The following is a 56,784-nucleotide window of genomic DNA, read 5'->3' as shown; positions in this document are numbered from 1 at the left end:
ACCCGGCGCCGAGCGAAGCGCAGATCCGCGAGGCGCTGGCCCATAATCTCTGCCGCTGCGGCACCCATATGGAAATCCTGGCGGCGGTGCGGCGCGCGGCCGCGGAACGGGCGGCGTGACGATGCGGGCGCGGCGGGAAACTGACCGGCAGGGCCTGCTGCGGCAGGACGGCGTGCTCGCCATCACCCGCAGGCGCGCGCCGGTCCCGGGAACCGAGCCGGGAGCGAATGAGCGGGACGAGGAGGATGTCTTCGTCGCCGTCTTCGACGATGGCAGCGTGGCCGCCTTCAACGGCCATGTGGACCTGGGCACCGGCATCCGCACGGCGCTGGCGCAGATCGTCGCGGAGGAACTGGATGTCCGCCTGGATCAGGTGAACATGGTGCTGGGCCATACCGGGCGCACGCCGGACCAGGGCCCCACCATCGCCAGCGAGACGATCCAGATCTCCGCCGTGCCGCTCCGGCAGGCGGCGGCGGAGGCGCGGCGGACCTTGCTGGCCCTTGCCGCGGCGCGGCTGGGGACGGAGGCGCTTCAGGTTTCGGAGGGCGTGGTCTCGGCCGGCGACGGGCGCAGCGTCTCCTATGCCGAGCTGCTGCATGGGGCGCGGGAGGTGGTGCCGCTGAGCGGGGCGGCGCCGCTGAAGCGGGTGGAGGAGTACCGGATCGTCGGCCAGCCCGTGCCGCGCCTGGACATTCCCGCCAAGGCCACAGGCGGGCTGGTTTTCGTGCATGACATGCGCGTGCCGGGCATGCTGCATGGGCGCGTCGTGCGGCCGCCCTATGCCGGGCTGGATGCCGGCGCCTTCATCGGCAACAGCCTGCTTTCGGTCGAGCGGGATTCCGTCGCGCACATCCCCGGCCTCGTGGATGTGGTGGTGATCGGCGACTTCGTCGGCGTGGTGGCGGAGCGCGAGGAGGAGGCGGCGCGCGCGGCGCGGGAGTTGCGCGTGGCCTGGAAGGCTTTCACCGCCCCGGCCAGCCTGGACGATGTGGAGCGGGCGCTGCGGGAGAACCCTTCCACCCGCCGGATACTCAGGGACACGGGGGATGTGGATGCGGCGCTGGCCGGCGCCGCCAGGCGCCTGCCGCGCAGCTATTCCTGGCCCTACCAGATGCACGGCTCCATCGGCCCGTCCTGTGCCGTGGCGGAATGGGCCGAGGGGCGGCTGCAGCTTTGGTCGGGCACGCAGAACCCGCACATGCTCCGCGCGGCGCTGGCGCAGCTCATGGCCATGCCGGAGGCGCGGATCGAGGTCACGCGGATGGAGGCGGCCGGCTGCTACGGCCGCAACTGCGCGGATGACGTATGCGGCGATGCCGCGCTGCTTTCCCGCGCCGTGGGGCGGCCGGTGCGCGTGCAGCTCACGCGGGAGCAGGAGCATCTGTGGGAGCCCAAGGGCTCCGCGCAGCTCATCGACGTGGATGGCGGGCTGGATGCGGCGGGCGGGGTCGCGGCCTATGACTTCGTCTCGCGCTATCCCTCGAACGATGCGCCGCTGCTAGGGCTGCTGCTGACCGGGCAGGTGAAGGCCGAGCCGGCGGTTCTGCAGATGGGCGACCGCACCGCCATTCCCCCCTATGACTACCCGGCGATGCGGATCGCGGTGGAGGACATGCCGCCGATCGTGCGCGCTTCCTGGATGCGGGGGGTCTCCTCCCTGCCCAGCACCTTCGCGCATGAATCCTGGATCGACGAATGCGCGGCCGAGGCGGGGGTGGACCCGGTGGAGTACCGGCTGCGCTACCTGAAGGACGCACGCGCCATCGACCTGGTGAAGGCGGTGGCCGAGCGTGCCGGCTGGGAGAAGCGCACCGGCCCGCGCATGAAGGCCGAGGGCGACATCCTGCGCGGGCAGGGCTTCGCCTATGCGCTCTACGTGCACAGCAAGTTCCCGGGCTATGGCGCGGCCTGGGCGGCCTGGGTGGCCGAGGTGGAGGTGAACCGCCGCACGGGCGAGGTGACGGCGACACGCATCGTCACCGGCCACGATGCGGGGTTGATGATCAATCCGGATGGCGTCCGCCACCAGGTGCATGGCAACGTCATCCAGGCCACCAGCCGCGTGCTGAAGGAGCGCGTCTCCTTCGAGAACGGGTTGGTGGCGAGCCAGGAATGGGGCGGCTACCCCATCCTCGACTTCTGCGAGGTGCCGGAGATCGAGGTGCTGATGATGCCGCGGCCGGAGGAGCCGCCGCTCGGGGCCGGGGAATCCGCCTCGGTGCCCAGCGCGGCCGCCATCGCCAATGCCATCTTCGATGCCACGGGCGTGCGCTTCCGCCGCGTGCCCTTCACGCCGGAGGTGATCCGCGAGGGGCTGCGGCCCGTGATGCAGGCGGAGGCGAAGCGGATGCGGCGGCGCTGGTTCGCGGGCTTCGGCGGGCTCGCGGGCGGGCTGGTCGTCGCGGCGGGGGCGGCGATCGGCTGGGCTTCGGCCATGGCCCCGGCGAAGCCGCCGGGGGCCGACGTGTTCTCCGCCGCGCAGATCGAGCGCGGACGGCTGCTGGCGGCGGCCGGCGATTGCGCCGTGTGCCACACCACCCCCGGCGGCGTGGCGAATGCGGGCGGGCTGGCGCTGGACACGGGCTTCGGCCGGATCTGGTCCACCAACATCACGCCGGATGTGGAGACGGGGATCGGCGCCTATTCCTTCGCGGCCTTCCAGCGCGCCATGCGCCAGGGCATCGCGCGGGACGGGCGGCATCTCTATCCCGCCTTTCCCTACACCGCCTATTCGAAGATGACGGATGAAGACCTGCTGGCCCTATACGCCTATCTCATGGCGCAGGCTCCCGTGCGCTCCGTGGTGCCCGATACGAAGCTCGCCTTTCCCTACAACATCCGGCCGCTGATGGCTGGCTGGAACCTACTCTTCCACCGCCCGGGCGCGATGGAGCCGGACCCCGCGATGCCGGCGGAATGGAACCGCGGCAACTACCTCGTGAATGCGCTGGGCCATTGCGGCGCCTGCCACACGCCGCGCAACGCGCTGGGCGCGGAACGGGGCGGGGCCGCGCGTTTCGCGGGCGCCGTGGTGGAGGGGTGGGAAGCGCCGGCGCTCAGCAGCCTCTCCCGCGCGCCGGTCCCTTGGACAGAGGCGGATTTCTACAGCTATCTCCGCACCGGCCATTCGCCCCGCCACGGCGTGGCGGCCGGTTCCATGGCGCCGGTCGTCGCGGACCTCCAGGCCCTACCGGATGCCGATATCCGGGCCATGGCGCATTACCTCGCCTCCCTGAATCCCGTGCCGGCCGAGGTTGATCCGGCGCCGCTGGTGGCGGCCGCGGCGATGGGCCCGCGGCAGGGCGGCAGCGAGGGGGCGCGGCTGTTCCAGGGCGCCTGCGCGGCCTGCCATGGCGGCGACGCGCAGGAGGGGCCCGAGGTGGCGCTGGCCTTGAACAGCAATGTGCACAGCGACCGGCCCGACAACCTGCTGCGGGTGATCCTGGACGGCATCCGCCCGCCCATTCCGGGGCATGGCGAAATGCCGGCTTTCCGCGACAGCCTAAGCGACCGTCAGGTGGAAACCCTCGCCCGCTTCATCCGCGCGAATTTCGCACCGGGGCGTGCGCCCTGGGGGAATCTGCCCCAGGCCGTCGCCCGGCTGCGGGCGACGCCGGCCCATTGACAGATTGCGCTTTCATCTAACTGAACGTGTAGTTAAATAATGCCAGCCGTGCAGGAGACGGGATCATGAGCAAGCCTCGCATCGCCATCGTCGGAGCCGGGCTCGGCGGGATCTCCGCCGCCCTGCTGCTGCGCGCGGAGGGCTTCGACGCCACGCTTTACGAGCAGGCGCCGGCCTTCTCGCGCCTGGGCGCCGGCATCCATGTCGGGCCGAATGTGATGAAGATCATGCGCCGCATCGGCCTCGAGGCGCCGATGCAGGCGATGGGCTCGCATCCGGACTACTGGTACAGCCGGAACTGGAACGACGGCGCGATCCTCTCCCAGATCCCGCTGGGCGACTACGCCCGCAAGACCTATGGCGCCTCCTACCTCACGGTGCATCGCGGCGATTTCCACCAGCTGATGGTTGATGCGGTGCCCTCCGCCTCCCTGCTTTACGACAAGCGCCTGACGGCGATCGCCGACCGCGGCAAGGACGTGCTGCTGACCTTCGCCGATGGCACGACGGCCGAGGCCGATATCGTGATCGGCGCCGATGGCGTGAACTCCGTCATCCGCGAGCACATGCTGGGCACAGAGCTGCCGCGCTACACCGGCTGGGTGGCCCATCGCGCCGTCTTCCCGGCCTCGGCCCTGGCGAAATACGGCTACAAGTTCGACCAGTGCGTGAAGTGGTGGTCCGAGGACCGCCACATGATGGTCTATTACGTCACCGAGCAGCAGGACGAGTACTACTACGTCACCGGCGTGCCCCAGGCCGAATGGGACATGAGCAAGGCCTGGGTGGAGAGCAGCCAGGAGGAGATGCGCGAAGCTTTCGCCGGCTACCACCCCATGGTGCAATCGCTCATCGACGCCTGCTCCGAGATCACGAAATGGCCGCTGCTGGAGCGCGACCCGCTGCCGCTCTGGAGCCGTGGGCGGATGGTGATGCTGGGCGATGCCTGCCACCCGATGAAACCCCACATGGCCCAGGGCGCCGCCATGGCGATCGAGGATGCCGCCATGCTCGCACGCTGCTTCAAGGCGGTGGGCACGGAGGATTACGAGGCCGCCTTCGCCCTCTACCGCGCGAACCGGATCGAGCGGGCGTCGCGCGTCCAGAAGGTGTCGCATGACAACACCTGGCTGCGCACGAACGAGGATCCGGCCTGGGTCTTCGGATACGACGTGTTCAACGTGCCGCTGGTCGAGCCGACCCGCGCGGCGGCCTGATGGCCCCTGAAGCATGACGAGCGCCGCGGCGCCCCGCCGGCGGATCGGCCGCCGCCCGGCCGATCCGGACGGGGTCTCGACGCAGGACAACATCCTGGCCGTGGCCGAGCAGGTCTTCGCCGATCACGGCTATGTCGCCGCCTCGCTGCGCGAGATCGCCCAGCGGGCGGATGTGACGCAGGCGCTGATCATCTATTATTTTGGCAGCAAGCAGGGGCTGTTCGAGACCTTGTTCAAGCGCCGGGGCCTGGAGGTCTCGCGCGAGCGGCAGGCGCTGCTCGACGCGCTGCTGGCACGGCCGGAGCCGCCGACGGCGCGGGCGCTGGTGACGGCCTATCTCACGCCGCAGTTCAAGCTGCGGCACGAGGGGCCGCAGGCCATGGCCTTCGTGCGCATGCAGGCCCGGCTGCACCATGAGCCGGATGAGCTGGCACTCCGCCTGCGGCGCGAGGTGTATGACAGCTCCACCCGCAACTACATCGCGGCCCTTCAGCGTGCCGTGCCCGGGCTGGATGCGGCGGACGCCCATTGGCGCATGATGTTCGCGGTAGGCACCTATCTCTACATGCTCTCGGGCTTCGACCGGCTGGCGGAGGTTTCCGAGGGACGCTTCACCACGGACGACACGGAAGAGGTGGTGCGGCGGCTGACGGATTTCCTCGTGGCCGGCTTCACCGCCCCATCCAGCCAGGCCTCAGCCTAGGCCGAGCACCTGCTCATCGGCATGCAGTGTGGCGGCTCCGACGGTTTTTCGGGTCTCTCTGCCAATCCGGCGCTCGGGGTGGCCATGGACATTCTGATCCGCCACGGCGGCACCGCGATCCTGTCTGAGACATGCGAGATCTTCGGGGTGGAGCACACGCTGACCGCCCGCGCCGCCTCGCCCGCGGTAGGCCAGAAGCTCGTCGATCGCATGAACTGGTGGCTGACCTACAACGAGGGACGCAATACGCAGATCAACGGCCGTGTCAGTCCCGGCAACAATGCCGGCGGCCTGACAACGTGCTGGAGAAGTCGCTGGGCGGGGCGAAGAAGGGCGGCTCATCGCCGCTGATGGAGGTGTACCAGTATGCCGAGCCGGTGACGCAGCACGGCCTGGTCTTCATGGACACCCCGGGCTACGACCCGGTTTCCGCCACGGGACAGATCGCGGGTGGCGCGAACATGGTTATGTTCACCACCGGCCGCGACTCCTGCTTCGGCTCGCTTCCCGCACCCACCATCAAGCTTTCCTCCAACACGCCGATGTACGAGCGCATGCGGGACGACATGGACATCAACTGCGGCGTGATCATCGACGGTGAGGCGACGCTGCCCGAAATGGGCGAGCGCATCTTCCGGCAGCTTCTCCGCCACGCATCCGGCGAGCGCACGAAGAGCAAGGTTTCAGGCATGGGCACCAACGAATTCGTCCCGTGGCATATTGGCGTGATGGCATGAGGGCTGAGGAATTGCGCGACTTGGCCGCCGCGCTGCTGTGCGCGGCCGGAATGGGAACGGAGAAGGCCGCGGCGGTCGCCGAGGTGCTGATCGAGGCCGACCGGATGGGCCATGACACCCACGGTGTCGCCCTGCTGCCGCGCCACCTCGACGAGATCGCCTCCGGCAGCATGACCCTGGAGGGGGAGCCGGAGGTCATCGCGGATCGCGGCGCCACCGTCGCCTGGGGCGGGAGGCGCCTGCCCGGGCCGTGGCCGGTGCCCAGGGCGCTCGACCTGGCCATGGAGCGTGCGCCGCGGTTCGGCATGGTGGGCACCGCGATCGGCAACGGGCATCACATGGGCGGCCTCGCGGCCTATCTCGAGCGCGTCACCGCCCGCGGCCTCGTCGTCACCATGGCGTCCTCGGCGCCCGGCGTCGCCTCGGTGGCGCCCTTTGGCGGCACGCGCGGTGCGCTCTCGCCCGCGCCCTTCGCGGCAGGATTCCCGACCGGCGGCGACCCGGTGCTGATCGACATCAGCGCCTCAGTCACCACCAACAACATGGCAATGCGCCTCGCGCGGGAGGGGCGGCGCTACGAGCGGCCCTGGCTGATGGAGGCTTCGGGCGAGGCCACGGATGACCCCACGGTTCTCCAACGCGGGCGGCACGGTGCTGCCGGCAGGCGGTCTCGACCATGGCCAGAAGGGCTATGGCTGGGCCCTTTACGCCGAGGCGATGAGCCAGGGCCTGTGGGGCCGTGGGCGGGCGACGGGGTGAAGGGCATGGTCAACGCCATCTTCATCCAGGTGACCGATCCCGGCGCCTTCGCTGGGCTCGCGGCTTTCACCCTGCAGACCGGCTCCATCGCGAAAAACTGTCGGGCGAGCACGCCCCGCCCGGGCGGCGGCGCCATGCGCCTGCCAGGCGAGGCCGGCCTGCGCCGGCGCGAGACGGCCATGGCGGAGGGCGTCTCGCTACGGCCCGAGACCGTCGAGGCGCTGCGGCCCTGGGCGGAGCGCCTCGGCATTCCTCTGCCCTCCCATATGGTGGGAAAGGTCTGAATCAGGCGTGTTCAAGCCGCCGCTGCGCGCGTGTAAGGCTCTGACGTCGAGTTCAGGGCCGTGAAGCCCAGCGGAGGAAACATCGTGACCAAGAGCACCATCTCGCGCCGCGGCGCGCTCGCGGCGGGGCTCGCCGCGCTCGCCGCTCCGGCCCTCGCGCAGGGCGCCTGGCCCGGCCGGTTCATCACCTTCGTGGTGCCTTTCCCGCCGGGCGGCACGAGCGACCTGATGGGACGCTTCGTGGCGCAGGAACTCTCCAAGGCACTGGGGACTACCGTGGTGGTGGAGAACCGGGCGGGCGCAAACGGCAATGTCGGCTCCGCCTCCGTGCTGCGCGCGCCGGCTGACGGCAACACGCTGCTGCTGTCCGGCGTCGGCTCGCACGGGATCAACGCCGCCCTCTACCGCGCCATGCCCTACGACCCCGTGCGCGACTTCACCCATGTCACCATGATCGCTTCCGGGCCGAATGCCATCGCGGTCCATCCGTCCTTCGCCGCTCGCACACTGGGCGATCTCGTCGCGATGGTGCGGCGCGAACCGGGCAAGCACAACTACGCCAGCTCGGGTATCGGCTCTTCGAGCCACATGGCCATGGAGCTGTTCAAGCAGAAGGCGGGTCTCGAGATCGAGCACGTTCCCTATCGTGGCGGTGCGGCGGCATTGACGGACGTCATGGCGGGCCAGGTTCCGGTGCTGATCACGAATGCCGATGCTGTGCTGCCGCATTCGCAGGAGGGGCGCTTGCGCGTGCTCGCCGTCACGAGCGCGGAGCGCAGCGCCATGTTCCCGCAGGTCGCGACTATCAGCGAGGCTGGCTTTGCTGAGGTGGTCGCGGTGTCCTGGACCGGCGTCTCGGCCCCTGCCGGCACATCCGGGTCCGTGCTGCAGCGGCTGCAGCAGGAGGTCTCGAAGGCGGTGAACGGACCGCTGAAGGAACGCCTTGCCACACTCGGCCTCGTGCCCGGAGGCAACTCCTCGGAAGACTACACCGCCTTTGTCGCCTCCGAGGTCTCCAAGTGGCGCCAAGTAGCACAGGTCTCCAAGATCACCGCCGAGTAGAGGCCGGCTGGATCACAGAAGCCGCGCCTCGGATTCCGCCACGCCGGTGACCCCTGGCGAGGCGGCGAGGAGGCGCCCGGACAGTGGTGCTGAGGCGAGCGTCTCCAGTGCCACCCCGTCCCGTGCGGTGGCGATGTAGAGCGTCGTGAGCCCTTGCCCACCGAAGGCCAGATCGGTCGGACGCGGGACCGGCAGGGGCAGCACGCGCTCCACCTCTCCCTCCGGCGAGAGGCGCGCAACGCTCCATCCGTCCTGCAGCGCCACCCACACGCCGCCCTCCACGTCCGTGGCCAGCCCTGCCGGGCGGCCGCCGCCGGCAGGGAGGCGGGCCAGCGTCAAGGGCACGGGGCGACCCAGCTCCAGCTTGTAGACGGTGCCGGAGCTTGGTACCGCTGCGAAGAGCGCGCCGCCATCCACCGCCCAGGCTAGGGCCACGGCCTGGCCCGGAAGGCGCCAGCTGCGGCCGAGCATTCCGTCGAGCTGCATGGGCCCGATCAGGCTTGCTCCTTCCTCGGCCAACCACTGGATTCCCCAAACGGTCCCTTCCGGGTGCACGCGGAAGCCGCGGATCTCCGCAAGTGTCGGGGAGGAGAACTCGCGGCGCACCTTTCCCCCGGGCGCGATACGGGCCAGGTGGCCGGTCGCATCCAGCACCAGGGCGTCGCCCTCCGGGGCGGCTGCCAGGCCGCGTATAGGCGCCTCCCAGCGTGTAACGCGCCGGTCCTCCGCGCCTGAAAGGAGCCGCAGCTCCGGCGCCAGCGCATCCGCCCACCAGAGCGCCGGGCCCGAGCTCCGCGGGCCGAGGCCAAAGAATGCCGCGGGCCCTGGCAGGACCGTTATGGAGGAGACGTGCGGCGTGGGGGAGGGCGAGCGCACCCCGGCGCCGATGCGGCGGCCGGCGGCGGCGAGCTCCGGCCCCAGCAGATCCACCCGCTCGCGCGTCATGCGGAAAGAGGGGCCCGCGACGCTTACCGCCCCCAGCACCTTTCCCTCCGCATTCAGGATCGGCGCGCCCACGCAGCGGATGCCAAGCGCGATCTCCTCATCGTCGATGGAGAAGCCCCGCGAGCGAATGATGCGGAGTGATGTGGCGAAGCGCCGCCGATCGGTGATGGTGTGCGGCGTCAGTGCTGGCAGAGGCAGACGCTTCAGGACACCCTCCCGCTCCTCCTCCGGCAGGAAGGCGAGAATGGCCTTGCCCTGGCTGGTGCAGTGCAATGGCTTGCGCTGACCCAGCCGGGTCGCGGAGCGGACTTCGTGTGCCCCTTCGAACTTGCCGAGCGAGAGCACCTCGCGTCCCTCCATCACCGCGACATAGGCCGTCTCTCCAGTGGCATCGCGCAATGCGCGCAGCTCCGGCGCCGCGATGGCCGCGAGATCCGGGCCTACCGGTCCACTCGCCAGCCCCGGGCTCTGCGCCATCTCCAGCAAGCGAAAGCCGAGAGCATAGACGCGGCGCGCAGGGTCTTGCCGCACCAGGCCACGGGCGACCAAGGCGCCGAGGATGCGGTACAGCGTTGTGCGGGACATGCCGAGTTGAAGAGCGAGCTCCGCCTGCCCGATGCCGCCCCGGCTGGCGGCGATTGCCTCAAGCACGTCACAGGCCTTGTCGAGCAGGGCCGCGCCCTCGGTCCGGGCGTCGGGCTTCTCCCCCGCTTGATCCACAATGTGGGACATGGCGGGAGATTTTCCCCCTCCGGCCCGGAACGCAAGCCCCTTCCGCGTTGACCGGCACGCGGACGCTTGCCCATGGTCCGCCGAAGAGGAACAGGATCAACGCCATGCCGCCCAAACCCGAGACCATAACGATCACGCCCGACCATCTGGCTCGGCTTGCACGATGCTCCTCCGGCTCCATCACGACGGAGCTCTTCCGGCTCGGTTACAAGCAGTGCTTCCTTGTCGGGCTGAAGCCTTTGAACCCGAACCTGCCCTCCTTCGCCGGTGAGGCCTACACGATGCGAATGATCCCGGCCCGCGAGGACGTGGAAACCTACGCCACGCTCACGCCGCGTCCGAACGAGGACAACCTGCAATGGGTCGGTGTGGAAGCCACCCGGCCGAACCAGGTCGTGGTCATCGATAGTCGCAACGACCCGCGTGCCGCCTCGATGGGCAACATGCTGCTGACACGCATGCAGAAGCGCGGCGTTGTCGGCGTGATCACAGACGGCTCGTTCCGCGACGGTTCCGAGATCGCCGGCATGACCTTGCCGGCCTATTGCCGCGAGGTCGTAGCTTCCACGCGCCTCTCCTACCACCACGTCGCCGATCTGAACGTGCCGGTCGCCTGCGCGGACGTGGCCGTCTACCCGGGCGACATCATCCATGGCGAGGTGGACGGCATCACCGTCATCCCGCGCCATGTCGCACTCCAGGTGTTGGAGGCTTGTGAACGACGCGACCCGCTGGAGAAGTATCTTGCGCTCCGCGTCGGGGCCGGGGAGGCGCTTTGGGGCGTGTATCCTCCCACCGAGCAAACCCGTGCCGATTTCGCCACCTGGCAGGCCGCCGGGTCGCGCCCGGAGGACGCGGCACGGATCCGCGCGCCCCAGGCCGCTCCCGAAGCCGCGGAGTGATCGTCATGGACAAGCGCGAGGTCCTGATCCGCCGATACTTCGAAGCATGCAACTCGGCCGATTACGATGCCTTGGTTTCCTGCTTCACGCCGGACGCCGTGCACTACTTCCCCCCCGGCCTCCCCGGCGCGCCGTGGCGCGGTGCAGACGCTATCGCCAAGGGCTGGGTGTGGTGCGTAGAAACACTGGGCAGCCAGTGGACAATCGAGCGCGTGTTGTGCGGGTCCGAAGATGGCGGGCCAGAAGGCGTGCCCGAGGCCGTGATCGAGTGGACGCATTGGAAGGGCAAGCAGAACGCCGCCCTGCGCGGGGACGAGTGGTACCGCTTCGACCCGGCGAGCGGACTGATTTCCGAGATCCGCGCTTACTATGCGTCTCCGTCTCGGCCAGACGTCCCCATCAACGAGTTGGACGGCTTCGACTACCTGGGCCGTGGCTATCATCTGCGGCCGGCGTGACCTGAGCCCGTTGTCGTAATCGCGTAACAACGCCGATTGCGGCCGCGGCGACTTTGGGGGGAGTGCGGCGGGCCTTTCGCTCACCGCGAGCGGCAAAGTACGTTTCCGAGCAAGCCAGAGCGCCTCTTGAGCAGGGATCTCTTCCTCTCAACACGAAGAATGCGCTCGGCTTCAGGGCCGGCGAAAGTTAAGTTTACCAGCGCGAGAGCGATACTCACGCGCGACACCCTTGCCGGCACACAGCCAAGTTCGGCGTACTTTGGCCCCTGTGATGTTTTCCCCTGACCAGCCCCCAGGAGGGGGGGGCGGATTTTTATTGTTTCACGGGGTCGTCGGGCCTGAGTCAGAAGGTGCCGGTCTTGCTGGAGAGGCACAAGCGAAGCGCCATCGAAGGTCCAAAGGATGGGTCGGCGAGACACGTGATCTACACGCAATGTGATCCGATTAAGCGAGAGGAACCGCGGCAGTGCCAGCGAGCGTGGAGTTGTTTGGTCCCGGGATGAGGTGGTGCGGGTTGATGGTGAAGATGGCGGGGTTCTTGGTCCAGGCGTCGCAGGCGGCCTGGAAGGGCGTTCGCCATCGGAGCGCTTTGAGGTGCTTGGCGAAGTTGTAGGCCCGAACGAAGGCCAGGACGTGCGCCTGCAAGGCGGCAAGGTCGGGGTAGTGGAAGGCCTTGACGGTCGCGTCCTTGACCGTGCGGTTCATCCGCTCGGCCTGACCGTTGGTCCAGGGGTGGTAGGGCTTGGTGAGCCGGTGCTCGATGCCGTGTTCCCAGCAGACGCGGTCGAAGGCATGCCCGCGGTAGCGGGCGGTCGGCCCGCTGCGGTGTCGCGGTGCGTCGGCGAAGGCGATGCCGTTGTCCGTCAGCACGGCGCGAAGTTGATAAGGGAATGCCGCCAGGACGCCTCTCAGGAAGGCCGCCCCGATGGCCATGGTCGAGCGGTCGTGGAACTCGACGTAGGTAAACTACGTGACCCGGTCGATGGCGAGGAACATGTGCAGCTTGCCCTCGGCGAGGCGCAGTTCGCAGGCATCGATATGAACGAAGCCGATCTTGGTCTCGGCGAAGCGGCCGCGTTTGGAGGCCTTCTCCTCTCCCTGTGGCAGGCGGGAGATCCCATGCCGGGCCACACAGCGGTGCAGGGCGGACCGGGACAGCGTTGGAATGGTCTCCCTCAAGCATTCCATGACATCGTCGAGCGGCAGGAGGGTGCGGCGGCGGAACTCGACGATCATGGCTTCCTCGGCCTCGGTGAGGCCGGTGCTGCGAGCCTGACGCGGCCCCATCGGCGCGTCCGCCGTGCCGGTGCGCCCCCGCCATTTCGCGATCGTCTTGGGGTTCAGGCGGTACTGGGCGGCGAGAGCGCGGCCCGACGCTTGCGACGCCTGGAGCTCGGCTCGAACTGGCGGCGTTGTTCGGGCTGAGCCGTGAAGACTTGCTGCCATAGGGCATCCTCCCCCTCGCGGGTCAAGGATGCACCACTACTCCCCGGGACTGCACACCTAGCCATTCCTCCACGCAGCGGCGAAGGAAGGCCGTGTCCTCCGCATTGTCCATTGGGTTGCCGGCGCGGTGGCCCCAGATGCTGGGAATGGGGCGCAGCTCGGCACGGCGCAGATGCGGCAGCTCCGCCTCGTTGTCCGCCACGCGGAAATAGATGTCGGTGGCGCCGGGCATCAGCAGCACGCGGGCTTCGATGGCCCGCAGGGCCGCTTGCAGGTCGCCGTTGAAGGTCGGGTTGTCGCTGATGTCGCCCGCGTTCCAGCAGCGCATCTGGGCCAGCAGGTTCGCCGCCTTCTTGTGGACGAAGCGCCCGTCCCACACGGCCAGGTAGGCTTCCAGGTCCGGTGTCTGCGGCGTGATGTGCAAGCCGGCGCGGTAGAAGTCCTGGCTCATCGCATAGCCCGCATAGTTGCGGCCGAAGGCGCGCAGAGCGGCTACGGGCTGGGCGGAGAAGCCGCCCCTTCCGTCATGCTCCGGGGCGGCTTCCAGGATGGCCATCTGCGCCCGGGTGAAGACCCGGTTGTGCACGGCCGTGCGCGCGCTGCCGCAATTGACGAACACGGCCTCCACCGCCTCCGGGAAGAGCGCGGCCCAGTGATAGGCCTGCTGCGCCCCCATGGACCATCCATAGACAGCCCGCAGCGCTTCGATCCCGAGCACCTCCCGCAGCAGGCGGCGCTGGGCATGGACGTTGTCATGGGCGGTGACGAGGGAGGGATAGCCGGGCGTATCGGCGGGCGAAGTGGAGACACCATTGCCGAACATGTCGATCTGCACGACGAACCAGCGCGCCGGGTCGAGCACGCCATCCGGCCGGATGAGCCATTCCAGCTCCGCCGCCGTCGCACCATAGCTGGTGGGGTAGAGGATGACATTGTCGCGCGCCGGGGACAGCGTGCCATGCGTCTTCCAGTGCAGCGTCGCCTCGGGGACCGTGCCGCCCTTCAGCACGGGCAGGTCGCCCAGCGCGTAGCGGCCGGTCGCGGTGGGCCATGCGGTCATGAATCGTCTCCGGCGGCTGCATGGGCAATGCAGCCGAAGCCGCGTGCCGCTGCAAGCCGCGGCTCCTCGGTCCGGCTTTGCGCTTGATCCTGATGTGACGGTTTGTCCCGGGGAGAGGAATAAGGAATTCCTCCTCTCCCCGGACCCCTCACCATCATCTTTCTCTTCAAGTTGGATTCAATCGACTGGCGGTGCGCCTGAGGTCGATGACCTCAGGCGGCTGCAAGAGCAGGAAGGGCGCCCTGCAACCAGAGCTCCCTTCAATCCGGGGTATCCACGGCAGTCAGGCGGGGTTCCAAGGGCCTCAGGCCCTTGGCGGGTGGAGGGCGGAGCCCTCTCCCGGAAGCCCCGCGCCGGTTGCCGCCCATGGCGACGCATGATCCCTTGTCCTCATGCCTCCCCCGAAGCGCTCCCCTCGCGGCAGCGGCGAAACAGCTCCGCGTCTCAGTCTTCGCCTGGATCTGGGCGGGGGGCTGCGGATCGGCCCGGGCAAGGTGCGGCTGCTGGAGGAGATCGGCCGGGCAGGCTCCATCTCTGGTGCCGGGCGGGCCCTGGGCATGTCCTATCGCCGCGCCTGGGAGCTGGTGGAGGCGTTGAACACCGGCCTGGGCGAACCCGTGGCCGAGACGGCGGCCGGAGGCGCCGGCGGCGGCGGGGCGAGGCTGACGCCCCTGGGCGAGGCGGTGGTCCGCACCTATCGCGCCATCGAGGCGGAGGCGAATGCCGGGGCGGCGGGGCGCCTCGCTGCCCTGGCCCGGAGGGAGAGCGCCTGAGCCTCGCGCGGTCGCGATGGGGCTGGGGGTTGTTTCACGGCCGTCCCCGCTCGATCTCCCTGTCATCATGAGCATTTCGGACACCGGCACGCTCGAGGCGGCCCGGGAGGGGCGGGCGATCCGCTTCCCCTTCGACAACTCCTATGCCCGCCTGCCCGAGCGCTTCCGCGCACGGCTCGATCCGACCCCCGTGGCGGCCCCGCGGTTGCTGAAGCTGAATACGGCCCTGGCCGAGCGGCTGGGCCTGAATCCGGTCGCCCTCGCCACGCCGGAAGGCGCCGCCATCCTGGCCGGCAACCGCGTGCCTGAGGGGGCGGAGCCGATCGCCACGGCCTATGCCGGGCACCAGTTCGGCAATTTCGTGCCCCAGCTCGGGGATGGCCGCGCGATCCTGCTGGGGGAGGTCGTGGCGCCGGACGGGCAACGCTTCGACATCCAGCTCAAGGGCTCGGGCCGCACGCCCTTCTCCCGCGGGGGCGATGGGCGCGCCGCCATGGGGCCGGTGCTGCGGGAATACCTGGTGAGCGAGGCGATGCACGCGCTCGGCGTGCCGACCACCCGCGCCCTCGCGGCCGTGGCCACGGGCCAGCCAGTCATGCGCGAGACGCCGCTGCCCGGTGCGGTGCTGACCCGCGTGGCCTCCAGCCATATCCGCGTCGGCACCTTCGTCTATTTCGCCGCGCGGGGGGATGTGGAGGGGCTTCGCATCCTGGCCGACCACGCCATCGCCCGGCACGACCCGGCGGCGGCGGAAGCGGCGAACCCCTACCGGGCCTTCCTGGAGGGCGTGGTGGCCCGCCAGGCCTCGCTGGTCGCGCGCTGGATGCTGATCGGCTTCATCCATGGCGTGATGAACACCGACAACACCTCCGTCTCGGGCGAGACGATCGACTACGGTCCCTGCGCCTTCATGGATGCCTACGACCCCGCCACGGTGTTCAGCTCCATCGACCAGTTCGGCCGCTACGCCTATGGCAACCAGCCCCGCATCATGCAGTGGAACCTCGCCCGGCTCGCCGAGACGCTGCTGCCGCTGCTGGGCGAGGATGAGGAGGCCGGGCTCGCCGTGGCGCAGGAGGTGCTGCACGGCTTCGCCCCGGCCTTCGAGGCGGCCTATCTCGGCGGGCTTCGCGCGAAGATCGGCCTGCCCGGGGACCGGATGGGCGACGTGGCCCTGGCGGGCGATCTGCTGAAGGCCATGGCGGCCAACAATGCCGATTTCACCCTCACCTTCCGTCGCCTCTGCCGCGCGGCGGAAGCTCCCGAAGGGGATGCAGCGGTGCGGGACCTCTTCAACGATCCGGCCGCCTATGACGCCTGGGCCGTGACCTGGCGCGCGCGGCTGGCGGAGGAGGGGGGCGAGCCTGCGGCGCGCGCCGCCGCCATGCGCGCGGTGAACCCGGCCGTCATCCCCCGGAACCATCTGGTGGAGGCGGCGCTGGAGGCGGCGATCGTGCGCGACGACCTCGGCCCCTTCGAGTCGCTGCTGGAGAGCCTGGCCCGCCCCTTCGAAGACCAGCCCGGCGCTGATGCGCCGCCCGTGCCGAGCGAGGCGCCCTACATGACCTTCTGCGGCACCTGAGGGAGAGGGGCGGGGGCAAGCCTCCCGCCCCGCCACATCACACGTCCAGCCGGATCGCGAGGTCCCGGATCAGCGGCCGCCACACCGCGTTCTCGGCGCGCACGAACTCCGCCATCTCGGCGGGGCTGCGCGGCACCAGTTCGGCCCCGATGTCGCGCATCTGCTTCGAAACCTCCGGGCTCTCGATCGCGGCGCGGATCAGGCTGTTCAGCCGTTCCACGATGGCGGGCGCGGTCGCGGCGGCGACCGAGATGCCCTGCCACCCATAGGCGACCGCGCGGGGGTAACCGAGCTCCACCGCCGTGGGCACCTGCGGGGCGGCGCTGGCGCGGCTATCCCCGATCACCATGATTCCGCGGGCGCGCCCGGTGCTCAGGAAGGGCAGGGCGTTGGTGATGTCGGACACCACGCAATCCACCTGGCCGGAGACGAGGTCGTTCAGCACCGCCGGCATGCCCCGATACGGCACATGCGTGGCCTCCAGCCCGGAATGACGCTTCAGCACCTCCATCGCCAGCTGGTGCGGCGAGGCGACGGCCGGCGTCCCGAAGGTGAGGCTCCTCTTCTTCGATTCGGCCAGCATGCCGGCGAAATCCGCGAAGGGGCTTTCGGGGCGGACCAGCACCAGCATCGGGAAGCGGCCGATGAAGGCGACGCTCGTCAGGTCCTTGTCAGGATCGAAGGGAAGCCGGGCATAGAGCGCGGGGTTGTAGATGAGGACGCCGTTGTCGACATGCAGCAGCGAGTAGCCATCGGCTGGGGAGCGGATGACGTTCTCCGTCGCCACGATGGCACCGCCGCTCGGGCGGTTCTCGACGACGATGGACTGGCCGATCGTCGGGCCCATCTGCTTGGCGATCATGCGCGCGAAGATGTCGCTCGCGCCGCCGGCACCATAGCCCACCACCCAGCGCAGCGGGCGGTCCGGCCAGCTGCCCTGGGCGCGCGCGCCCGAACCCGGCACAGACCCTGCCGCCAACCCCGCCCCGGCGCCCAGAGCCAAGCGGGTCCATTCTCTCCGACCGAACATGCAGCACTCCTCGCTCTTGCGTCGTCCATGCCGCCCTGTGGCCGCGTTTCCTCTGTGTCCCCTCGTGTTCTCCCGGTTCACTCCGGCAGCACGGGTGGCTTGGCGAGCCCTTCGGCCCGCAGTCTGTCGATCAGCGCAGCAAGGCGCTGGCGGCGATAGGCGTCCATGTCGCGGCCGGCATAATTCAGGAAACCCTGGCCGGTGCGAAGCCCAATCCGCCCCTCCCGCATGTTGTGCTCGATCACCTCGGGCGCGCGGTAGCGCTCATGCCCCAGCGCGCCGGTCAGGTAGCGGCTCGCGTGGTAGAGGATGTCCCCGCCGCCCCAGTCGATGAACTCCAGCACGCCCAGCACGCCGAAGCGGAAGCCGAAGCCGTATTTCACGGCCTTGTCGATGTCCTCCGCGCTCGCGACGCCTTCCTCCACCATGCGGGCCGCCTCGTTCATCGCCAGGGTCTGGATGCGGGGCACGATGAAGCCGGGGCTGGCCGCGCAAACCACCGGCACCTTGCCGACGGATTCCAGCACGGCGTTCAGCCGCGCGATCGTCTCCGGCGCCGTCGCCCGCCCGGGCGAGACCTCGACCAGCGGGACGATATAGGCCGGGTTGAGCCAATGGGCGTTGAGGAAGCGCTCCGGCCCGGCGACGGAGGGCGAGAGATCGTCCACCAGGATGGTGGAGGTGGTGGAGGCCAGGATCGCCCCGGGCGCCATCAGGGCCGAGGCGCGGGCCAGGGTCTCGCGCTTGAGGTCCAGCACCTCCGGCACGCCCTCGAAGACGATGCCGGCGCCGCCCAGCGCCTCCGCCGCCGCCGCTTCCGGCGCGACGCGCACGCGGGAGAGAAGGGCATCGGCATGCGCTGGATCGAAAAGGCCCAGCTCGCCCAGGGTGCGCAGCGCGGCGCCGATCTCGGCCAGCGCCTCCGTCTCCAGTGCCGCGAAGGCCTCCGCGCTGCGCGGCTTGGCATCCAGCAGCGTGACGGGATGCCCGGCATAGGCGAATTGCACCGCGATGCCCCGCCCCATCCGCCCCGCGCCGAGGCAGAGGATGGGCGTGCGCTCAGGCGAAGCCATGGCGCAGCACCTGCCCGATGCCCTCGCGGTCCAGGCCGCCCAGCCCGACATCGGCGAGCGTCCGCCCGGCATGGTCCGGCGCCTCGCCGCGGATCGCCGCGCCGATGGCGGAGAAGCCCTTCGCAAGCGGCACCTCCACCCCGGCCAGCGCCGCCGCCGAGATGATGAGCGAGAGGCCGAGGCGCAGGTCCTCCATCATATAGCGGTGCTGGGTGAGGATGATGCGCTCCCGCCAGTCCCCGGATTCGGTCAGCCGGTCATGCGAGGCGCGGCCATACATCCACTCCTCGCCCGACTTGGCGTAGTGATGCGCCAGGGGGAAATGTGGCGGGCCGTAGCCCAGCGCCTCGCGCACCGCCATGCGCTCGGCATCCAGCGCGTCGGTGGTGCGGCGGATGGCGGGGACGGTGCCCTCGTTGTGGATGTCCCATTTCTCGAAATGCTCGAGCGGGCCGGCATTCATGACGATGAGGGGCGGGTGGATGATGGCGCCCGCATTCATCAGCGCACCGGACAGCGCATCGCCACAGGGTTCGACCACGCCGGGGAAGGCCTCACCGATCACCTGCAGCGCCATCTCCGCCCGGTCGAGCGGAAAGACGCCGACCGGCAGGCGGACGGCGCGCACCGTGACCGCCACCTCGTGCGGGCCGCGCTTGCGGGCGAGCCAGGGCAGGGTGCCGGTTTCGGCGAAGGCCACCGCCGGCCTGCGGCCGCTCCGGTGCAGCCTATGTGCCATCAGCACCGTGCCGAGCGTGCCGGGGGGCAGGAACACCACCTGCCCGTCCTCCAGGCAGGGCGCCAGCAGTTCCGCGATATCGGCCTGCGCCGTGGCCGGGGCCGGGCAGAGGATGAGCTGCGCGCCGCGCAGGGCCTCGGCCATGTCCGTCGTCACCAGCGCCAGCCGCGCCTCATGCGTGCCCTTCGCGTCCTTCACCGCGATGGTGCCGCCCGCGGCTTTATGGGCTGCCACCGCTGCCGCATCGCGCCGCCACAGCCGCACCTCATGCCCGGCCAGAGCCATGTCCCCCGCCGCCGCGAAGGAGCCATTGCCGCCACCGAGGACGGCGATGCGAAGCGTCATGCGTCGGTTCCGATCAGGGGTCGAAGCTCGAAATGCCGCACCTTGCCGAGGGCGGTGCGCGGCAGGCTGTCGGTGAAGACCACGCGGCGGGGCACCTTGAAGCGCGCCAGCCTCGCGGAGACATGGGCGCGTACCGCCTCCTCCTCCAGCACCATGCCGGCGCGGAGGACGAGGAAAGCCACGGGCACCTCCTGCCATTTCGGGTCCGGCGCGCCGAGCACGGCCGCCTCCGCGATGGCCGGATGCTCCAGCAGCACGCGCTCCACCTCCGCCGGGTAGATGTTCTCGCCACCGGAGATGATCATGTTCTTCTTGCGGTCATGGACGAAGAAGTAGCCATCGGAATCCCGCGTGCCGATGTCCCCGGTGCGGTACCAGCCGTCCTGCATGCAGGAAGCCGTCGCAGCCTCGTCGCGCCAATAGCCGGCGAATAGGTTGCGGCCGCGCAGCAGCACCTCGCCGGCCACGCCATGCGGCAGCTCGCGCCCGGCCTCGTCGGCGATCCGGGCCTCGCAGAGCAGCCCCGGCAGGCCGGTGGAAGTGCCGCGCGAGAGATCGCCGCCCAGGCGCGTGTAGATGGCGATGGGGCAGCTCTCCGTCGCGCCATAGACCTGGAGCAGGGGAACGCCCCGCGCCATCACCGCGTCGATCAGGGCCTGGTGGACGGGCTCGGAGCCCGTGCTGATCGCGCGGAGGCTGGACAGGTCCAGCTCGTTCCAGCCCGGCGTCGCCATCAGCGCGCGGAGGACGGCCGGCACCGTCAGCATCAGCGTCGGGCGGTCCGTGGCGATGGCCTCCATCACGGCCTCCGGCACGAAGCGCGCATGCACCGTGACCGTGGCGCCGATCTGCAGCGCCGGCGTGGTCTGGATGTTGAGGCCCCCGACATGGAAGAAGGGAAGGGCGGCGAGGATGTGGTCCTCGGCCGTCATGCCATGCAGGTGGTGGCTCATCACCGCGTTGTGGAAGAGCGCCTCCTGCCGCAGCAGCGCGCCTTTCGGCCGGCCGGTGGTGCCGGAGGTATAGACGAGGAGCAGCGGGTCCTCGAAGCGGCCGGGGCCATCCCAATCCGCATCGCCCTCCGGGATTTCGAGTGGTGCGGCGGGAAGTTCCGGGGCCGCTTCCTGCAGGGTTGTGGCGAAGGCGGGTTCCACGAAGGCGACCTGCGCCTCGGCATGCTGCAGGATGTAGCCCAGCTCCGCCGCGGCCAGCCGCCAGTTCAGCGGCAGCAGGATGGCGCCCAGCCGGGCGCAGGCATAGAGCAGGGCGAGATAGGCCGGACCGTTTGTGGCCAGCACCGCCACCCGGTCACCCCGGCCCACCCCATGGCGCCTGCGCAGCAGGGAGGCGGCGCGCGCCACGTCCCGTGCGAAACCGGCATAGGTGATGGCCGCGCCTTCAAAGCGGATCGCGACCTTGTCCGGGGTGAAGGCGGCGTTGCGGTCGATCGGGGTGGCGAGGTTCGTCACCCGCTCAGTCGTCCTTTTCGCCGGGCTTGTAGAGCGTGTCGCGGCCCAGGCGATCCAGGCAGATCTCGGCGGTCCAGGGCAGCATGAGGGAGCCGCAGCGGCTGTCGCGATAGATGCGCTCGAGCGGCAGGCTCTTCAGCATCGCCTGGCCGCCGCAGGTGCGGATCGCCTTGGCCGCAAGGGCATTGGCGTTCTCCATCACCGTGAACTGCGCGGCATAAGCGCGCTGCACCTGCTCCCGCGTGGGGTCGGGCCGCGCTTCGCGAATGGCCTGGAACCAGAGCGCCTTCGTCTGCTCCAGCATGATCCGCATCTCCGCCACCGCGATCTGCTTGGTGGGGAACATGCGGCGCTTCACCGGCGGCATGCCCGGCAACTCGCCACGCAGATAGGAAACGGTGAAGTCATAGGCCGCCTGCGCCAGGCCCATATAGGTGGGCGTCAGCGTCATGAACATGTGGGGCCAGCGGCCCGCGGCCTGGAAGTACACACCGCGCGGCATCAGCATGGCGTCCTCGGGCACGAAGACGTCCTTCAGCAGCAGCGTGCGGGACACCGTGCCGCGCATGCCCAGCGGGTCCCAGTCCCCCACCACCGAGACGCCGGGCGCATCGGCGGGAACGGCGAGGTAGAGGGTGTTGCGGCGGCTTGCGGCTTCCTCCCCCACGCGCTCCGTGCAGAGGATGCCGTAATAGTCCGCCGAGCCTGAGAGGCTGGCGAAGATCTTCTTGCCGTTGATGAGGTAGCCGCCCTCCACCGGGCGCGCCTCGGTGCCGAAGGCGATGGCGCCGGCCGCGGCCGCGCCGCCTTCGGAGAAGGGCTGGGAGTAGATCTTCCCGTCCTGCACGATGCGCGCATAGTGCTTCGCACGGCGCGCGCGATGGGCGGCGCGCTCCTCCTCCGGCATCTCCAGGTCCTCCGAGAGAAGGCCGGACCAGAGGGTGGAACAGACATGCATGTTCCAGGACAGCGCCGTGGCGCCGCAATAGCGGCCGAGCTCCGCGGCGGTGAGGCAGTAGGTGGTGAAGTCCGCGCCCTCGCCGCCATCCTCCTCGGGCACGCAGATGCGCAGCAGGCCTTCGCCATGCATGTCGCGGAAGTTCTCGATGGGGAAGCGCGCCTCCCGGTCATAGGCCGCGGCACGGGGCGCCAGCACGGCCTTACCGAAGCGGCGCGCGCGGGCCGTCAGCTCCGCCTGCTGCGGCGTCAGGTTGAAGGCCTCAGGCGCGAAGATCGGCTCGTCCTGGACCAGGTCGCCGGGCAGGCTGTCCATCACGCGGTCCTCTCATTTGTATCGTTCCGGGGCAGATGGCGGTCCAGGAAGTCGAGCACGATGGTGTCGAAGGCTTCCGGTGCCTCGATGTTCGGAAGATGGCCCACCCCGGCCATGCAGCGGTATTCGGCACCCGGGATCTTCCCGGCCATGCGCTCCATCACCGGCGCGGGGGCGTTCGTGTCCACCTCGCCTGCCAGGCACAGAACCGGCACGCGGATAGCGCCGAGCGAGGCGCGCTCGTCGAAGGTGACGAGGCAGCGCACCGCGGCCCGGAAGGTGGGGGAGGGGGTGGAGCCCAGCACCGCGATGGCGTGCCCGCGCCAGGGCGTGCCCGCGCCGGCCGGGCCGGTGAGATGGCTGAAGTTCTCCTCGGCCATGTCCGCCATGCTGCGGCCTTCGTCGAGCGGCTTCAGCCTTGCGGCGACGAACTTCTGCTGGAACTCGCCGGAGGGATTGCCGAAGGCAGGGCTGGTCGCGCAGAGGATGGCTGCGGCATAGGCGTCCGGCCGGCGCCGGAGCAGTGTCTGCGCCACCATCCCACCCATGGAGTGACCGAGCAGCACGACCCGCTCCAGCCCTCGTTCGGCGATGGCGGCCTCCACATCCGCGGCGAGCCCCTCGAAATCCATCGCCTCGACCGGCGGGCGGGCGCCATAGCCCGGGAAGTCCAGCGGAACCGGGCGGTAGCCGCGCGCGGCGAAGCTCCCGGCCTGGGGCTGCCAGAGGCGTGCATCCGCGCCGATCCCGTGAAGCATCACGACCGCAGCCCTGTCCGCCATGCTCACCTATCCCTGTTCACGGGGGATCATATGAAACGGAATATATCTGTCCAGCACGATTCAGCCGAACACATCCTGCAGCGCGCCCTTCACCACAACGGGAAGGTCATCGACCAGAATGTCCGTCCCCATCACGGGGATGTCGAAATGCCCCGGCGTGTAGCGCCCGGCGAATTCATTGGCGCCGGTGGAGAAGAGGAAGTTGCCGGAGACGGCCCGCAGCTCCGTGCCGTTCGTGTCCCGCTGGCCATACATGGAAAGGGCCTCGTAGCGCGCGGCCGGGTTCATGCCGAAGCCCACATGCGAGACCGCATAGGCCTCCCGGTCGCCCCAGGCGGCGAAGGACTGGCGCATCATCTCCGCATCGGGGCCGCTGCCCTCGATATCCGTGACATAGTCCTTCTCGATCGTCAGGCGGATGGGCGCGGCGAGGTAGCGCTTGAAGGTCAGGTTGATGTCGCCCGTGTCCAGCACGAGCGTGCCGTTGACCGTGCCCGCGGCGGGGAAGCTTACCACGATCCCGCCGGGCCAATGGGCCAGGGTTCCGGGCCGGTCCGTCCAGCCCCACACGCCGACGGTCGAGGCGCCGCCCATGTCGACCTCGAGCGCCGTGCCCGCGGCGGAGCGCACGCTCATCCGCCGGGCCCCGCGCAGCATCTTCGTGGCGGCCTTCACCTTCGCCATCAGCGCGTCATCGGGCCGCATCCGCTCCAGCGCCTCGGGATGCTCGTTGGAGATGGAGAGGATCCGCGCGCCGGCCTTGAGGATGGCGGCGGTCTCGCGCGCATGCATCAGCCCCTGCACGGTCAGGTCCACCACCAGACCGCTCGCCGAAAGCGCGCCGACCACGGGCTCCAGCCCGCCGATCGCCTCGCTGGCCCCGGTGGAGCGCACCGGCACGGGATAGGGGTTGCGCCCGGTCGGCAGCACGAGGTGGAAGGGCCGCGCGCCGAGGCGGAGCAGCGCCAGCTCCGCCAGGTGCACGTTCAGCGCGCGCGACTGGGTTTCCGAGAGGATGGCGACCGCCTCGCCGGGCTTCACGGCGCATTTGGCCAGGATCTCGGTGAAGGCCTCGATCCACTTGTGCTCGATGCGGTCCGCCAACATCCTTGAGCAACCCCCGTGCGTGCGGGGGCATTCGGGGGCAAAGAGGGGCCGCCGGTCAAGATATATGAAAAGGGATGTAAAACGCCCGTGCCCTTCACCGAGGACTACCTGCCCTATCTCCTCGCCCGGGCCAGCCATTCGGTCTCCTCCAGCTTCCACGCCTCGCTGAAGGATTGGGGGCTCTCGGTGCCGGAATGGCGCGTGCTGGCCTGCCTGAGCGACGTGGACGGGCTGGGCGTGGGGCAGCTGGCCGCGATGGCGCTGATGAAGCAGCCCAGCATGACCAAGGTGCTGGACCGGATGGAGGCGGAGGGGCTGGTGCGCCGCAGGGCCACCGAGGAGGACCGCCGCCGCGTGCTGATCCACATCACCCCCAAGGGCCGGGCCCGGGTGAAGCCGGCCCTGGCCGCCGCCCTGGCGCATCAGCGACAAAGGCTGGCCCCTTTCGATGAGGTCGAGCGCGCGCTGATCCTCCGGGCCCTGCACCTGCTGATCGGCGAGGGCTGACGGCGGAGGTTGTGTCCGGAGGGCAGGGCTGGAAGGCTGGGGCCTCTCAACCCGGTCAGGAGCCCCGGATGACATCCCCTCCCGGTCGCGCCGCGTAGAGATGGGACGCTGGACCTCCATCGCCGGCGGGGAGCGGCATGTCTTCGACAGCCTGCCCCGCCTTCTCGCCGTCGCCTCGCCCCGCCGCTCCGGCGACGAGCTGGCCGGCATCGCCGCCGCCAGCGATGCCGAGCGGGTGGCCGCCCGCTTCGCTCTGGCCGACCTGCCGCTCCGGGCCTTCCTTTCCGAGGCCGTCATTCCCCCCGAGGCCGATGAGGTCACGCGGCTCATCCTCGACACGCATGATGCGACGGCCTTCGCCCCGATCGCCCATCTCACCGTCGGCGGCCTGCGGGACTGGCTGCTCTCCCATGCCGCCGATGCCCCGGCCCTGGCCGCCGTCTCCCCGGGGCTGACGCCGGAGATGGTGGCCGCCGCCTCCAAGCTCATGCGGAACCAGGACCTGATCGCGGTCGCCCGCAAGCGCCGCGTGACCACCGCCTTCCGCTCCACCCTGGGGCTGGAGGGACGGCTCGCCACCCGCCTCCAGCCCAACCACCCCACGGACGACCTGCGCGGCATCGCCGCCTCCACGCTGGATGGGCTGCTGAACGGCTCGGGCGATGCGGTGATCGGGGTGAACCCCGCGACGGACAGCGTGCCCAACGCCATGGCGCTGCTGCACATGCTCGACGACCTCCGCGCCCGGTACGACATCCCCACTCAGACCTGCGTGCTGACCCATGTGACGAACGCCATCGAGATCATGCGGCGCGGCGCGCCGGTCGATCTCGTCTTCCAGTCCGTCGCGGGCACGGAAGGGGCCAATCGCGGCTTCGGGGTCGATCTCTCCATCCTGCGGGAGGCGCGTGAGGCCGCGCTGTCGCTCGGGCGCGCCGGCCCTTCGGGCGAGGTGATGTATTTCGAGACCGGCCAGGGCAGCGCCCTCTCGGCGGAGGCGCATCACGGCGTGGACCAGCAGACGCTGGAGGCGCGCGCCTATGCCGTGTGCCGCGCCTTCAAGCCCCTGCTCGTGAACACAGTGGTCGGCTTCATCGGCCCCGAATACCTCTATGACGGCAAGCAGATCATCCGCGCGGGACTGGAGGACCATTTCTGCGGCAAGCTGCTCGGCCTGCCGATGGGGGTGGATGTCTGCTACACCAACCATGCCGAGGCCGATGGCGACGACATGGATGGGCTGATGACCCTGCTCGCCGTGGCCGGCGTGCATTTCCTCATCTGCGTGCCCGGCGCGGACGACATCATGCTGAACTACCAGAGCCTCTCCTTCCACGATGTGCTTGCGCTGCGCAGCATGCTCGGCCTCCGCCCCGCGCCGGAGTTCGAGGAGTGGCTGACGCGCATGGGTATCGCGGAACCGGGCGGCGCCATCCGCCCGCCGGAGCTGGCAGGCTCCCGCCTCATGCAACTGGCCCTGGAGGCCGGGCATGGCTGAGGCGCCCGTCCCCGAACCCTGGGCCAGGCTCCGCGCCGCCACCCGCGCGCGCATCGGGCTCGGCGGCGTCGGCGACGCCCCGCCGCTACCCGAGGTGCTGGGCTTCCAGATGGCCCATGCCCTGGCGCGGGACGCCGTGCACGCGCCGCTGGACGTGCCCGCGCTGGAAGCGGCGCTGCGCCCCCATGCCGCGCTGCACGCGGCCAGCATGGCGCCGGATCGCGGCACCTATCTGCGCCGCCCCGATCTTGGCCGCCGCCTGCGCGGGATGGACGCGGCAGGGGAGGGGGGCTGCGACGTCGCCTTCGTCCTGGCCGATGGCCTCTCGGCCACGGCAGTGCAGCGGCACGCGGCGCCCGTCTTCCATGCCTGCGTGGAGCGCCTTCCGGGCTGGCGCATCGCACCCCCCGTCATCGCCACCCAGGCCCGCGTGGCGCTGGGCGACGAGATCGGCGCCCGGCTCGGCGCCCGGCTGGTCGCGGTGCTGATCGGGGAAAGGCCAGGCCTCAGCGTTCCCGACAGCCTCGGGATCTACCTGACCTTCGAGCCACGGCCGGGGCGCCGGGATTCGGAGCGCAACTGCATCTCCAATATCCACGCCGCTGGAGGGCTGCGACCGGAACTCGCGGCGGCGAAGCTGGTCTGGCTCATGCGCGAGGCGCTGACGCGCAAGCTGACCGGCACGGGGCTGAAGGACGATGCCGACCCTGCCGCCCTGGCCGGGAGACCGCCCCTGCCGCCGCCGTCCTAGCGCGGGAGATGCCGGTAGACCGCATCCTCAGGCTCGCGGACCCCGGCCGCATGGCGCGTCGAAGGTGGCGCCGCCCTGAACGCGGTCAGGGTGCCGCGGGATCGCTTCTCTCGGATCGTCTTCCTGGTCTGCAAGAGCCGGAACAGCGTTGCCCCGGCCCGGCCGTGAGGATGGAGGTGGCAGCTTTGCCTTGACGCAGCGGGCAACCGCTGCTGAAACTCGCCCCAACAACACAACATTTGTTCGCACTCCGAACTTCGGGGCGGAAGGGCGGTTCAGGAGGGATGATGGCCGGGAGCGAAGGAGGCGAAGCGACAGCTGCGCCCAACCCGCTTGCGCCCGACCTGCTTGCGCCCTCCGGCAATCCCAAGAACCTCGTCCATTCCGCGGCGAAGGTTTTCGCGGTCCTGCGCGCCTTCGGGGCGGATCTGCCGGAACTGACCGTCACCGAGGTCGCCACCCGGGCCGGGCTGGACCGTGGCACCGCCTTCCGCCTGATCCACACGCTGATCGCCCTGGGCTACCTGCGGGCCGTGCCGGGCACGCGCCGCTTCCGCCTGACCCTGCGCTGCCTCGAGCTCGGCTTCGCCGCCCTTTCCGCCAATGACCTGCCCGGCCATGCCGAGCCGCTGCTGCGCGAGCTGGTCCCCAGCCTGGCGGATGCCGGCTCGCTCGGCGTCATCGAGGGCGGGGAGGTCGTCTATCTCCAGCGTGTGCAGCACGGGCTGGACCGCAGCGGCGTGGTGCGCCGCCCCGGCACGCGGGTGGGCGCCTATGCCACCGCGCTGGGCCACGCCATCCTCGCCCATTTTCCGCGCCACCGGCAGATTGAGCATCTGGAAGCGGTGGAGCGGGTGATGCTCTCCGAGCGCACGGTGACGGACCTGGACGCCCTGCTGGCGCGGATGGAGGCGGTGCGGGCCCAGGGCTATGCCGTCTCGGATGGCGAAAATGCCTATGGGCTCCGCACCATCGCCGCGCCCGTGCTCGGCACGGATGGGCTGCCGCTGGCAGGCGTGAGCCTCACCATCCAGGCCGCGCGCCAGCCGATCGACGCCTTCGTGGAAACCGCTCTCCCCCATCTTCGCCGCCTGGCCGAGGAGTTGACGGAAGGCGTTCGCCTCTCCCTCGGCGCCATCGGCGTGCGGCGAGCCGGATCATGACTGGAACCGACGCGATGCCCGACCTTCACAGCCCCATCGAGCTTCTCCGCCCCCAGCGCATCGAGTTCGGCTCCGGCACGCTCGCCACCATCCGCCCCTGGGTGGAGGAGCGCGGGCTGAAGCGCATCCTGGTGGTGGCCGATGCCTTCAATGCAAGCCGCGTCGATCTGCTCGGCCTGCCGGGCGATGTCACGGTGTTCGGCGAGGTGAAGCCCGAGCCTGACCTGCCGAACCTGGAGAAGGTGCTGGCGGTGGCCGAGGCGATGAAGCCCGACCTCGTCATCGGCTATGGCGGCGGCAGCGCGATGGACCTGGCGAAGCTCGTCGCCGTGCTGCCTGGCAGCGGGCAGAGGCTGCATGACGTCGTCGGGCCCGAGAAGGTGCTCCGGCGGAGCGCCGCGCTGATCCAGGTGCCCACCACCGCCGGCACGGGCAGCGAGGGCGGCACCCGCTCCCTCGTCACCGACCCCGCCACGCAGAACAAGCTGGCGGTGCAGAGCCGCCACATGCTGGCCGACCTCGCCGTGGTCGATCCCGACCTGACGATGACCGTGCCGCCGGCGGTGACGGCCGCGACGGGCGTGGACGCCATGGCCCATTGCGCCGAGGCCTTCACCAGCAGGAAGTCGCATCCGATTATCGACCTCTACGCGCTCGAGGGCATCCGCCTTGTGGGCCGCTTCCTGCCGCGCGCCGTGAAGGACGGGTCGGACAAGGAGGCGCGGGCGGGGCTCGCGCTGGCTTCCATGTATGGCGGCTTCTGCCTCGGCCCGGTGAACACCACGGCCGGCCATGCGGTCGCCTATCCGCTCGGCACGCGCCACCACATCCCGCATGGCCTGGCCTGCGCGCTCATCTTCCCGCACACCCTCGCCCACAACGCGCCCGCCGTGCCGGAGAAGACGGCGCTGGTGCTGGAGGCGCTGGGCCTCTCGGCGTCGCAGGACCCTAAGACCGTGCTGGAGGGCGCCCATGCCTTCTGCGAACGGCTGGGCGTGGAGATGCGCCTGTCCCGCCTGAACGTGCCGCGCGACGATCTCGGCACCATGGCGACCGAGGCGCATGCCATCCGCCGCCTGCTGGACAACAACCCCCGAGACCTCAGCCGGGGCGAGATCCTGGCCATGTATGAGGCGGCGTACTGATGTCCCGGGCCCTCAGTCCCGCGCCCGATTTCAGTGCCAACGGGAAGCTCGCGCCTCATCCCGGCGATGCCGCGCGGACCGAGACCTTCATCCCGCACGCCACGGTGCAGAGCCATGCGGCGAACCTGACCTATCTGCCGAATGGCGACATCGCCTGCGTGTGGTTCGGCGGGACGCAGGAGGGCGTGCCGGACATCTCCGTGCAGTTCTCCCGCCTGGCCAGGGGAAGCGACACCTGGACGGCACCGGAGAGGCTGTCCGACGACCCGACGCGTTCGGAGCAGAACCCGCTACTCTTCCCCACGCCGGACGGCACGCTCTGGCTGATCTGGACCGCGCAGATCAGCGGGAACCAGGACACCGCCATCGTCCGCTGTCGCAAGTCCACCGACCACGGCCACACATGGGGGCCGATCGAGACGCTGTTCGGCCCGCGCGCCGATGGCGGCACCTTCATGCGTCAGCCCGTGGTGGTGCTGGAGAATGGCGACTGGCTGCTGCCCATCTGGGTCTGCCTCACCACACCCGGGAAGAAGTGGGTGGGGGACAAGGACTACAGCGCGGTGAAGATCTCCTCTGACCAGGGCAGGACCTGGACCGAGGTGGCCGTGCCTGAGAGCGAGGGCTGCGTGCACATGTCCGTGCTGGACATGAAGGATGGCAGCCTCGTCGCCTTCTGTCGCAGCCGCTGGGCGGACAATGTTTATGTTTCCCGTTCCAACGATCTCGGACGCAGCTGGACGGCACCCGAGAGGACGGAGCTGCCGAACAACAACTCCTCCATCCAGGCGGTGCGGCTGGCCAACGGCCATATCGGCATGGTCTTCAACGAGAGCAGCGCGGCCGACGCCAAGGAGCGCCGCCTGTCCCTCTATGACGACATTGAGGGCGATGAGGGCGACGACCGCGCGGAGCCCATCCCGATGGAGGGACAGCGCAGCACCTTCTGGGGCGTGCCCCGCGCACCGATGACGCTCGCCATCTCCACCGATGGCGGCCGGAGCTGGCCCTATCGCCGCAACCTGGAAACGGGCGACGGCTACTGCATGACGAACAACTCGCGGGACAAGGTGAACCGCGAGTTCTCCTACCCCACCATTATGCAGTCGCCGGATGGGGTGTTGCACATCGCCTACACCTACTACCGACAGGCCATCAAATACGTCCGCGTGGCCGAGAGCTGGACCGGAGCCCCCGCATGAGCAGTCTTCATCCCACTGGCGTCTACTCCGCGGCCCTCACCTCGCTGGACGAGGGGCTGAACCCGGACCTGCCGGTCTTCGTCGAGCACGCGAAGCGGCTGCTGGCCCAGGGCTGCGACGGCATCGCCCTGCTCGGCACCACGGGCGAGGCGAACTCCTTCTCCACCGATGAGCGCAAGGCCATCCTGGAGGCGGCGGTACAGGGCGGCATCGAGCCCGCCCGCCTGCTGCCCGGGACGGGCGTCGTGGCCATCCCCGAGACGGTGGCGCTGACGAAGCACGCCCTGTCGCTCGGCGTGAACACGGTCGTGATGCTGCCGCCCTTCTACTACAAGGCGCCGAGCGAGGCGGGCGTGATCGCCGCCTATTCCGAGATCGTGGAGCGGATCGGCGACAGCAACCTGCGCGTGGTGCTCTACCACATCCCGCAGATGTCGGCCGTGCCGGTCACCGCGCCGATCATCGAGGCCCTGCTGAAGCGCTATCCCGGCACCTTCACCGGCATCAAGGACAGCGCTGGCGACTTCGCCAACATGGAGATGCTGGTGGACCGCTTCCCCGGCTTCGCCGTGCTTGCGGGCGCCGACCCGCTGCTGCTGCCGCTGATGCGCAAGGGCGGCGCGGGCTGTATCACCGCCACCTCCAACCTCGTGGCGGCCGACCTCGCCTTCATCTATCGCCACGCGAACGACCCGGCCAGGGCGGCCGAGGTGGAGGCGGCGCAGGCCCGCGTGGTGGCCAAGCGCAACCAGGCTTCGAGATTCGCGCAGATGGCTTCGCTGAAGGTGCTGCTGGCGAAAGAGACGGGCCACCAGGGCTGGACCCGCCTGCGCCCGCCGCTGGTTCCGCTGACCACCGAGGAGTCCGCGCAACTTCTCGCAGCCTGAACAGCAACGAAGCCGGTTCCGCAAAGGGACCGGCTTCTTCTTGGGAGAGAACGACAATGAACAGGCGTAACCTCCTCCTGGCGGCCTCCGCCGCCGGTGCCGGCATCCTGGCCGTCCCGGCGGTCCACGCGCAGGGGGCCTGGCCGCATGGCAAGCCGATCCGCGTGATCATCCCCTGGCCGCCGGGCGCCGCGAATGACACGCTGGGCCGCCTGCTGGCCCAGCGCCTGTCCGAGAAGCTGGGCGCGACGGCGGTGGCGGAGAACCGCACCGGCGGCGCGGGCCTCGTCGGCACCAGTGCCGTTCTGCAGGCCGCGCCGGACGGCTACACGCTGCTCGCCTCCGCTTTCAACACGGCGGTCATGCCGCTGGTGCTCAAGGGTGCGACCTTCGACCCGCAGAAGGACCTGGAGGTCTGCGCCCGCACGGCGCGTGCGCCGCTCGTCCTCGCCTCAACCGGCCAGAAGCGGGAGAAGACCTATGTCGAGGTGCTCGCGGCCGCCAGGGCGAAGCCTCGTGAATGGAACTTCGCCATCTCCTCCCTCGGCTCCGCCGGCCACCTCGCCACCATCGAGTTCTTGCGCCGCACCGGGCTGGACCTGGACATGGTGACCTATCGCGGCACGCAGCCCGCGCTGACGGACATGATGGGAGGCAATGTGCAGCTGCTGATCGACCCGTGCTTCGCCATCCTGCCCGCGCGCGGCGACGGCAAGATCAACGTCCTCGGCATCGCCGCGCCCGAGCGCTCCGGCCTCGCCAACGACGTGCCGACCATGGCCGAGTCCGGGCTGCCGGGTTATGAGTTCCAGTCCTGGTATGGCGTCTGGGCGCCGAAGGGCACCTCGGCCGAGATCTGCGGCCGCATCAACGCCTTGATGCAGGAGACCATGCGCGAGCCCGCCATGGTTCAGCGCATGACCGGCCAGGTGCTGGAGCCGGTGACGGAGAGCATCGAGGAGTCGAAGCGCTTCATCGCCAGCGAGATAACCCGCGCCGGCGAGCTGCTGAAGCTCGTGAACTACCAGCCGGAGTGATCGCCCGCGCCATGGCCGAGCCCCATCCTCCCCGCCACGCCATCGTCACGGGCGTCAGCTCCGGCATCGGCGCCAGCATCGCGGCGCGGCTGCTGCGGGAGGGGTGGCGTGTCACGGGCGTCAGCCGCTCCGCGCCGGATGAGGCGGCGCCGGGCTTCACGCATCGCGCCGCGGATCTCTCCGACCCTGCGAGCCTGGAAGCGGCGGTGCAGGACCTGTGTCCGGATGCGTTGGTTCATGCGGCCGGGCTACTGCGCACCAACAGCCTGGGTGTGTTGAGTCCCACCGACGGGGAGGCGATGTGGCGCCTCCACGTCGCGGCGGCCGAGCGGCTCGCGAACCTAGTCATGCCGGTGATGCCCGATGGCGGGCGCATCATCCTGATCGGCAGCCGAACCGCCTCGGGCGCGGCGGGCCGAAGCCAGTATGCGGCCACCAAGGCGGCCATGCTCGCCCTGGCCCGCTCCTGGGCGGCGGAACTCGCGCCACGCGGGATCACGGTGAATGTGGTGGCCCCGGCCGCGACCGAGACGCCGATGCTGCGAGACCCCGCGCGCGCGGGCGTGCCGCCCCGCGTGCCGCCGATCGGCCGCTTCATCAGGCCGGAGGAGGTCGCTGCATTGACCGCCTTTCTACTTTCCGATGAAGCCGGCGCCATCACCGGCCAGCAGATCACCATCTGCGGCGGCAGTTCGCTGTAGGAGCAGAGGCATGGCGGAGCGGCCCTGTGGATCGGGATCGATTCGCTGCGCTAGCCTCCCCGCACCGCCGGCACCGTCCGGCCCTCGCGCGGCTCCAACGCGATCCGCGAAGCTGGGAACTCACCTCCTTCGATGCCCGATCTCTCCATGACTGACCCGGCCCCTCATCTGGCCGCCGTCGCGGCCGCGATGGCGGCGCCGGGGCAACCCGGGGCCGGGCTGCAGGCGCTGGACCAGGCCCTGGCCGCCACGGTCGGGCACAAGCTCTTCACCGTGCTGGTGCTGAACCACGCGGCCGGGCAGAAGCAGCGCTATTATACGAACCAGCCCGAGGCCTATCCGACCGGCGGCCACAAGCCCATCACGCCCTCCGGCGAGTACCACGACACGGTGGTGGTGGCCGGCCGCCCGCGCTTCCTGCACGACCGCGCCGACATCATCCGCGCTTTCCCCGACCACCCGCTGATCCTCTCCCTGGGCTGTGAGGGTGCGGTGAACGTGCCCGTGCGTTGGAACGGCGAGACGCTGGGCGGGCTGAACCTCCTCGACGCGGCGGGGCGCTACGACGAGGGGCAGACGCCGCTCCTCCTCACCTTTGCCGCGCTCGCCGTGCCGGCCTTCCTGCACATCACCCGGAACTGGACGGAGACCTCCGCATGAGCCCGATCATCACCCGCCGCGGTGCCGGCGCGCTGCTGGCAGGCAGCCTGGCCATGCCGGCCCTTGCCCAGGCGCCCTGGCCCAAGGCGGGACCGATCCGCTTCGTCGTCCCCTTCGGCAGCGGCGGCACCACGGACATCATCGCCCGCATCCTGGCGGCCGAGATGGGGCAGCGGCTGGGGCAATCCGTGGTGGTGGACAACCGCCCCGGCGCGGGCGCCACGCTGGGCACCGGCCAGGTCGCGCGCGCGGCGCCCGATGGCTACACGCTCGTCCTCTCCGTCATCAGCGCCATGGTGGTGGGCAAGGTGCTCTACGGCCCGCGCGTCACCTGGGATCCGGTCGCGGATTTCGCGCATATCGCCATGGTGATGAGCACGCCCTATCTCTGGCTCGTCCGCCCGGACCTCCCGATCCGCAGCGTGGCTGATCTGGTGGCCGAGGCGAAGGCGAAGCCGGATGGGCTGACCTACGGCACCTCCGGCATCGGCTCCATGCCGCACCTCACCGCCGTGCGCTTCTGCCGCGCGGCCGGCATCTCCATGCAGCACGCGCCCTATCGCGGCGCGGCCCAGGTGGCCACCGATGTCATGTCGGGCACCCTGCCGCTGATGGTGGACAGCCTGACGGCGGCCAGCGCCAATATCCGCTCCGGCGCGCTGCGTCCGCTCGCGCATTCCTGGCCCGAGCGCGTGCCGGACTTCCCCGAAATCCCGACCTTCCGGGAGCTGGGCTACACGGATCTGGTGGTGGATGGCTGGTCCGGCATCGCCGCCCCGGCGCGCACGCCGCGCCCGATCGTGGAGAAGCTGGCCGAGGTGGTGAAGGAGTCCCTGGCCTCCCCGGACCTCCTGCGCCGCTACAAGGACACGGCCACCGCCCCCGGCCGCCTCTTCCTGGAGGATGCGCAGAAATACGTGCAGGACGAGCTGGCCGCCTGGACGCCGATCATCCAGGCCTCCGGCGCCTCGGTGGACTGAGCCGGACAGGGAACCAGACAGGAAAAGGGCCGGAGGGGAACTCCCCGCCGGCCCCTTGCCTCACATCCCGCCGATATAGTTCGGCCCGCCGCCGCCCTCGGGCGTACGCCAGTCGATGTTCTGCGTCGGGTCCTTGATGTCGCAGGTTTTGCAGTGGACGCAGTTCTGGGCGTTGATCACCAGCCGCACGCTGGCATCGCCCGCTTCCACCTGCGCGCCCTCGCCGGTCGCTTCCGCATCCGGCGTGCCCTTCAGCTCCCGCTCCGCCTCGGGGCCCACCGCCTCATAGACGGCGGCAGGGCAGTAGCGGCTCTCGGGGCTGCGGAACTGCTCCCAGTTCACACCCTTCCAGCGGTCCGGGTCCTTCAGCACGAGATGGGCGGGCTGGTTCTCCTCATGGTTGGTGTTCGACAGGAACACCGAGGAGAGCCGGTCGAAGGTCAGCTTCCCGTCCGGCTTGGGGTAGACGATCCGCTCGGCCTTGTCGGCGGGCTTCAGCGTCTCGTGGTCGGCATGGTGCACCCAGGTCCAGGGCGCCTTGCCACGGAACACATAGGTGTCCAGCGCCGCGGCGGCCATGCCGCCGAAGAAGCCGAACTTGGAGAAGCCCGGGCGGATGTTGCGGACGGAGCGCAGCTCCTCCCACACCCAGGACTGCCGCAGGGCCTCCGGGTAGCTCTCCAGCACCTCGGGCCGCGTCTCCTGCGCCAGCGCCGCGGCCAGGGCCTCGGCCGCCACCATGCCGCTCTTCATCGCGGTGTGGGTGCCCTTGATCTTCGGCACGTTCAGGAAGCCGGCCGTGTCGCCCACCAGCATGCCGCCGGGGAAGACCAGGCGGGGCACGGACTGCATGCCGCCCTCGTTCAGCGCGCGCGCGCCATAGGCGATGCGCTTGCCGCCCTCGAGGAACTTCCGCACCTCGGGATGGGTCTTGAAGCGCTGGAACTCGTCGAAGGGCGAAAGCCAGGGGTTCGGATAGTCCAGCCCGATGACGAAGCCGATGGAGACGAGGTTCTCGCCCAGCATGTAGAGCCAGGAGCCGCCATAGGTGTCGCTCTTCAGCGGCCAGCCGGTGGAGTGCCACACCAGGCCCGGCGTGTGCTTCTCCTTCGGGATCTCCCAGAGTTCCTTGATGCCCAGGCCGAAGGTCTGCGGCTGGCAGTCCTTGCGCAGATCGTACTTCTCGAACAGCCGCTTGGTCAGCGAGCCGCGGCAGCCCTCGGCGAAGATCGTGTAGGTGGCGCGGAGCTCCATGCCGGGCTGGTAGTCCGGCCCCTCCTCGCCCTCCTTCGTGATGCCCATCACGCCGGCGACGACGCCCTTCACCACCCCGTCCTCGATCACGAGGTCGGAGGCGGCGAAGCCCGGATAGATCTCGATCCCCAGCGCCTCGGCCTTGGCCCCCAGCCAACGGCACACATTGCCGAGGGAGACGACGTAGTTGCCGTGGTTGTTCATGGCCGGAGGCGTGGGCAGCTTGAAAGCCCGCGTCGCCGTCAGATACATGAAGCGGTCGTCGCCCGCCGGGGTCGCCAGGGCGGGCGGGTCGTCACGCCAGTCCGGGAACAGCTCGTCCAGCGCACGCGGCTCCAGCACCGCGCCGGAGAGGGTATGGGCGCCGATTTCCGAGCCCTTCTCGACGAGGCAGACGCTGGTATCGGGGGAAACCTGCTTCAGGCGGATGGCAGCGGCCAGCCCGGCGGGGCCGCCGCCGACCACCAGCACGTCGAATTCCATGCTCTCGCGTTCGGACACGGGCTCTCCTCCTGATGCGCGGAGGGATGTAGCCCCGCCTTCCGTTTCGCGGAACCCGTCATCCACAACCCTGCCCATTGCGCGATGCGCCGCGCGGGGGCGATACCCGTTCCATGGAGCTGGATCAGGCCGAGACCGCGGCCCTCCTCGCCGCGCTGGAACTGCAGATCGCCTGGGGCGCCGATGAGGCGCTGGACGAGGCGGCGCTGGACCGCACCCGGCCGCGTGAGCCCGCGCCGGCCGCCCCGCCGGCCCCGGCACCCCGCCCCGCGCTTCCCCGTCCCGCCGCGGCCCCCCTGGCACCGGCGGCCGCCTTCGCCCCCACGGCGGTGCGGGCCGAGGAACTGGCCGCTGGCGTTGACAGCCTTGAGGCTCTCCGCGATGCCCTGGCCGCCCTGAACCACCCGCTGCGGGAGACGGCCGGCAATCTCGTTCTCTCGGATGGTGTCGCGGATTCCGGGCTGGTCCTGATCGGGGAGGCGCCGGGAGCGGACGAGGACCGCCAGGGCAAGCCCTTCGTCGGAGTTTCCGGAAAGTTGCTGGACCGGATGCTGGCCAGCATCGGGATCGAGCGCGCGCGGAACGCCTATCTCACTAACATCCTGCCCTGGCGCCCCCCAGGGAACCGCACCCCCACGGATGCGGAGATGAACCTCTATACGCCTTTCGTGATGCGCCACCTGGCCCTGGTGCGGCCGCATCATATCGTCCTGCTCGGCGGCACGGCGACGAAGGCGCTGCTTCGGCGCAACGAGGGCATCACCCGCCTCCGCGGGAGGTGGCATTCGCTGGAGGTTCCGGGGCTCGGGCCGGTGCCCACCCTGGCGACTCTTCATCCAGCCTACCTGCTCCGTCAGCCCGCCGGGAAGCGTGACGCCTGGACCGATCTGCGCCTGCTGAAACGCGCCCTGGATGCGCATTCCGGCCGTTCATGAACAGAACGTGAATGGTCCGGGTCGGCTAAGTCTCTGATTTCGGGACAAAGGCGCGGTTTCGATCACGCGCTCGCGGCTTGCTCACACATGAACAAGCCCCTAACGCTCCGCCCCCATGCGAGCTTCCCCCTTTGGGCTCGGCCGCCGTCCCCCCCGGCGCGCACGCGTGATGCGGACCCTCCTGGCTCTGGCGCTGGCCCTTTGCGGCCCCATCGCCCAGGCGGCCCCGCACCGCGCACAGGAGAGCCAGTCCCGGCGCGAGCAGGTCCTGCCACGCGATGCCACCCGCCATGCCCGCGGCACGCCGGCGCGCGCACCGGCCTCATCGCGCCCGGCGCTCCGCACCCAGCTTCGCGAGCCCGCGGCCAGGCGAGGGGCGGGCGGCACCCTCCAGCGCGACTTTGCCCGTGCCCTGTCGCCCAGCGCGGTTCGCGCCCTGTCGGGCCGCAGGCCGCGGGCCGTGGCCTCCCGGCGGCAGGTGAAGCCGGCGCGCCTGGCCCGCATCCGCCCGCATGCGCCCGAGCCGATCGCGCCTGCCCGCCTGCCCTCCACCCGGTTGGCCGAGCTGCACACGCCGCAGGAAATCGCCCTTTCCTTCGCCCGCACGCCCCTGGCCGGCATCGCCGCGCCCAGCGCGCCCTCGCTGCCCCAGCCCCTGGCGCCCTCGGACGCCGCCCGCCTCCGCCGCATCTTCGAGTTGCAGGCGCGGGGCGAGATGGCCCAGGCCATGCGGGAGACAGAGCGGCTGGACGACCGCCGCCTGATCGGCCATGTCCTGGCCGACCGCTGGCGGACCGGCGGGGTCGAGCCCACCGTGGCCGAGCTGCGCGCCTGGCTGTCGGACCATGCCGACCACCCGGATGCGCCGCGCCTGCATGGCCTCCTCGTCACCCGCCTTCCGCGCGGGGCCGAGGCGCCGCCCCTGCCGGGCGCCCCCGTGGCGGAGGAGGTTCCCCAGCCCGGGCAGGAGGTGCCGCCGGAAGAGCGCGAGCCCCCGGCCGCGGCCGCCCGACCCCTGGTCCGCAACCCTGCCCTAGACCGCACCGTGGCGGAGATGGCCGGTCGCGGCGATGTGCAGGACGCGCTGCGGCATATTGCCAACACGCGGGGCATGACCCCCGCCTATGCCGCCGCGCTGCAGACCGATGTGGCGCTGGCCCTCTTCACCTCCGGGCGGGACGAGGATTCCTTCCGGATCGCCTCCATGGCCGCCCGCTTCCCCGGCGCGCCGGCCCAGGCCAGCTATGTCGCCGGCCTCTCGGCCTGGGGCCTCGGCCAGTACGAGACCGCGCTGCCCTATTTCGAACGCGCGGCGCGCAACGATGCCGCCCCGGCCGTGCTGCGCGCCGCCGCCGCCTTCTGGACCGCGCGCGCCGCCGTCCGCGCGCGCCGGCCCCAGGGCTACGTGCCCTGGATGCTCCAGGCCGCGCAGGAGCCGCGCACCTTCTATGGCCTGGTGGCGCGTCGTGCCCTGGGCCTTCCTCCGGGCTTCGCCTGGGAAGGGGAGGTGGCCGGCGAGGCGGAGGGCGCGGTGCTGGCCGAGACCGCCGGCGGCTGGCGGGCCCTCGCCCTCATCCAGATCGGGCAGAGGGCCCGCGCTGAGGCGGAGCTGCGCCGGCTCTGGTCCGTGGCGCGCGGCAATCCCGCCCTGGCCCGCGCCATGCTCGCCGCCGCCACCGGCGCGGGCATGACGGAGCTGGCGACGATGCTCGCCTCCCAGGCCCAGGCCGCCGATGGCCGTCCGCGCGACTACGCCCGCTTCCCCGTGCCGCGGCTGGAGCCAATGGGCGGCTGGCGGGCCGATCCGGCGCTGATCTATGGGCTCGCGCGGCAGGAATCGAATTTCGACCCGGATGCGGTCTCCCCCGCCGGGGCGCGCGGCCTGATGCAGGTGATGCCGGCCACGGCCGCCTTCATCACGGGCGATTCCAACCTGCGCGAGGCGAGCGGCACGCGGCGCCTGCACGACCCCGGCTACAGCCTGGAACTCGGGCAGCGCTACCTGCTGCATCTCTCGTCGCAGGAGAATGTGAAGGGCGACCTGATCCGCCTTCTCGCCGCCTACAATGCCGGGCCGGGCAACCTCTCGCGCTGGATGCCGACCAACCGGCATCGTGAAGATCCCTTCCTCTTCATCGAGAGCATTCCGTTCAACGAAACGCGCGCCTATGTGCAGCGCGTGCTCGCCTATTCGTGGATCTATGCGAGCCGTCTGGGCCTGCCTTCGCCGAGCCTAGATGCGCTGGCCGCCGGCAGCGCGCCCCGCTTCATGGGTGTGGATGAGCTGGCGCGGCTCGTCGCCCGCAACCGGGGTGTCCGTTGAACGCGCCGCGCCGCCCTTCCGCGCTCGCGGCTTCCGCCCATATCCCACCCTGCACGCCAGCCCGCCCCGCCGCGCCTCCACGCGGATGTGTGCCCGCATCGGGTGCCGCGGGTTGGAAGATCGGCGTTAGAAACTAGAATGGACCGACCGGGTTCGATGCTCGAGGGTTTGGCGTAGCGCATGCAGGCGACGAAACGGGGCGCGTCAGTTGATGGTCAGGGCGCTTCCCGGGCGTCTCGCTGGATGAGGGGCTTCTCCCTCGGCTCCTCCTCTCCGTGCCGGGCTTCGTGAGCGGAATGAGCCTGGCCTTCCATCCCAATCGGCTGCGCGGCCTTGCCGCGCAGGTGCTGGTGCCGAGGCCGGACCCGGTGGATTCGCTTTGCTCGCAGAAGCCGATCCACATCCCCGGCAGCATCCAGCCCCACGGCGTGCTGCTGGTGGCGGATCCCGCGCAGGGCCTTCGGATCGTCGCGGCCAGCGAGAATGCAGGGCTGCTCGCGGATGGCGTCGCCTCGAACACGCTGCTCGGCCTGGCCATGGCAGACGTGCTCGGCGAGGGCTTTGCCCGTGCCCTTCTGGACCAGGCCGAGGCCGGCGAGATGCCTGGCGAGGCTCCCTGGGAAACCGGGTTGACCCTGCCGGGCGGCGCCTTCGAGGCCACCTCGCACACCCAGGACGGCAAGGTGCTGATCGAGCTGGAGCCGGTGGCGCCGCGCGACGAGGAGGAGGCCCTGGCGGCCGCCCGCGCCCTGCAGCGCGTGATCGCCCGGCTGCGTGGCGCCGGCGCGCGGCTGGAGGACCTCGCCCGGGTGGCGGTGAAGGGAATCCGGCAGCTCACGGGCTATGAGCGGGTGCTGATCTACCGCTTCGACCGCGACTGGCACGGCCAGACCCTGGCCGAGGACAAGGTGGCGGATTGGGAGCAGTCGCTGGATGGCCTCCACTTCCCCGCCTCCGACATCCCGGCCCAGGCGCGGGAGCTGTACCGCCGCAGCCTCATCCGCTGGGTGCCGCGCCGCGACGCCGTTCCGGTGCCCCTGCACAAGGACCCTTCCTGGGAGACGCCGGACGCGCCGGACAAGCCCATCGACCTCTCCTTCGCGCGGCTGCGCAGCCTGGCGCCGGTGCATCTCCAGTACCACCGCAACATGGGCGTGGACGGCTCCATGTCCCTCTCCATCCTGCATGAGGGGCGGCTTTGGGGCCTGATGGTCTGCCACCACCGGCAGCCCTACCGTCCCTCGCCGGGCCAGCGCGCCGCGGCGGCCGCGCTGACGGATGCCTTCGCGCTGCGGGTCGGCGGCGCCGAGCAGCAGGGGGCGGAGGACGCGCGGCGCGCGGACTCCCAGCACCTGGCGGAGCTGCTGGTGCATATGGCGGAGGCGGATGATGTCACCTCCGCCCTCACGGCCGGATCCGTCAACATCGCCTCCCTCTTCGGTTGCACCGGAGCGGCGGTGGTCAGGGGCAATGAGGTCGAGCGGCTGGGCACCGTGCCGCCAGCGGCCGATATCCTCCGGCTCGCCGCCTGGCTGCGCGCGCGGGGAGGGGAGGAGATCTTCCATTCGGATCACCTTTCGGCGGATATCCCGGACTGGCCGCACGCGCCGATCGCCAGCGGCGTGCTCGCCGTGTTCCTGGCGGCCGACCGCGCCGACATGATGCTCTGGTTCCGGCCCGAGGAGCCGTCCCTCGTCAGCTGGGGCGGCAATCCGCACAAGGCGCTGGAACCGCAGGACGGGTCCGTCGTGCCGCGCCAGTCCTTCGATCGCTGGGTGGAGGAGCGCCATGGCTATGCGCGCCCCTGGGCCGGCTGGGAGCTGGAGATCGCGGCCACGCTGCGCCATGCCATCACCGAGGTGGTGATCCGCAGCCTCGGCCGTATCGCGGAGCTGAACGAGCGCTTGCGGCAGTCCCAGAAGATGGAAGCCGTCGGGCAGCTGACGGGCGGCATCGCGCACGACTTCAACAACCTGCTCGCCGGCATCGTCGGCAGCCTGGAGATGATGCGCAGCCGCGTGGCCCAGGGCCGCGTGACGGAGCTGGACCGCTATCTCGGCGCAGCCATGACCTCGGCCAACCGCGCGGCGGCGCTGACCCATCGGCTGCTCGCCTTCTCCCGCCGGCAGACGCTGGATCCGAAGCCGACGGATGTGAACCGCCTCGTCACCTCCATGGAGGAGCTGATCCGCCGCACGGTCGGGCCGGCCATCCATGTGGAAACGGTGATGTCCGGTGGGCTGTGGACGACGCATTGCGACGCCAACCAGCTCGAGAACGCGCTGCTCAACCTCGCGATCAACGCGCGCGATGCCATGCCCGATGGCGGGCGGCTGACCATCGAGGCGGTGAATGCGAGGCTCGACGATGCCTATGCCAGGCGCCACCATGATGTGACGCCGGGCCAGTATGTCGCGATCTCCGTCACGGATAGCGGCATGGGCATGCCGCCGGAGGTGGTGGCGCGTGCCTTCGATCCGTTCTTCACCACCAAGCCCCTGGGGCAGGGCACCGGCCTGGGCCTTTCCATGGTCTATGGCTTCGCCAAGCAGTCCAACGGCTATGTCCGCATCTATTCCGAGGCCGGGCAGGGCACCACGGTGCGCCTCTATCTCCCGCGCTCGGCGGAGGAGGCGGTGCTGGATGCGGAGGGGCCGGAGTCCGTCCCTCCCGCCATCGCGCCCGACGGCGGCACGGTGCTGGTGGTGGATGACGAGCCGGTGGTGCGCATGCTCGTCGGCGAGGTGCTGCGCGAGCTCGGCTATGGCGTGGTGGAGGTCAGCGACGGAGCCCAGGCGCTGAGGGCGGCCGACAGCATGCGCCGGCTTGACCTGATGGTGACCGATGTGGGCCTGCCCGGCGGAATGAACGGGCGCCAGCTGGCCGATGCCCTGCGCGACAAGCGACCGGGGCTCAAGGTGCTGTTCATCACGGGCTATGCGGAGAACGCCGCCATCGGCAACGGGCTGCTGGAACCCGGCATGCAGGTGATGACCAAGCCCTTCGCCATGGACGTGCTGGCGGCCAAGATCCGCGCGATGATCTGATGCCCGGCGATCGGATAGCCAGCGCCGGGAACAGCCTGCGCGACCGCCTGCGCGCGGAGACGCGGGCCGATCACGACCGGCTGGAGGGCGGGCTGGCTCTTGCTGACCCGGGCCTGACCCTCGGGCGCTACCGGGCGGTGCTCTCGCGCTTCTTCGGATTCTGGGCGGGCTGGGAGCCGCGCGTCGCGGCCGAGCTGTCGGACGACGCCTTCCTTTCGCCCCGGCGGCGCCTGCATCTCCTTCGGGGCGACTTGCGCGCGCTGGGCGTGGTGCCGGAGACCTTGCCCACCTGCCCGCCGCCAGCCCTGCGCGGCCATGGCGAGGCCATGGGCTCCCTCTATGTGATGGAGGGGTCGACGCTCGGTGGGCGGGTCATCCTGAAAGGGCTCGAAGGCCTCGGCCTTCCGGCTGCGGGCGGCCATTCGTATTTCAACGGCTATGGTGAGGCGACCGGCGCCATGTGGCGCGGCTTCCTGGAGCGGCTGGAGGCCGAGCCGGACGCGGCCGCCGTGCTGCGAGGGGCGAAAGCCACCTTCGCCGCCCTGGCCGACTGGATGCTGCGGCCGGGCTGACCGGACCAACCCGCCAGCCTTGCCTAACCGGCCCTAGGCCGCGCCGCGCAGCGGAGCATCCGCCAGGACGAGCAGATGCCCCTGCGAGCAGCGCTCCACCCGTGCCTCCACCTGATAGACGCGGGCCAGGAGGTCGGGTGTGAGGGTGTGGGTCGGCGTCCCATCCGCCTGCACCTTGCCTTCGCTCAGCGCCACCAGCCGGTCCGCGAAGCGGGCGGCCAGGGCGAGGTCGTGCAGCACCACCACCCCCACCAGCCCGCTGCGCACCACCGTCTCCCGCACCAGGGCCATGACCGAGACCTGATGGCGGAGGTCGAGCGCGCTGGTCGGCTCATCGAGCATCAGCACCGCCGGTTCCCGCGCCAGCGCTTGGGCAAGCCCCACAAGCTGCCGCTGCCCGCCCGAGAGGCGGTCGAGCGTGCGCATCGCCAGGTGTTCGATGCCCAGCTTCTGCAGCACGCGGATCGCATGGGCGGCGGCGCTCGCTCCATCGGGCGCAAGCGCCGTCGGCACGGCACGCAGGGCGCCCACGAGGGTCTCCATCACCGTCAGTGCCACGCCACCCGGAAGCCCCTGCGGCATGTAGGCCAGGTGCTGGGCGCGCTCGGGGATCGACATGGCAAGCAGGTCGCGGTCGCCAAGGCGGACCTGCCCGCGCGTGCCCGAGACGAGGCCCGCGATGCCGCGCAGCAGGGTGGACTTGCCCGCCGCATTCGGGCCGACCAGGGCGGTGAGGGTGCCCGGCTGGAGCGGCGGCAGGCTGAGATCGTCCACGATCACCTTGCGCCCATAGGCGACGCGCAGCCCGGAGACGGTGAGGGAGGCCGTGCTCATGCCATGCGCCCCCGGCCGAGCACGAGCGCCAGGAAGACGGGAACGCCGATCAGCGCCGTGACGATGCCGATCGGCACCAGCAGCCCGGGCACGACAAGCTTGCCCACCACGGAGGAGAGCGAGAGCAGCAGCGCGCCGCACAGCGCCGAGGCGGGCAGGAAGAAGCGATGGTCCTCGCCCACCATCAGCCGCGCCGCATGGGGCCCCACCAGCCCCACGAAGCCGATGGTGCCGACGAAGGCAACCGAGACGCCGGCCAGCAGGCTGACCCGCAGCAGGGCCCCGCGCCGCGTCGCATGCGTGTCCACCCCGAAGGAACGCGCGCGGTCCTCGCCCAGGCGCAGCGCCGTCAGCCGCCAGGCCGCGCGGGCGGAGAAGGGTGCCGCCACCAGCAGGGCCAGGGCCAGGATCCCGATTTTGTCCCAGGTCGAGCGCGCCAGGCTTCCCATCGACCAGAAGACGAGCTGCTGCAGCGCCTGCTCGGTGGCCACGAACTGGATCAGCGCGACCAGGGCGTTGAAGGCGAAGACGAGGGCGATGCCGAACAGCACCAGCGACTGCACCCCCGCCCCCCTCAGCCGCGCGAGGAACTGCAGCAGGAACATCGCGGCCAGGGCGAAGACGAAGGCATTGGCCGGGATCAGCCAGTCCTGCGGGACGAAGGGGATTCCGCGCCCGAGCACGATGGCCAGGGCGGCCCCGAGGGAGGCGGCGGAGGACACGCCGAGGGTGAAGGGGCTGGCCAGCGGGTTGTCCAGCACCGTCTGCATCTCGGCGCCCGAGAGCGAGAGGGCGGCCCCGACCAGCATCGCCATTACGGCATAGGGCAGGCGGACGTCCCAGACGATGACCGACATCGCCCCTCCGGCGCCGCGCCCGGCCAGCAGTGCGTCCAGCACCGTGGCGAGCGGAAGCCGCGCCGGACCGGTTGCCACATCCAGCAGGAAGGCCGCGACAAGACCCAGGCTGAGCGCGACCAGCAGGGCCGAGCGGCGCAGCATCAGCCGGCGATAGCCGGAGGCGGCGTCCCCGGCGGAGATCACGGAGGCACTCATCGCGACGGAGCCGGCCCCGGAGCGGACAACCGGGTGGGACGCAGGGCAGGGCGCAGCAGGCTGCGGTTCATGAGGGCTCCGGGCCTTGGAGGATGCCGCAGAGGATAATCATTCGCAGCTATCACCACAAATGCCGGGCCCCGCGTGCCGGGCCGGGCAGGTCTGCTCAACGGATGCTCTGGGAATCCGGCAGGCCGGGATGGGACCTGCCGCGCCCTTCCGCTTGGATCATCGCACAGGCCAGGGCGATCAGAGCCATGGCGAGGGGGAGGGTGGAGACGAAGCCCAGGCGGGAGAAGCCAAGCGCCCCCGCCAGCCCCCCCAGCATGAAGGCCGACAGGACGGCGGATAACAGGCGCAGCTTCACCCGATCCGCGCGCACCACATGCCCCCCGGCTCCGCGGTTCCAGTAGAACAGCTTGCCCAGTTCTATCCCCAGATCGGTAACCACCCCCGTCATATGGGTGGTGCGGATCCGTGCGCCGGAGATCTTCGTGATGGTGGCGTTCTGCAGCCCCATCAGGAAGCAGAGCAGCGGCACGGCCATGGCCACGAGCGGCGCGGCCCGCAACAAGCCCCCGATCAGCCCGAGCAGGAGCAGCAGCCCGGCTTCCAGCAGAAGGGGCAGGGCGTAGGGATGGTGGCGCGGGTTGCGGCGGCCCCAGTTGATCAGCACCGCGGAGCAGGCGGCGCCAAGCAGGAAGCACAGCACCGCCACGGCACCAGCGGCCGCGAGCCCTAGGGCTCCGAGCACCGTCGCATCCGCGATGGCCGAGAGGATGCCGGACATATGGGAGGTGTATTGCCCGACCAGCAGGAACCCGCCGGCATTGACCGCCCCCGCGATGAAGGCGAGCGACACGCCCAGCCCCGTTTCCGTGATCGCTAATCCACTGATATGCCGCATATCGGGCCGCCTTCCACCGGCAGCATAGCCCGGCCCTCACGGCGCCCGAATGGCAAAGGGTGGGACCGGTGGAGCTTGTTGCGGCGGAGCCACAGTAGAGCCGAGAGGCCATGTCGGCAATTGCGACCAAGTTGCATCTGTGGAAGAGAGACGGCCGAATGCTCCTGCGGATGACTCGCATGCCTCGCCCGACCTGTTCCATCTCGCCGCGCCGCCTCCTGCTCGCCACCGCCGCGGCGATGGCCCTTGCCCTCCCGGCGCATGCCCAGACGGACGCGGCCGAGACGCCGATCGCCGTGCCTGAGGTGGACGTGCAGGCGACCGCCTGGCGCAGCTGGCAGCCCGTGCAGGGCTATGTCGCCCCGGTGACCACCACCGGTTCCAAGACCGACACGCCGCTGATCGAGGCCCCGCAGTCGCTGGGCGTCGTCACCCGCGACCAGATCGACGACCAGCAGCCGCAGTCCATCTCCCAGGCGCTGCGCTACACCGCCGGCGTGCTCTCCGAAATCCGCCCGAGCGCCCGCTTCGACAGCGTGTTCGTGCGCGGCTTCGGTGGCCAGGGCACGGGCGCGGCCTTCGTGAACTTCCTCGATGGCCTTCGCGTCGGCCGCGGCGCATCCTTCGCCGTGCCGACCTTCGATCCCTACCTGCTGGAGCGCATCGAGGTGCTGCGCGGCCCGGCCTCCGTGCTCTACGGTCAGACGGGCGCCGGCGGCCTCGTCAATCTCGTCAGCCGCCGCCCGACCGAGACGCCGATCCATGAGGTGCGGCTGGAGGCCGGGACGGATTCGCGGCTTCAGGCCGCCTTCGACTTCGGCGGGCCGCTGACCGCGGACGGGCAGTTCCTCTATCGCCTGACCGGCATCGCCCGGAAGGCGGAGACGCAATACGACTATGTCGGGGAGGAGCGGATCGCGATCGCGCCGGCCTTCACCTGGCGGCCGGACAGCAACACCACCTTCACCCTGCTCTCCTCCTACCAGGATGATCCGCGGGCGGGCTTCTACAACTTCGTCCCGGCCGTCGGCACGGTGCTGCCCAGCCCGAATGGCCGGATCCACTCGAACTTCTTCGGCGGCGACCCGAACTGGAACACGGAGGCGCGGCGCCAAGCCTCGGTGGGCTATCAGTTCGAGCACCGCTTCGACAACGTGTTCACCGCGCGCCAGAACTTCCGCTACATGCATATCGATTCCGAGCGCCGCGTGCTCTCGGTGCAGTCGATCGCGCCCAATGGCCGCACGGGCAACCGCAACCTGACCCATGCGATCGAGCATGCGGATACCTTCGCGCTCGACAACCAGCTCCAGGCGGATTTCAACACGGGGCCGGTGCGCCACACGCTGCTAACCGGGCTGGACTGGTCGCGCTCCTCCGCCAAGCGCCGCCTGGGGCAGGCGACGGGGCCGACCATCGACCTCTTCTCGCCCAGCTACTACGTGCCGGTCACCGCGCCGCGCATCACCCTGGCCCAGACCACCGGCCAGATCACCGACCAGCTCGGCATCTATGCACAAGACCAGATCGCGATCGACCGCTTCCGCTTCAACATCGGCGTGCGGCAGGACTTCGCGACGAGCGAGACGGTGACGCGCAGCACGAGCGCCCATACCAGCCAGTATGACGAGTCCTTCACCTGGCGGGCCGGCGCGCTCTACCTGTTCGACAACGGCATCGCGCCCTATGCCAGCTACTCCACCTCCTTCCTGCCGAACTCGGGCACCCTCTCGCCCGCTCGTGGCGGCGGCACCTTCGACCCGACGACGGGCGAGCAGTATGAGATCGGCGTGAAGTACCAGCCGCCCGGGATGAACAGCTTCGTCCAGGCCGCGCTCTATCAGATCACGCAGCAGAACGTGCTGACGACCGACCCCAACAACAACGCCTTCTCAGTGCAGACCGGCGAGATCCGCTCGCGCGGATTCGAGCTGGAAGGGCGAGCCAGCCTGACCAGCAACATCGACCTGATCGGCACCTACTCCTACATCGATGCCGAGATCACCAAGTCCAACACGGCCGGCGTTTCGGGCAACCGGGTGCCGCAGGTGCCGAACCACATCGCCAGCGGCTGGGCGAACTATTCCTTCCGCGAAGGGCCGCTGCGCGGGCTCGAGATCGGCGGCGGCGTGCGCTATATCGGCGAGACCTACGGGAACGAGACGAACACCTTCAAGGTGCCCGACGTCACCCTGTTCGATGCCGCCATCCGCTACGACTTCGGCCAGCGTTTCGACAACCTGCGCGGGCTGGAGTTCACGCTGAACGGCCAGAACCTGGCGGACAAGGAATACGTCGCCAGCTGCAACTCCGTCACGAACTGCTACTACGGCAACCGCCGCCTCGTGCTCGCGGGTCTGCGCGTTCGGTGGTGATGACGGAGCAGCCCGTCACGCTGCCCCGTACCGCCTGGTGGGACATGCGCGCCGGGGATGACCCGGCGCGCCCGCACCGCATCCTGCTCGCATGGCCGGAAGCGCCGCCCCCGCCGGGCGGCTTTCCCGTTCTTTTCCTGACCGATGGCAATGCATGCTTCGCCACGGCCGTGGATGCCGCCCGCGCCCGCGCCTGGCGTGGTGCTGCCGGCGACATCGCGCCCGCGCTGATCGTCGGGCTGGGCCATGCCGGGGACCGCCCCTTCGACGTGCCCGCCCGCTCGCGGGACTATACGCCGCGGATCCCGGACGCCCCCGAAGGCACGGGTGGGGCCGATGCGTTCCTGGACTTCATCGAGGGCGAGCTCCTGCCCCGGATCGAGCGCCGCTTCCCGGTTGACCGGACCCGCCTTGCCCTGTTCGGCCATTCCTTCGGCGGGCTGCTCGCCCTGCACGCCCTGTTCACGCGCCCGCGCCTGTTCCGTCGCCTGGTGGCCGCCAGCCCCTCGCTCTGGTGGGGCGGTGGGGCGTTGATGCAGGGCGCCCACCAATTCGTTGCCGTCCCGCCCGCGGAGGCCGCGGACCGCGCGCTGCTGGTCGCCGTGGGCGAGCTGGAGGGGCGGGAGAACCGCCCGAACGCGGCCGAACGGGCCGCGCGCCGCATGGCCGGCAACGCCCGGGACCTCGCGGCGCTTCTGAAAGACTGCCCTTCGCGCGTGGACTTCGTGGAGTTCGCCGGGGAAACCCACGGCTCCGTCCTTCCGGCCGCCATCGCCCGCGCGCTTCCCTTCGCCCTCCCTCCGCCAGGAGCGCCCGCATGAACCGCCGAATCCTCCTGGGCAGCCTGCCCGCCCTGGCCGCCCCCCGCCTCCTGCGCGCGCAGGGGACCATCCGCATCACGGATGTGCTGGGCCGCCAGGTCTCCTTGCCCCGCCCGGCGCGGCGCATTGTCCTTGGGCAGGGGCGGCATGTCTTCGCGATGGCGCTGCTGCACCCTGATCCCGTGTCGCTGGTGGTGGGCTGGGCGGACGACCTGCGGGGCCAGAACCCGCCCGACTACGCCGCGCTGCGCGCCCGTTTTCCGCAGGCCGACGCCATTCCGCTGGTCGGCCGCGTGCAGGGCGACGGGATGTCGGTCGAAGCTGTGCTCGCCACGCGGCCCGATGTGGTGATCCTGAGCGGCGGCGGGCTCCGGCGGATGGGGGAGGGCTTGCCGGACCGGCTCACCGCCCTCGGCATTCCGGTCGTGGTGATCGACTTCTTCACGGACCCGATACGCGACACGCGGCGCAGCATGGCCGTGCTGGGCCAGGTGCTGGGGCTGGAGGACCGGGCGGCGGCCTTCCAGGCCTTCTATGCCGAGCGGCTGGACCGCATCACCACGCGCCTGTCCGGGCTTGGAGAGGCGCGGCCGAAAGTGCTGGTGCATGCCCATGCCGGGGGGCCGCCCTGCTGCTCCTCCCCGGGCAAGGGCGCCTTCGATTCGATGATCCGCTTCGCCGGCGGCCACAATATCGGGGCGGAGATGCTGCCGGGTGCCACGGGCCAGCTGCCGCTCGAATACGTGCTGGCCACGCAGCCCGCCGTCTATGTGGCCACCGGCGGCCCCTACGCCGGGCGCGGCGGCATTCCACTCGGCCCCGGCGTGCCGGTCGCGGAGGCGGAGCGCGAACTGGCGGCGGTGATCCGCCGCAGCCATCTCGAGTCCCTGTCCGCGGTGAAGGCGCGCCGGGCCCACGCCATCTGGCACGGCTTCAACGACACCCCGGCCCATATGGTGATGCTCGAGGCCATGGCGCGCTGGTTCCACCCGGATCGCTGCGCCGATCTCTCGCCCGCCGCCACCATGGCGGATCTCAACACCCGCTTCCTCTCCATTCCCATGGAGGGCGCGCATTGGGCCGATCTGCAGCCCGGTGCGATCCAGTAGAGGACCGGAGGCCATGACTTCCCTCGTCGCCGAGGCACGCGCCCGCACCCGCAGCCCGGAAGCCCTCATCACCCGCTTCCGCGAACACATGGTCGATCATGGGATGGAGGTGTCCGGCTCGCTGGCCGATTCCCGCATCCTCTTCCCCGGCAGCACCGCCATGCTGCGGCTGCAGGAGGGCCAGATCGAGCTGCGGATCGAGGCCGCAAACCCCGATCGGCTGGCGGATGCGAAGAACATCGTCTCCGGCCACCTGGACGCCTTTGCACCGGATGAGGCGCTGGGCATCGTCTGGACCGGCGACGGCGCCCTTGGGGCCGGCGCGCAGCCGCACAACTTCCGTCCCCTGCGCGTGCTCAGCGCGCGGGACGTGACGCCGCGCATGCGCCGCCTGACCCTGTCCGGGGATCGGCTGGAGCGCTTCGACGCGGACCAGATGCATGTGAAGATCCTGATCCCGGAGCCCGGGGCGGAACCGGTCTGGCCGCATGTCAGCGCCAGTGGCCAGCCGGTCTTCGATGCCAGCCTGACCCGGCGCACCTACACCATCCGCAGCCTTGACCTCGCCGCCGGCACGCTCGACGTCGATTTCGTCCTCCACGGGGAGGAGAGCCCAGGCTCCCGCTTCGCGATCCGGGCCCAGCCCGGGGATTGGGTCGGGATCATGGGACCCGGCGGCGGCACGGTGGTGGCGGACGGCTGGACGCTGGTCGCCGGCGACGAAACCGCGCTGCCCGCCATCGCCCGCGGCCTGGAATCCATGGCGCCCGATGCCCGAGGCGTGGTCGTGATCGAAGTCGCCGATGCGGCGGAGGAGCAGCCGCTCCGCCACCCGCCGGGCTTCACGCTGCACTGGGTGCACCGGAACGGCGCCCCCTATGGCAGCCGGTTGCTGGAAGCGGTGCGGGCCGTGACCTGGCCGGTGGGCGAGGCCATCACCTGCTGGGCCGCCTGCGAGAACGCGACGGCCCGTGCCCTGCGCGAGCATTGGGGCGATGAGCGCGGCCTGGACCGCGCCCGCTACCGCGCCGTGGCTTACTGGCGTCAGGGCTCGGAGGGCTGAGACCATTCTGGGCTGGCGGTCTGTCCCGGGGAGAGGAAGAAGGAATTCTTCCTCTCCCCGACCCCTCACCATCATCTTCTTTTAGAAGTTTGGAATCACGGGGCTGACGGTGCGCCTGAGGTCGATGACCTCAGGCGACTGCAAAGGCAGAATCAGCACCTCTAACCAGAGACCCCACCGATCCGGGGTATCCACGGCAGTCAGACGGGGTTCCAAGGGCCTCAGGCCCTTGGCGGGTGGAGGGCGGAGCCCTCCGTGCCCGGTGTCAGCCGACGCCCAGCAGTTCCACGTCGAACACCAGCACCGCGTTCGGCGGAATGACCCCGCCGGCGCCGCGGGCGCCATAGCCCTTCTCCGGCGGAATGGTCAGCGTGCGCTGGCCGCCCACCTTCATGCCCTGCACGCCCTCGTCCCAGCCGCGGATCACGTGGCCGGCGCCGAGCGGGAAGGAGAAGGGCTCGCCGCGGTCGCGGGAGCTGTCGAACTTGCGGCCCTTGTTCTCCGGCTTGCCGGCATCGAAGAGCCAGCCGGTGTAGTGCACCGTCACGTCCTTGCCGGCCACGGCCTCGTCGCCCGTGCCGGGCTTGCGTTCCTCGATCATCGCGCTGTTTCCCTGGTGTGAGGGGGCGGTTCTATCCGGGCGGGCCGGCAGGACCAAATGACGAGCCCGGGGGCCTCAGGCCGCGACGGGCTGGGAAGCAGCGACCTCCGCCATGATCGCATAGGACCGCTTGCGGGCCTCGGGGTCATGGATATGGCCGGTGAGCATCAGCTCATCCGCCCCGGTCCGCTCGATGATGTCGCGCAGCCCGCGTCGCACGGCATCGGGGCCGCCGACGATGGTGCAGGCCAGGCTGTGGTCGATCATGGCGCGCGCATGGGGGTCCAGGCTTTCGTAGAAGCCCTCCTTCGGCGCGGGCAGCTTGCCCGGGCGGCCGCTGCGCAGGTTCACGAAGGACTGCTGGTGCGAGGAGAAGAGGAAGCGCGCCTCCTCATCCGTCGGCGCCGCATGCAGGTTCACGCCGATCATCACATGCGGCTTCTCGATATGTCCGGAGGGGCGGAAGCGCTCGCGGTAGATGGCGATGGCGTCGTGCATCGCGGCCGGCGCGAAATGCGAGGCGAAGGCATAGGGCAGCCCCAGCGCCGCCGCGAGCTGCGCGCCGTAGGTCGAGGAACCGAGGATCCAGACCGGTACGTCCAGCCCCGCGCCCGGCACCGCCTGCACGCGCTGCCCGGGCTGGACCGGGCGGAAATAGGCCATCAGCTCCATCACGTCCTGCGGGAAGGAGTCGACGTCCCCCTGCAGCGTCCGGCGCAGCGCATGGGCGGTCACCTGGTCCGTGCCCGGGGCGCGGCCCAGGCCGAGATCGACCCGGCCGGGATAGAGGGAGGCGAGCGTTCCGAACTGCTCGGCGACCGTCAGCGGCGCGTGGTTGGGCAGCATGATGCCGCCCGCGCCAATGCGGATGCGCGTGGTGCCATGCGCCACATGGGCCAGGGCGACCGCCGTGGCCGCGCTGGCGATGCCGGGCATGTTGTGGTGCTCGGCCATCCAGTAGCGGTTGTAGCCGAGCCGCTCGACATGGCGCGCGAGCTCGGCCGAGTTGCGGAGCGCCTGTCCGGCGTCGCTGCCGTCGGGCACGGGGGAGAGGTCAAGGACGGAGAGCGGGATCATGGAGGGCATATGGTCAGCTCCTTCCCCGGCCGAAAGGCCGGCGGCTCCGGCAGGGCCAGGGGTCTTGCGGGGGGGAGGGCGGTCAGGCCCGCGGGAAGAAGCGGTTCGAGGGGCGGGGGAGCCCGAGGTTCTCGCGCAGGGTCGCCCCTTCATATTCCGTGCGGTGCAGGCCCCTTCGCTGCAGCTCCGGCACCACCTTGGTCACGAAGTCGTCCAACCCGCCCGGCAGGTAGGGGAACATGATGTTGAAGCCGTCGCAGGCACCGGTTTCGAGCCATTCCTGCATTTCGTCGGCAATCCTCTTCGGCGTGCCCACCATGGCCGCGCCGGCATAGCCGCCCAGGCGCTGCGCCAGTTGGCGAACGGTGAGGTTCTCCCGCCGGGCGATCGCGATGGCGCGCTCCCGGCCGCTCTTGCTGGCATTCGTCTCGGGAATGTCTTGGGGTAGCGGCGCGTCGGGGTCGAAGAGGGAGGCGTCCGTCCCCAGGGCAATGGAAAGGGAGGCGATGGCGCTATCGTCATGCACGCCGGCATCCAGCCTGGCCCGCTTCTCCCGCGCCTCCTCCTCGCTGTCCCCCACCACCACGAAGGCGCCGGGCAGGACCAGCAGGTGGTCCGGGTCACGCCCGGCGGCGGCGGTGCGGGCCTTCACATCGGCATAGAAGGCCCGCGCATCGCCGATCGGGCCTCCGGCGGCGAAGATCACCTCCGCGGTCTCGGCGGCCAGCTGCCGCCCGTCCTCGGAGGAGCCGGCCTGCACGATCACGGGCCAGCCCTGGACCGGCCGCGCGACATTCAGGGGGCCACGCACCGAGAAATGCTCACCCTTATGGCCGAGCACATGCATCTTCTCCGGGTCGAAATAGACGCCGCTTTCCACGTCCCGGATGAAGGCGTCGTCCGCCCAGCTGTCCCAGAGGCCCTTCACCACATCGATGAACTCATGGGCGCGGCGGTAGCGGGCCGCGTGTTCCCAGTGCTCGTCGCGCCCGAAATTCATCGCCTCATGCGGGTTGCCGGAGGTGACGACATTCCAGCCGGCACGGCCGCCGCTGATATGGTCGAGGGAGGCGAACTTCCGGGCGACATGCCAGGGCTCGTTATAGGTGGTGGAGGCCGTGGCGATGAGGCCGAGCCGCTCGGTCACCATGGCCAGCGCGGGCAGCAGGGTCAGCGGGTCGAAGCTGGTGGTGGTGGCGCTGCGCTTCAGCGCCTGGATGGGCATGTTCAGCACGGCCTGGTGGTCCGCCATGAAGAAGGCGTCGAAGCGCGCCGCCTCCAGGCTGCGGGCGAAGCGGACGAGGTGCTGGAGGTTGAAGTTGGCGTCGGGGAAGGCGCCGGGGTAGCGCCAGGCGGCGGTGTGGATGCTGACCGGGCGCATGAAGGCGCCAAGGCGCAGGCGGCGGGGTGCGGTCATCTCGGGCTCAAATCACGAATTGTGTTCGTGTATTCATATGATTGCCCGGACCTCACCGTGCAAGGCGCGCCTTCAGAACCTGTTCTGAAGGCGCATGAGCAGCCGTGTCTCGTCGAAATTGGCGGCCTTGTCGTAGCGGATCGCGCCGCCAAGCGTGAGGGTGGGGGTGATGGCCCAGTCCACCTCCGCGCGAAGCCCGCCCACGAAGCCGCTCTGCGACTGCCCCGCATAGAAGGCTGTGACGGGGTTGGTCCCGCCCGCCGTGGAGGTTGCCAGCGCCTCCACCTGGGATTGGAGCCCCGGATCATTAGGGAAGTAAGGCGCACGATCCTCGCGGTAGCTCGCATAGCCGACCGTGGCGCCGACCCGGTAGGTCACGTCGCCAGCCCGGCCGCGCCAATCCACGGGGATGTTGAGGGCCGTGTACTGCTGAGGGCTGAAATAGCCGCCATGGCCGAGGGTAAAGTAGCGCAGGTTGCGGTCGTAGCTGAAATAGACGAGGTCCACGCCGCCGGTCAGCTCGCCGCCCGCGGTCTTGTAGAGGGGCAGCGACACGCCGGCGCCCGCCTCGATCCGCGTGTTGCTCGCCACGCCGTCGCCGTCGAAGGTGGCGTAGCCGCCGCCGGCATAGGCGTAGCCCGCGCCGATCGGGACCTCGACCTGGGCCCGCCCGCCCGTCCGCATCACGGGACCCCAGCTGACACCGGTCCGGTCGTCCACCGCGCCGGCCCAGGAGAGCAGGCTGTCCGTCACCGCCCGCCGCTCCCCCGCCACGCGGATGCGGAGGCGGTCGGTCAGGGCGGGGGAAAGCTCGATGCCGCCGACGATATTGGTCCGCCGGAAGCCGAGCGGCGTGGAGCCGATATCGAGCTTCAGCCAGTCGTTTCGGACGTAGTTCGCCGCCAGCGCCACGCCCGCCGCGCTCGTATTGCGGGAGGAGGCGAGGGTCGAGGTGCTGCCCGCGATACCCGTATTGAGGGCGTTGGTACCGTAGCGCCGCAGCGCCTGCACATCCGCGAGCGGCGAGCCGGCATCGATCGTGACCGGCTGCACCGAGGCGGTCAGCCGCCCACCCAGCGTGCCCGGGGAGATATCGGCCTGCAGCGTCGCGCCCAGTTCCGTCAGGCGGTCCAGCCCCTGATCGCCCGAGCGCACGCGGACCGCCACGGCGCCGGAGAGCAGCGTGCCGGTCTCCTGCCGCAGCGCATCCGCCTCGGTCTGGATTTGCCGCAGCACGGGATCGGTCGGCTGGGCCGCTGTCAGGGCCGTGCCGCCCGTGCCGGAGCGGGCGAAGGGATTGGCCAGCCCCTGCATGGGGACCACCCCCGGCGTGGTGGCCGTCGCGCGGGTGCCGAGTTCGGCGCTGCGCTGCGCCGCCGCCAGTTCCAGCGCCTGCCGGGCGCGCGTCTCGTCGCCCGAGGCGCGGGCGATCCGGGCCTCCAGCAGCGCGACGCGGGAATCCCGGGGATTCGTGGCCTGGGCGCCGGCCAGGAGTCCTTCGGCCCGCTGCCGGTCGCCTGTGGCAAGCGCGGCCTCGATGGCGCTGCGCCGGGCATCCAGGTTGCGTGGGTCGCGCATCAGCACGGCTTCCGCCACGCGCAGCGCCTCCTCCGGCCGGCGGGCGCCGAGATAGAGGCGTGAGAGGGCGAGGTTGGCGTCCTGGTTGCCGGGGTCTGAGGCAAGCACCGGGCGCAGGCGCTCGAAGGCATCGGCCTGGTCGCCCGCCTCGTTCAGCCGGTCCGCGGCGCGCACGGCCGCGCCCGACCGTATGGAGGCGAGGTCGCGCCGCTGCTCGGCCGTGGCGGCCGTGGTGTCGGCCTCGGCGGCCAGGGCGGTGGCCTCGGCATCCAGCCCCGCGCCGAGAAGGGCGCCGGCAATGGCAATGCGGGCCGCCGTGCCGGTCGCGCTGCGATTGGCGATGGCCACGCGCGCGGCCTCGGCGGCGCCGGCGCGGTCCCCGGCCTCTCCGAAGGCGCGGATCACCGCCACCGCCGTGCTGCCGGTCGGATCCGGCCGGGCCGCGAGGGTGAGCAGGCGGGTGCGGCCCTCGATCGGGCTCAGGGGCAGCAGGGCGGCGGCCGACTGCACCTCCCGCGCGCCGCGGATGCGGGCGGCGAGGCGGGACATGTCTGGGCTCCGCCGGTTCGGTGGGATGCGGGAGAGAAGCGCATCCGCATCCGCGATGCGGTTGTCCTCCTCGGCCAGAAGGGCGGCCGCATAGGCCGCGTCCGGATTGGCGCTGCGTGCCGCCAACTC

The 56,784-nt window shown here is 70.4% G+C and carries 46 protein-coding genes and 2 pseudogenes (2 of these 48 cut by a window edge); 30 read left to right on the top strand and 18 right to left on the bottom strand.

What is annotated here, in order from left to right; genetic code table 11:
- The 7 genes and pseudogenes from BUB97_RS03420 to BUB97_RS03390 all read left to right on the top strand — a co-directional run.
- On the top strand, positions 1-119 hold the 3' end of the coding sequence (locus tag BUB97_RS03420) for a (2Fe-2S)-binding protein (RefSeq protein ID WP_073131446.1). Its footprint begins 358 nt before the window's first position; only the last 119 of its 477 coding nucleotides appear in the window; the start codon falls outside the window, past its left edge; the stop codon is at positions 117-119.
- 2 nt (positions 120-121) lie between these two features.
- Entirely contained in the window at positions 122-3,628 is a 3,507-nt protein-coding gene (locus BUB97_RS03415; RefSeq protein WP_073131444.1) for a molybdopterin cofactor-binding domain-containing protein, read from the top strand.
- Between the two features lie 65 nt (positions 3,629-3,693).
- On the top strand, positions 3,694-4,845 hold the full coding sequence (locus BUB97_RS03410) for an FAD-dependent monooxygenase (protein ID WP_073131442.1): 1,152 nt from the start codon (positions 3,694-3,696) through the stop codon (positions 4,843-4,845).
- Positions 4,846-4,858: 13 nt separating this feature from the next.
- Positions 4,859-5,548 carry a TetR/AcrR family transcriptional regulator gene (locus BUB97_RS03405; protein ID WP_073131440.1) on the top strand — a complete coding sequence of 230 codons (690 nt, stop codon included), beginning with the start codon at positions 4,859-4,861 and terminating at the stop codon, positions 5,546-5,548.
- A pseudogene (locus BUB97_RS03400) lies at positions 5,549-6,285 on the top strand (altronate dehydratase); the annotation flags it as partial. It lies immediately after the preceding gene.
- On the top strand, positions 6,282-7,328 hold the full coding sequence (locus BUB97_RS03395) for an Ldh family oxidoreductase (RefSeq protein ID WP_086061861.1): 1,047 nt from the start codon (positions 6,282-6,284) through the stop codon (positions 7,326-7,328). The pseudogene BUB97_RS03400 and the gene BUB97_RS03395, both read left to right, overlap by 4 nt.
- A gap of 84 nt (positions 7,329-7,412) precedes the next feature.
- Positions 7,413-8,390, top strand: coding sequence for a Bug family tripartite tricarboxylate transporter substrate binding protein (locus tag BUB97_RS03390; protein WP_073131436.1), 978 nt, complete (start codon positions 7,413-7,415; stop codon positions 8,388-8,390).
- A 12-nt stretch (positions 8,391-8,402) separates the two neighbouring features.
- Here the strand turns inward: BUB97_RS03390 and BUB97_RS03385 are convergent, their stop codons facing one another.
- Complete coding sequence (locus BUB97_RS03385) at positions 8,403-10,067, bottom strand: IclR family transcriptional regulator domain-containing protein (protein ID WP_073131434.1); 1,665 nt, start codon at positions 10,065-10,067, stop codon at positions 8,403-8,405.
- Between the two features lie 104 nt (positions 10,068-10,171).
- On the opposite strand from BUB97_RS03385, the gene BUB97_RS03380 reads away from it, so the two are divergent.
- Both BUB97_RS03380 and BUB97_RS03375 read left to right on the top strand, forming a co-directional pair.
- Positions 10,172-10,969 (top strand): RraA family protein, encoded by a 798-nt coding sequence (locus BUB97_RS03380; protein ID WP_073131431.1) that lies wholly within the window; start codon positions 10,172-10,174, stop codon positions 10,967-10,969.
- Between the two features lie 5 nt (positions 10,970-10,974).
- On the top strand, positions 10,975-11,427 hold the full coding sequence (locus tag BUB97_RS03375; RefSeq protein ID WP_073131629.1) for a nuclear transport factor 2 family protein: 453 nt from the start codon (positions 10,975-10,977) through the stop codon (positions 11,425-11,427).
- 444 nt (positions 11,428-11,871) lie between these two features.
- On the opposite strand, the pseudogene BUB97_RS03370 reads toward BUB97_RS03375, so the two are convergent.
- Both BUB97_RS03370 and BUB97_RS03365 read right to left on the bottom strand, forming a co-directional pair.
- Positions 11,872-12,873: pseudogene (locus BUB97_RS03370) on the bottom strand (IS481 family transposase).
- Between the two features lie 22 nt (positions 12,874-12,895).
- Positions 12,896-13,933, bottom strand: coding sequence for an alpha/beta fold hydrolase (locus BUB97_RS03365; RefSeq protein WP_073131429.1), 1,038 nt, complete (start codon positions 13,931-13,933; stop codon positions 12,896-12,898).
- Positions 13,934-14,325: 392 nt separating this feature from the next.
- Here BUB97_RS03365 and BUB97_RS03360 point away from each other — a divergent pair, with 392 nt between their 5' ends.
- Entirely contained in the window at positions 14,326-14,706 is a 381-nt protein-coding gene (locus BUB97_RS03360) for a winged helix-turn-helix domain-containing protein (RefSeq protein ID WP_073131427.1), read from the top strand.
- Between the two features lie 67 nt (positions 14,707-14,773).
- Positions 14,774-16,288: a protein adenylyltransferase SelO gene (locus BUB97_RS03355; RefSeq protein ID WP_073131425.1), complete on the top strand. Its 1,515-nt coding sequence runs from the start codon at positions 14,774-14,776 to the stop codon at positions 16,286-16,288.
- A gap of 37 nt (positions 16,289-16,325) precedes the next feature.
- Here BUB97_RS03355 and BUB97_RS03350 read toward each other — a convergent pair whose 3' ends face one another.
- The 7 genes from BUB97_RS03350 to BUB97_RS03320 form a co-directional block, all read right to left on the bottom strand.
- The gene (locus BUB97_RS03350; protein ID WP_073131423.1) at positions 16,326-17,318 is read right to left on the bottom strand and encodes a Bug family tripartite tricarboxylate transporter substrate binding protein; all 993 of its coding nucleotides are present in this window, start codon (positions 17,316-17,318) and stop codon (positions 16,326-16,328) included.
- Positions 17,319-17,395: 77 nt separating this feature from the next.
- Positions 17,396-18,391: a 3-hydroxybutyryl-CoA dehydrogenase gene (locus tag BUB97_RS03345; RefSeq protein ID WP_073131421.1), complete on the bottom strand. Its 996-nt coding sequence runs from the start codon at positions 18,389-18,391 to the stop codon at positions 17,396-17,398.
- Complete coding sequence (locus BUB97_RS03340; protein ID WP_073131419.1) at positions 18,378-19,475, bottom strand: NAD/NADP-dependent octopine/nopaline dehydrogenase family protein; 1,098 nt, start codon at positions 19,473-19,475, stop codon at positions 18,378-18,380. Before BUB97_RS03340 ends, BUB97_RS03345 begins: the two co-directional genes overlap by 14 nt.
- Complete coding sequence (locus BUB97_RS03335; protein WP_073131417.1) at positions 19,472-20,944, bottom strand: class I adenylate-forming enzyme family protein; 1,473 nt, start codon at positions 20,942-20,944, stop codon at positions 19,472-19,474. Before BUB97_RS03335 ends, BUB97_RS03340 begins: the two co-directional genes overlap by 4 nt.
- A 4-nt stretch (positions 20,945-20,948) precedes the next feature.
- Positions 20,949-22,217, bottom strand: a complete 1,269-nt coding sequence (locus BUB97_RS03330; protein ID WP_073131415.1) for an acyl-CoA dehydrogenase family protein — start codon at positions 22,215-22,217, stop codon at positions 20,949-20,951.
- The gene (locus BUB97_RS03325; protein ID WP_073131413.1) at positions 22,217-22,999 is read right to left on the bottom strand and encodes an alpha/beta fold hydrolase; all 783 of its coding nucleotides are present in this window, start codon (positions 22,997-22,999) and stop codon (positions 22,217-22,219) included. Before BUB97_RS03325 ends, BUB97_RS03330 begins: the two co-directional genes overlap by 1 nt.
- Positions 23,000-23,059: 60 nt before the next feature.
- On the bottom strand, positions 23,060-24,106 hold the full coding sequence (locus BUB97_RS03320) for a 2,5-dihydroxypyridine 5,6-dioxygenase NicX family protein (RefSeq protein ID WP_073131411.1): 1,047 nt from the start codon (positions 24,104-24,106) through the stop codon (positions 23,060-23,062).
- A gap of 87 nt (positions 24,107-24,193) precedes the next feature.
- On the opposite strand from BUB97_RS03320, the gene BUB97_RS03315 reads away from it, so the two are divergent.
- The 11 genes from BUB97_RS03315 (at position 24,194) to BUB97_RS03265 (ending at position 34,637) form a co-directional block, all read left to right on the top strand.
- Positions 24,194-24,613, top strand: coding sequence for a MarR family winged helix-turn-helix transcriptional regulator (locus BUB97_RS03315; RefSeq protein ID WP_175562546.1), 420 nt, complete (start codon positions 24,194-24,196; stop codon positions 24,611-24,613).
- Between the two features lie 100 nt (positions 24,614-24,713).
- On the top strand, positions 24,714-26,111 hold the full coding sequence (locus tag BUB97_RS03310; RefSeq protein WP_073131409.1) for an ethanolamine ammonia-lyase subunit EutB: 1,398 nt from the start codon (positions 24,714-24,716) through the stop codon (positions 26,109-26,111).
- Positions 26,104-26,862 (top strand): ethanolamine ammonia-lyase subunit EutC, encoded by a 759-nt coding sequence (gene eutC / locus BUB97_RS03305; RefSeq protein WP_073131407.1) that lies wholly within the window; start codon positions 26,104-26,106, stop codon positions 26,860-26,862. The genes BUB97_RS03310 and eutC overlap by 8 nt, the downstream gene beginning before the upstream one ends.
- A gap of 287 nt (positions 26,863-27,149) precedes the next feature.
- Positions 27,150-28,025, top strand: a complete 876-nt coding sequence (locus BUB97_RS03300; RefSeq protein WP_073131625.1) for an IclR family transcriptional regulator — start codon at positions 27,150-27,152, stop codon at positions 28,023-28,025.
- A 14-nt stretch (positions 28,026-28,039) separates the two neighbouring features.
- Positions 28,040-29,170 (top strand): iron-containing alcohol dehydrogenase, encoded by a 1,131-nt coding sequence (locus tag BUB97_RS03295; RefSeq protein WP_073131405.1) that lies wholly within the window; start codon positions 28,040-28,042, stop codon positions 29,168-29,170.
- Positions 29,170-30,372, top strand: a complete 1,203-nt coding sequence (locus tag BUB97_RS03290; protein ID WP_073131403.1) for a sialidase family protein — start codon at positions 29,170-29,172, stop codon at positions 30,370-30,372. The genes BUB97_RS03295 and BUB97_RS03290 overlap by 1 nt, the downstream gene beginning before the upstream one ends.
- Positions 30,369-31,259 carry a dihydrodipicolinate synthase family protein gene (locus BUB97_RS03285; RefSeq protein ID WP_073131401.1) on the top strand — a complete coding sequence of 297 codons (891 nt, stop codon included), beginning with the start codon at positions 30,369-30,371 and terminating at the stop codon, positions 31,257-31,259. The genes BUB97_RS03290 and BUB97_RS03285 overlap by 4 nt, the downstream gene beginning before the upstream one ends.
- Before the next feature lie 56 nt (positions 31,260-31,315).
- Entirely contained in the window at positions 31,316-32,296 is a 981-nt protein-coding gene (locus tag BUB97_RS03280) for a Bug family tripartite tricarboxylate transporter substrate binding protein (RefSeq protein WP_073131399.1), read from the top strand.
- Positions 32,297-32,307: 11 nt separating this feature from the next.
- Positions 32,308-32,997, top strand: a complete 690-nt coding sequence (locus tag BUB97_RS03275; protein ID WP_073131623.1) for an SDR family NAD(P)-dependent oxidoreductase — start codon at positions 32,308-32,310, stop codon at positions 32,995-32,997.
- A 147-nt stretch (positions 32,998-33,144) separates the two neighbouring features.
- Complete coding sequence (locus tag BUB97_RS03270) at positions 33,145-33,657, top strand: hypothetical protein (RefSeq protein WP_073131621.1); 513 nt, start codon at positions 33,145-33,147, stop codon at positions 33,655-33,657.
- Entirely contained in the window at positions 33,654-34,637 is a 984-nt protein-coding gene (locus BUB97_RS03265) for a Bug family tripartite tricarboxylate transporter substrate binding protein (protein ID WP_073131397.1), read from the top strand. The genes BUB97_RS03270 and BUB97_RS03265 overlap by 4 nt, the downstream gene beginning before the upstream one ends.
- 60 nt (positions 34,638-34,697) lie before the next feature.
- Here the strand turns inward: BUB97_RS03265 and BUB97_RS03260 are convergent, their stop codons facing one another.
- Entirely contained in the window at positions 34,698-36,374 is a 1,677-nt protein-coding gene (locus BUB97_RS03260; RefSeq protein ID WP_175562551.1) for an electron transfer flavoprotein-ubiquinone oxidoreductase, read from the bottom strand.
- A 131-nt stretch (positions 36,375-36,505) separates the two neighbouring features.
- On the opposite strand from BUB97_RS03260, the gene BUB97_RS03255 reads away from it, so the two are divergent.
- The 4 genes from BUB97_RS03255 (at position 36,506) to BUB97_RS03240 (ending at position 43,269) form a co-directional block, all read left to right on the top strand.
- Positions 36,506-37,327 carry a uracil-DNA glycosylase gene (locus BUB97_RS03255; protein WP_073131619.1) on the top strand — a complete coding sequence of 274 codons (822 nt, stop codon included), beginning with the start codon at positions 36,506-36,508 and terminating at the stop codon, positions 37,325-37,327.
- Between the two features lie 169 nt (positions 37,328-37,496).
- Positions 37,497-39,650, top strand: coding sequence for a lytic transglycosylase domain-containing protein (locus BUB97_RS03250; RefSeq protein ID WP_073131393.1), 2,154 nt, complete (start codon positions 37,497-37,499; stop codon positions 39,648-39,650).
- Positions 39,651-39,946: 296 nt separating this feature from the next.
- On the top strand, positions 39,947-42,697 hold the full coding sequence (locus BUB97_RS03245; RefSeq protein WP_139281291.1) for a response regulator: 2,751 nt from the start codon (positions 39,947-39,949) through the stop codon (positions 42,695-42,697).
- Positions 42,697-43,269: a biliverdin-producing heme oxygenase gene (locus tag BUB97_RS03240; RefSeq protein ID WP_073131389.1), complete on the top strand. Its 573-nt coding sequence runs from the start codon at positions 42,697-42,699 to the stop codon at positions 43,267-43,269. The genes BUB97_RS03245 and BUB97_RS03240 overlap by 1 nt, the downstream gene beginning before the upstream one ends.
- Before the next feature lie 33 nt (positions 43,270-43,302).
- Here the strand turns inward: BUB97_RS03240 and BUB97_RS03235 are convergent, their stop codons facing one another.
- The 3 genes from BUB97_RS03235 to BUB97_RS03225 all read right to left on the bottom strand — a co-directional run bounded on the left by BUB97_RS03235 (position 43,303) and on the right by BUB97_RS03225 (position 46,065).
- Positions 43,303-44,103, bottom strand: a complete 801-nt coding sequence (locus BUB97_RS03235) for an ABC transporter ATP-binding protein (RefSeq protein WP_073131386.1) — start codon at positions 44,101-44,103, stop codon at positions 43,303-43,305.
- Positions 44,100-45,158, bottom strand: coding sequence for a FecCD family ABC transporter permease (locus BUB97_RS03230; protein ID WP_073131384.1), 1,059 nt, complete (start codon positions 45,156-45,158; stop codon positions 44,100-44,102). Before BUB97_RS03230 ends, BUB97_RS03235 begins: the two co-directional genes overlap by 4 nt.
- Positions 45,159-45,324: 166 nt before the next feature.
- Positions 45,325-46,065, bottom strand: a complete 741-nt coding sequence (locus tag BUB97_RS03225; RefSeq protein ID WP_073131382.1) for a YoaK family protein — start codon at positions 46,063-46,065, stop codon at positions 45,325-45,327.
- A 179-nt stretch (positions 46,066-46,244) separates the two neighbouring features.
- On the opposite strand from BUB97_RS03225, the gene BUB97_RS03220 reads away from it, so the two are divergent.
- The 4 genes from BUB97_RS03220 to BUB97_RS03205 are packed head-to-tail and all read left to right on the top strand — an operon-like array spanning position 46,245 to position 51,433.
- On the top strand, positions 46,245-48,440 hold the full coding sequence (locus tag BUB97_RS03220; protein WP_073131616.1) for a TonB-dependent siderophore receptor: 2,196 nt from the start codon (positions 46,245-46,247) through the stop codon (positions 48,438-48,440).
- The gene (locus tag BUB97_RS03215) at positions 48,440-49,261 is read left to right on the top strand and encodes an alpha/beta hydrolase (protein WP_073131614.1); all 822 of its coding nucleotides are present in this window, start codon (positions 48,440-48,442) and stop codon (positions 49,259-49,261) included. The genes BUB97_RS03220 and BUB97_RS03215 overlap by 1 nt, the downstream gene beginning before the upstream one ends.
- Positions 49,258-50,370: an ABC transporter substrate-binding protein gene (locus tag BUB97_RS03210; RefSeq protein WP_073131380.1), complete on the top strand. Its 1,113-nt coding sequence runs from the start codon at positions 49,258-49,260 to the stop codon at positions 50,368-50,370. The genes BUB97_RS03215 and BUB97_RS03210 overlap by 4 nt, the downstream gene beginning before the upstream one ends.
- 13 nt (positions 50,371-50,383) lie before the next feature.
- Positions 50,384-51,433, top strand: a complete 1,050-nt coding sequence (locus tag BUB97_RS03205) for a siderophore-interacting protein (RefSeq protein WP_073131378.1) — start codon at positions 50,384-50,386, stop codon at positions 51,431-51,433.
- Positions 51,434-51,698: 265 nt separating this feature from the next.
- Here the strand turns inward: BUB97_RS03205 and BUB97_RS03200 are convergent, their stop codons facing one another.
- The 4 genes from BUB97_RS03200 to BUB97_RS27175 form a co-directional block, all read right to left on the bottom strand.
- Entirely contained in the window at positions 51,699-52,034 is a 336-nt protein-coding gene (locus BUB97_RS03200) for an FKBP-type peptidyl-prolyl cis-trans isomerase (RefSeq protein WP_073131376.1), read from the bottom strand.
- Between the two features lie 75 nt (positions 52,035-52,109).
- Positions 52,110-53,111: an LLM class flavin-dependent oxidoreductase gene (locus tag BUB97_RS03195; protein WP_073131611.1), complete on the bottom strand. Its 1,002-nt coding sequence runs from the start codon at positions 53,109-53,111 to the stop codon at positions 52,110-52,112.
- Between the two features lie 82 nt (positions 53,112-53,193).
- On the bottom strand, positions 53,194-54,528 hold the full coding sequence (locus tag BUB97_RS03190; protein WP_073131374.1) for an LLM class flavin-dependent oxidoreductase: 1,335 nt from the start codon (positions 54,526-54,528) through the stop codon (positions 53,194-53,196).
- Positions 54,529-54,600: 72 nt separating this feature from the next.
- On the bottom strand, positions 54,601-56,784 hold the 3' portion of the coding sequence (locus BUB97_RS27175; RefSeq protein ID WP_086061858.1) for a cellulose biosynthesis protein BcsC. 1,593 nt of this gene lie beyond the right edge of the window; 2,184 of the gene's 3,777 nt are visible here — the last part of the coding sequence; the start codon falls outside the window, past its right edge — the gene reads right to left on this strand; its stop codon occupies positions 54,601-54,603.

Origin of the sequence: Muricoccus roseus, assembly GCF_900141905.1 — a bacterium.
In the GTDB taxonomy this organism is placed as follows: domain Bacteria; phylum Pseudomonadota; class Alphaproteobacteria; order Acetobacterales; family Acetobacteraceae; genus Roseomonas; species Roseomonas rosea.
This window is presented reverse-complemented; position numbering and strand designations above follow the sequence as displayed.

Excerpts from the sequence above, each read along its gene's own strand:
- BUB97_RS03415 (WP_073131444.1), top strand. The coding sequence starts at position 122 with ATGCGGGCGCGGCGGGAAACTGACCGGCAGGGCCTGCTGCGGCAGGAC.
- BUB97_RS03410 (WP_073131442.1), top strand. The coding sequence starts at position 3,694 with ATGAGCAAGCCTCGCATCGCCATCGTCGGAGCCGGGCTCGGCGGGATC.
- BUB97_RS03405 (WP_073131440.1), top strand. The coding sequence starts at position 4,859 with ATGACGAGCGCCGCGGCGCCCCGCCGGCGGATCGGCCGCCGCCCGGCC.
- BUB97_RS03395 (WP_086061861.1), top strand. The coding sequence starts at position 6,282 with ATGAGGGCTGAGGAATTGCGCGACTTGGCCGCCGCGCTGCTGTGCGCG.
- BUB97_RS03385 (WP_073131434.1), bottom strand. The coding sequence starts at position 10,067 with ATGTCCCACATTGTGGATCAAGCGGGGGAGAAGCCCGACGCCCGGACC.
- BUB97_RS03380 (WP_073131431.1), top strand. The coding sequence starts at position 10,172 with ATGCCGCCCAAACCCGAGACCATAACGATCACGCCCGACCATCTGGCT.
- BUB97_RS03375 (WP_073131629.1), top strand. The coding sequence starts at position 10,975 with ATGGACAAGCGCGAGGTCCTGATCCGCCGATACTTCGAAGCATGCAAC.
- BUB97_RS03365 (WP_073131429.1), bottom strand. The coding sequence starts at position 13,933 with ATGACCGCATGGCCCACCGCGACCGGCCGCTACGCGCTGGGCGACCTG.
- BUB97_RS03360 (WP_073131427.1), top strand. The coding sequence starts at position 14,326 with ATGCCTCCCCCGAAGCGCTCCCCTCGCGGCAGCGGCGAAACAGCTCCG.
- BUB97_RS03355 (WP_073131425.1), top strand. The coding sequence starts at position 14,774 with ATGAGCATTTCGGACACCGGCACGCTCGAGGCGGCCCGGGAGGGGCGG.
- BUB97_RS03350 (WP_073131423.1), bottom strand. The coding sequence starts at position 17,318 with ATGTTCGGTCGGAGAGAATGGACCCGCTTGGCTCTGGGCGCCGGGGCG.
- BUB97_RS03345 (WP_073131421.1), bottom strand. The coding sequence starts at position 18,391 with ATGGCTTCGCCTGAGCGCACGCCCATCCTCTGCCTCGGCGCGGGGCGG.
- BUB97_RS03340 (WP_073131419.1), bottom strand. The coding sequence starts at position 19,475 with ATGACGCTTCGCATCGCCGTCCTCGGTGGCGGCAATGGCTCCTTCGCG.
- BUB97_RS03330 (WP_073131415.1), bottom strand. The coding sequence starts at position 22,217 with ATGGACAGCCTGCCCGGCGACCTGGTCCAGGACGAGCCGATCTTCGCG.
- BUB97_RS03325 (WP_073131413.1), bottom strand. The coding sequence starts at position 22,999 with ATGGCGGACAGGGCTGCGGTCGTGATGCTTCACGGGATCGGCGCGGAT.
- BUB97_RS03320 (WP_073131411.1), bottom strand. The coding sequence starts at position 24,106 with ATGTTGGCGGACCGCATCGAGCACAAGTGGATCGAGGCCTTCACCGAG.
- BUB97_RS03310 (WP_073131409.1), top strand. The coding sequence starts at position 24,714 with ATGGGACGCTGGACCTCCATCGCCGGCGGGGAGCGGCATGTCTTCGAC.
- eutC (WP_073131407.1), top strand. The coding sequence starts at position 26,104 with ATGGCTGAGGCGCCCGTCCCCGAACCCTGGGCCAGGCTCCGCGCCGCC.
- BUB97_RS03300 (WP_073131625.1), top strand. The coding sequence starts at position 27,150 with ATGGCCGGGAGCGAAGGAGGCGAAGCGACAGCTGCGCCCAACCCGCTT.
- BUB97_RS03295 (WP_073131405.1), top strand. The coding sequence starts at position 28,040 with ATGCCCGACCTTCACAGCCCCATCGAGCTTCTCCGCCCCCAGCGCATC.
- BUB97_RS03290 (WP_073131403.1), top strand. The coding sequence starts at position 29,170 with ATGTCCCGGGCCCTCAGTCCCGCGCCCGATTTCAGTGCCAACGGGAAG.
- BUB97_RS03285 (WP_073131401.1), top strand. The coding sequence starts at position 30,369 with ATGAGCAGTCTTCATCCCACTGGCGTCTACTCCGCGGCCCTCACCTCG.
- BUB97_RS03280 (WP_073131399.1), top strand. The coding sequence starts at position 31,316 with ATGAACAGGCGTAACCTCCTCCTGGCGGCCTCCGCCGCCGGTGCCGGC.
- BUB97_RS03275 (WP_073131623.1), top strand. The coding sequence starts at position 32,308 with ATGGCCGAGCCCCATCCTCCCCGCCACGCCATCGTCACGGGCGTCAGC.
- BUB97_RS03270 (WP_073131621.1), top strand. The coding sequence starts at position 33,145 with ATGACTGACCCGGCCCCTCATCTGGCCGCCGTCGCGGCCGCGATGGCG.
- BUB97_RS03265 (WP_073131397.1), top strand. The coding sequence starts at position 33,654 with ATGAGCCCGATCATCACCCGCCGCGGTGCCGGCGCGCTGCTGGCAGGC.
- BUB97_RS03260 (WP_175562551.1), bottom strand. The coding sequence starts at position 36,374 with ATGGAATTCGACGTGCTGGTGGTCGGCGGCGGCCCCGCCGGGCTGGCC.
- BUB97_RS03255 (WP_073131619.1), top strand. The coding sequence starts at position 36,506 with ATGGAGCTGGATCAGGCCGAGACCGCGGCCCTCCTCGCCGCGCTGGAA.
- BUB97_RS03250 (WP_073131393.1), top strand. The coding sequence starts at position 37,497 with ATGCGGACCCTCCTGGCTCTGGCGCTGGCCCTTTGCGGCCCCATCGCC.
- BUB97_RS03245 (WP_139281291.1), top strand. The coding sequence starts at position 39,947 with ATGAGCCTGGCCTTCCATCCCAATCGGCTGCGCGGCCTTGCCGCGCAG.
- BUB97_RS03240 (WP_073131389.1), top strand. The coding sequence starts at position 42,697 with ATGCCCGGCGATCGGATAGCCAGCGCCGGGAACAGCCTGCGCGACCGC.
- BUB97_RS03235 (WP_073131386.1), bottom strand. The coding sequence starts at position 44,103 with ATGAGCACGGCCTCCCTCACCGTCTCCGGGCTGCGCGTCGCCTATGGG.
- BUB97_RS03230 (WP_073131384.1), bottom strand. The coding sequence starts at position 45,158 with ATGAGTGCCTCCGTGATCTCCGCCGGGGACGCCGCCTCCGGCTATCGC.
- BUB97_RS03225 (WP_073131382.1), bottom strand. The coding sequence starts at position 46,065 with ATGCGGCATATCAGTGGATTAGCGATCACGGAAACGGGGCTGGGCGTG.
- BUB97_RS03220 (WP_073131616.1), top strand. The coding sequence starts at position 46,245 with ATGCCTCGCCCGACCTGTTCCATCTCGCCGCGCCGCCTCCTGCTCGCC.
- BUB97_RS03215 (WP_073131614.1), top strand. The coding sequence starts at position 48,440 with ATGACGGAGCAGCCCGTCACGCTGCCCCGTACCGCCTGGTGGGACATG.
- BUB97_RS03210 (WP_073131380.1), top strand. The coding sequence starts at position 49,258 with ATGAACCGCCGAATCCTCCTGGGCAGCCTGCCCGCCCTGGCCGCCCCC.
- BUB97_RS03205 (WP_073131378.1), top strand. The coding sequence starts at position 50,384 with ATGACTTCCCTCGTCGCCGAGGCACGCGCCCGCACCCGCAGCCCGGAA.
- BUB97_RS03200 (WP_073131376.1), bottom strand. The coding sequence starts at position 52,034 with ATGATCGAGGAACGCAAGCCCGGCACGGGCGACGAGGCCGTGGCCGGC.
- BUB97_RS03195 (WP_073131611.1), bottom strand. The coding sequence starts at position 53,111 with ATGATCCCGCTCTCCGTCCTTGACCTCTCCCCCGTGCCCGACGGCAGC.
- BUB97_RS03190 (WP_073131374.1), bottom strand. The coding sequence starts at position 54,528 with ATGACCGCACCCCGCCGCCTGCGCCTTGGCGCCTTCATGCGCCCGGTC.